General features: G+C 72.8%; 52 protein-coding genes and 1 tRNA gene (1 of these 53 running past the window's edge). 16 read left to right on the top strand and 37 right to left on the bottom strand.

The window, feature by feature from the left end; translation table 11 throughout:
• Positions 1-157 carry the 3' end of a CobW family GTP-binding protein gene (locus DJ010_RS21430; protein WP_109697491.1) on the top strand. The gene continues 905 nt to the left of window position 1, outside the view, so the window shows 157 of its 1062 coding nt (coding positions 906-1062); its start codon lies beyond the left edge, outside the window; its stop codon occupies positions 155-157.
• 19 nt (positions 158-176) lie between these two features.
• Positions 177-1721, top strand: a complete 1545-nt coding sequence (locus DJ010_RS21425) for an FAD-dependent oxidoreductase (protein ID WP_245927799.1) — start codon at positions 177-179, stop codon at positions 1719-1721.
• Here DJ010_RS21425 and DJ010_RS21420 read toward each other — a convergent pair.
• On the bottom strand, positions 1710-2165 hold the full coding sequence (locus DJ010_RS21420; RefSeq protein ID WP_109697490.1) for a MarR family winged helix-turn-helix transcriptional regulator: 456 nt from the start codon (positions 2163-2165) through the stop codon (positions 1710-1712). The two genes, DJ010_RS21425 and DJ010_RS21420, sit on opposite strands and share 12 nt — an antisense overlap.
• A 63-nt stretch (positions 2166-2228) precedes the next feature.
• Between DJ010_RS21420 and DJ010_RS21415 the strand changes: the two genes are divergently transcribed.
• On the top strand, positions 2229-2717 hold the full coding sequence (locus DJ010_RS21415; RefSeq protein WP_146207435.1) for an acyl-CoA thioesterase: 489 nt from the start codon (positions 2229-2231) through the stop codon (positions 2715-2717).
• Here the strand turns inward: DJ010_RS21415 and DJ010_RS21410 are convergent.
• From DJ010_RS21410 to DJ010_RS21370, 9 genes are all read right to left on the bottom strand, one after another.
• Positions 2710-2952: a DUF3263 domain-containing protein gene (locus DJ010_RS21410; RefSeq protein WP_109697488.1), complete on the bottom strand. Its 243-nt coding sequence runs from the start codon at positions 2950-2952 to the stop codon at positions 2710-2712. The two genes, DJ010_RS21415 and DJ010_RS21410, sit on opposite strands and share 8 nt — an antisense overlap.
• An 85-nt stretch (positions 2953-3037) precedes the next feature.
• On the bottom strand, positions 3038-7033 hold the full coding sequence (locus tag DJ010_RS21405; protein WP_146207434.1) for an IPT/TIG domain-containing protein: 3996 nt from the start codon (positions 7031-7033) through the stop codon (positions 3038-3040).
• Positions 7034-7239: 206 nt separating this feature from the next.
• A tRNA-Thr gene (locus tag DJ010_RS21400) sits at positions 7240-7315 on the bottom strand.
• Between the two features lie 102 nt (positions 7316-7417).
• Positions 7418-8320 carry a helix-turn-helix domain-containing protein gene (locus DJ010_RS21395; protein ID WP_146207433.1) on the bottom strand — a complete coding sequence of 301 codons (903 nt, stop codon included), beginning with the start codon at positions 8318-8320 and terminating at the stop codon, positions 7418-7420.
• A 142-nt stretch (positions 8321-8462) separates the two neighbouring features.
• Positions 8463-10037: an alpha/beta hydrolase gene (locus DJ010_RS21390; RefSeq protein ID WP_109697485.1), complete on the bottom strand. Its 1575-nt coding sequence runs from the start codon at positions 10035-10037 to the stop codon at positions 8463-8465.
• An 8-nt stretch (positions 10038-10045) separates the two neighbouring features.
• On the bottom strand, positions 10046-11209 hold the full coding sequence (locus DJ010_RS21385; RefSeq protein WP_109697484.1) for a DNA polymerase III subunit delta': 1164 nt from the start codon (positions 11207-11209) through the stop codon (positions 10046-10048).
• Positions 11206-11889, bottom strand: a complete 684-nt coding sequence (gene tmk / locus DJ010_RS21380; protein ID WP_109697483.1) for a dTMP kinase — start codon at positions 11887-11889, stop codon at positions 11206-11208. The genes DJ010_RS21385 and tmk overlap by 4 nt, the downstream gene beginning before the upstream one ends.
• 64 nt (positions 11890-11953) lie before the next feature.
• On the bottom strand, positions 11954-12616 hold the full coding sequence (locus DJ010_RS21375) for a response regulator (protein ID WP_109697482.1): 663 nt from the start codon (positions 12614-12616) through the stop codon (positions 11954-11956).
• The gene (locus tag DJ010_RS21370) at positions 12613-13404 is read right to left on the bottom strand and encodes a sensor histidine kinase (protein WP_245927797.1); all 792 of its coding nucleotides are present in this window, start codon (positions 13402-13404) and stop codon (positions 12613-12615) included. Before DJ010_RS21370 ends, DJ010_RS21375 begins: the two co-directional genes overlap by 4 nt.
• Before the next feature lie 194 nt (positions 13405-13598).
• On the opposite strand from DJ010_RS21370, the gene DJ010_RS21365 reads away from it, so the two are divergent.
• On the top strand, positions 13599-14927 hold the full coding sequence (locus DJ010_RS21365; protein WP_109697480.1) for an FAD-binding oxidoreductase: 1329 nt from the start codon (positions 13599-13601) through the stop codon (positions 14925-14927).
• 31 nt (positions 14928-14958) lie between these two features.
• On the opposite strand, the gene topA is transcribed toward DJ010_RS21365, so the two are convergent.
• The 6 genes from topA to DJ010_RS21335 all read right to left on the bottom strand — a co-directional run bounded on the left by topA (position 14959) and on the right by DJ010_RS21335 (position 24521).
• Positions 14959-17649 carry a type I DNA topoisomerase gene (gene topA, locus DJ010_RS21360; RefSeq protein ID WP_109697479.1) on the bottom strand — a complete coding sequence of 897 codons (2691 nt, stop codon included), beginning with the start codon at positions 17647-17649 and terminating at the stop codon, positions 14959-14961.
• A gap of 69 nt (positions 17650-17718) precedes the next feature.
• Positions 17719-18771, bottom strand: coding sequence for a DUF2510 domain-containing protein (locus DJ010_RS21355; RefSeq protein WP_158283090.1), 1053 nt, complete (start codon positions 18769-18771; stop codon positions 17719-17721).
• A gap of 4 nt (positions 18772-18775) precedes the next feature.
• Positions 18776-20278 (bottom strand): DUF7059 domain-containing protein, encoded by a 1503-nt coding sequence (locus DJ010_RS21350; RefSeq protein ID WP_439331702.1) that lies wholly within the window; start codon positions 20276-20278, stop codon positions 18776-18778.
• A gap of 32 nt (positions 20279-20310) precedes the next feature.
• Positions 20311-21594, bottom strand: coding sequence for a thrombospondin type 3 repeat-containing protein (locus tag DJ010_RS21345; protein ID WP_146207432.1), 1284 nt, complete (start codon positions 21592-21594; stop codon positions 20311-20313).
• Between the two features lie 128 nt (positions 21595-21722).
• A complete protein-coding gene (locus DJ010_RS21340) occupies positions 21723-24008 on the bottom strand; it encodes a sodium-translocating pyrophosphatase (protein ID WP_109697476.1) in 2286 nt (761 codons plus the stop codon).
• 171 nt (positions 24009-24179) lie between these two features.
• Positions 24180-24521 (bottom strand): STAS domain-containing protein, encoded by a 342-nt coding sequence (locus DJ010_RS21335; protein WP_281271158.1) that lies wholly within the window; start codon positions 24519-24521, stop codon positions 24180-24182.
• A 98-nt stretch (positions 24522-24619) separates the two neighbouring features.
• Between DJ010_RS21335 and DJ010_RS21330 the strand changes: the two genes are divergently transcribed.
• Positions 24620-26962: a DEAD/DEAH box helicase gene (locus tag DJ010_RS21330; RefSeq protein WP_245927795.1), complete on the top strand. Its 2343-nt coding sequence runs from the start codon at positions 24620-24622 to the stop codon at positions 26960-26962.
• 26 nt (positions 26963-26988) lie between these two features.
• Positions 26989-27324 (top strand): hypothetical protein, encoded by a 336-nt coding sequence (locus DJ010_RS21325; protein WP_109697474.1) that lies wholly within the window; start codon positions 26989-26991, stop codon positions 27322-27324.
• Here DJ010_RS21325 and DJ010_RS21320 read toward each other — a convergent pair whose 3' ends face one another.
• The 7 genes from DJ010_RS21320 to ssd all read right to left on the bottom strand — a co-directional run bounded on the left by DJ010_RS21320 (position 27325) and on the right by ssd (position 32015).
• Positions 27325-27660: an Rv3654c family TadE-like protein gene (locus DJ010_RS21320; RefSeq protein ID WP_109697473.1), complete on the bottom strand. Its 336-nt coding sequence runs from the start codon at positions 27658-27660 to the stop codon at positions 27325-27327.
• Positions 27657-28025 carry a TadE family protein gene (locus DJ010_RS21315; RefSeq protein ID WP_109697472.1) on the bottom strand — a complete coding sequence of 123 codons (369 nt, stop codon included), beginning with the start codon at positions 28023-28025 and terminating at the stop codon, positions 27657-27659. Before DJ010_RS21315 ends, DJ010_RS21320 begins: the two co-directional genes overlap by 4 nt.
• Positions 28025-28228, bottom strand: a complete 204-nt coding sequence (locus DJ010_RS21310) for a DUF4244 domain-containing protein (RefSeq protein ID WP_109697471.1) — start codon at positions 28226-28228, stop codon at positions 28025-28027. The genes DJ010_RS21315 and DJ010_RS21310 overlap by 1 nt, the downstream gene beginning before the upstream one ends.
• A gap of 150 nt (positions 28229-28378) precedes the next feature.
• Entirely contained in the window at positions 28379-29095 is a 717-nt protein-coding gene (locus DJ010_RS21305) for a type II secretion system F family protein (RefSeq protein WP_109697470.1), read from the bottom strand.
• A 3-nt stretch (positions 29096-29098) separates the two neighbouring features.
• Positions 29099-29776, bottom strand: coding sequence for a type II secretion system F family protein (locus tag DJ010_RS21300; RefSeq protein ID WP_109697469.1), 678 nt, complete (start codon positions 29774-29776; stop codon positions 29099-29101).
• Positions 29773-30930 (bottom strand): TadA family conjugal transfer-associated ATPase, encoded by a 1158-nt coding sequence (locus DJ010_RS22835; RefSeq protein ID WP_245927793.1) that lies wholly within the window; start codon positions 30928-30930, stop codon positions 29773-29775. The genes DJ010_RS21300 and DJ010_RS22835 overlap by 4 nt, the downstream gene beginning before the upstream one ends.
• Positions 30927-32015 carry a septum site-determining protein Ssd gene (gene ssd, locus DJ010_RS22830; RefSeq protein WP_245927792.1) on the bottom strand — a complete coding sequence of 363 codons (1089 nt, stop codon included), beginning with the start codon at positions 32013-32015 and terminating at the stop codon, positions 30927-30929. Before ssd ends, DJ010_RS22835 begins: the two co-directional genes overlap by 4 nt.
• Before the next feature lie 155 nt (positions 32016-32170).
• On the opposite strand from ssd, the gene DJ010_RS21290 reads away from it, so the two are divergent.
• Genes DJ010_RS21290 through DJ010_RS21275 form a run of 4 tightly spaced genes read left to right on the top strand, consistent with a single transcriptional unit; the run spans position 32171 to position 35059 of the window.
• Positions 32171-32965 carry an HAD family hydrolase gene (locus DJ010_RS21290; protein WP_109697505.1) on the top strand — a complete coding sequence of 265 codons (795 nt, stop codon included), beginning with the start codon at positions 32171-32173 and terminating at the stop codon, positions 32963-32965.
• A gap of 60 nt (positions 32966-33025) precedes the next feature.
• Positions 33026-33964, top strand: coding sequence for an ABC transporter ATP-binding protein (locus DJ010_RS21285; RefSeq protein ID WP_211318913.1), 939 nt, complete (start codon positions 33026-33028; stop codon positions 33962-33964).
• On the top strand, positions 33961-34821 hold the full coding sequence (locus tag DJ010_RS21280) for an ABC transporter permease (RefSeq protein WP_245927790.1): 861 nt from the start codon (positions 33961-33963) through the stop codon (positions 34819-34821). Before DJ010_RS21285 ends, DJ010_RS21280 begins: the two co-directional genes overlap by 4 nt.
• A 4-nt stretch (positions 34822-34825) precedes the next feature.
• Positions 34826-35059 (top strand): helix-turn-helix transcriptional regulator, encoded by a 234-nt coding sequence (locus tag DJ010_RS21275; protein WP_245927788.1) that lies wholly within the window; start codon positions 34826-34828, stop codon positions 35057-35059.
• Positions 35060-35396: 337 nt separating this feature from the next.
• On the opposite strand, the gene DJ010_RS21270 is transcribed toward DJ010_RS21275, so the two are convergent.
• Entirely contained in the window at positions 35397-36125 is a 729-nt protein-coding gene (locus DJ010_RS21270; protein WP_109697467.1) for an oxidoreductase, read from the bottom strand.
• Positions 36126-36161: 36 nt separating this feature from the next.
• Between DJ010_RS21270 and DJ010_RS21265 the strand changes: the two genes are divergently transcribed.
• The 5 genes from DJ010_RS21265 to DJ010_RS21245 are packed head-to-tail and all read left to right on the top strand — an operon-like array spanning position 36162 to position 40876.
• Positions 36162-37073, top strand: coding sequence for a class I SAM-dependent methyltransferase (locus tag DJ010_RS21265; protein WP_109697466.1), 912 nt, complete (start codon positions 36162-36164; stop codon positions 37071-37073).
• 8 nt (positions 37074-37081) lie between these two features.
• Complete coding sequence (locus DJ010_RS21260; protein ID WP_109697465.1) at positions 37082-38218, top strand: sensor histidine kinase; 1137 nt, start codon at positions 37082-37084, stop codon at positions 38216-38218.
• Entirely contained in the window at positions 38215-38976 is a 762-nt protein-coding gene (locus DJ010_RS21255) for a LytR/AlgR family response regulator transcription factor (RefSeq protein ID WP_109697464.1), read from the top strand. The genes DJ010_RS21260 and DJ010_RS21255 overlap by 4 nt, the downstream gene beginning before the upstream one ends.
• 26 nt (positions 38977-39002) lie before the next feature.
• Positions 39003-39359, top strand: a complete 357-nt coding sequence (locus tag DJ010_RS21250) for a hypothetical protein (RefSeq protein ID WP_245927786.1) — start codon at positions 39003-39005, stop codon at positions 39357-39359.
• A complete protein-coding gene (locus DJ010_RS21245) occupies positions 39356-40876 on the top strand; it encodes a sodium/solute symporter (protein ID WP_109697462.1) in 1521 nt (506 codons plus the stop codon). The genes DJ010_RS21250 and DJ010_RS21245 overlap by 4 nt, the downstream gene beginning before the upstream one ends.
• On the opposite strand, the gene DJ010_RS21240 is transcribed toward DJ010_RS21245, so the two are convergent.
• The 11 genes from DJ010_RS21240 to DJ010_RS21190 form a co-directional block, all read right to left on the bottom strand.
• On the bottom strand, positions 40873-42297 hold the full coding sequence (locus DJ010_RS21240) for a pyridoxal phosphate-dependent decarboxylase family protein (protein ID WP_109697461.1): 1425 nt from the start codon (positions 42295-42297) through the stop codon (positions 40873-40875). The two genes, DJ010_RS21245 and DJ010_RS21240, sit on opposite strands and share 4 nt — an antisense overlap.
• The gene (locus tag DJ010_RS21235; RefSeq protein WP_109697460.1) at positions 42294-43628 is read right to left on the bottom strand and encodes an MFS transporter; all 1335 of its coding nucleotides are present in this window, start codon (positions 43626-43628) and stop codon (positions 42294-42296) included. Before DJ010_RS21235 ends, DJ010_RS21240 begins: the two co-directional genes overlap by 4 nt.
• 19 nt (positions 43629-43647) lie before the next feature.
• A complete protein-coding gene (locus DJ010_RS21230) occupies positions 43648-44760 on the bottom strand; it encodes a uroporphyrinogen-III synthase (protein ID WP_245927784.1) in 1113 nt (370 codons plus the stop codon).
• Positions 44761-44774: 14 nt separating this feature from the next.
• The gene (gene nirD / locus DJ010_RS21225) at positions 44775-45125 is read right to left on the bottom strand and encodes a nitrite reductase small subunit NirD (protein ID WP_109697458.1); all 351 of its coding nucleotides are present in this window, start codon (positions 45123-45125) and stop codon (positions 44775-44777) included.
• The gene (nirB, locus tag DJ010_RS21220; protein WP_109697457.1) at positions 45122-47647 is read right to left on the bottom strand and encodes a nitrite reductase large subunit NirB; all 2526 of its coding nucleotides are present in this window, start codon (positions 47645-47647) and stop codon (positions 45122-45124) included. The genes nirD and nirB overlap by 4 nt, the downstream gene beginning before the upstream one ends.
• Before the next feature lie 2 nt (positions 47648-47649).
• The gene (locus DJ010_RS21215) at positions 47650-49116 is read right to left on the bottom strand and encodes an FAD-dependent oxidoreductase (protein ID WP_245927783.1); all 1467 of its coding nucleotides are present in this window, start codon (positions 49114-49116) and stop codon (positions 47650-47652) included.
• A complete protein-coding gene (locus DJ010_RS21210; protein WP_109697456.1) occupies positions 49113-51317 on the bottom strand; it encodes a molybdopterin oxidoreductase family protein in 2205 nt (734 codons plus the stop codon). Before DJ010_RS21210 ends, DJ010_RS21215 begins: the two co-directional genes overlap by 4 nt.
• Positions 51314-52771 carry an MFS transporter gene (locus DJ010_RS21205; protein WP_109697455.1) on the bottom strand — a complete coding sequence of 486 codons (1458 nt, stop codon included), beginning with the start codon at positions 52769-52771 and terminating at the stop codon, positions 51314-51316. Before DJ010_RS21205 ends, DJ010_RS21210 begins: the two co-directional genes overlap by 4 nt.
• Positions 52772-52924: 153 nt before the next feature.
• Positions 52925-53110 (bottom strand): hypothetical protein, encoded by a 186-nt coding sequence (locus DJ010_RS22545; RefSeq protein ID WP_211318912.1) that lies wholly within the window; start codon positions 53108-53110, stop codon positions 52925-52927.
• A gap of 82 nt (positions 53111-53192) precedes the next feature.
• The gene (locus DJ010_RS21195) at positions 53193-53681 is read right to left on the bottom strand and encodes a hypothetical protein (RefSeq protein WP_109697454.1); all 489 of its coding nucleotides are present in this window, start codon (positions 53679-53681) and stop codon (positions 53193-53195) included.
• A gap of 88 nt (positions 53682-53769) precedes the next feature.
• Positions 53770-54132: a YciI family protein gene (locus DJ010_RS21190; RefSeq protein ID WP_109697453.1), complete on the bottom strand. Its 363-nt coding sequence runs from the start codon at positions 54130-54132 to the stop codon at positions 53770-53772.
• A gap of 98 nt (positions 54133-54230) precedes the next feature.
• Between DJ010_RS21190 and DJ010_RS21185 the strand changes: the two genes are divergently transcribed.
• A complete protein-coding gene (locus DJ010_RS21185; protein WP_146207431.1) occupies positions 54231-55256 on the top strand; it encodes a hypothetical protein in 1026 nt (341 codons plus the stop codon).
• A gap of 113 nt (positions 55257-55369) precedes the next feature.
• Here DJ010_RS21185 and DJ010_RS21180 read toward each other — a convergent pair whose 3' ends face one another.
• Together DJ010_RS21180 and DJ010_RS21175 are read right to left on the bottom strand one after the other, a co-directional pair.
• Positions 55370-56731: an HNH endonuclease signature motif containing protein gene (locus DJ010_RS21180; RefSeq protein WP_109697451.1), complete on the bottom strand. Its 1362-nt coding sequence runs from the start codon at positions 56729-56731 to the stop codon at positions 55370-55372.
• Between the two features lie 446 nt (positions 56732-57177).
• Positions 57178-57284, bottom strand: a 107-nt coding sequence (locus DJ010_RS21175; protein WP_146207430.1) for an integrase core domain-containing protein, incomplete at its 5' end; no start/stop codon positions are given.

The raw sequence follows: 57284 nt of genomic DNA, 5'->3' as shown, positions 1-57284 counted from the left end.
GCCCTTCACCCGGATCGTGCTGACCGGCGTCGGCGTTGCGCCGGCCCACGCCCGTGCGTCGTTCGCGGCGATGCTCGCGGGCCCGGGCGAGACCCGCCACGACCGGTGGGACTCCGCGGAGGACGGCTTCGAGCCATGGCTCGGCAGCCGAAACTAGAACGCGTTACAGTCTCGGCGTGACCACGGTCCCCGCACCTCTTCAGCCCGCGTACGACGTCGTCGTGGTCGGCTCCGGCGGCGGCGCCATGACCGCCGCAGCGCTGGCCGCGAAGGCCGGGCTCTCGGTCGTCGTCCTCGAGCGGACCTCGCTGATCGGCGGGACCTCGGCCTACTCCGGCGGCGCCTGCTGGCTGCCCGGCAGTGCCGTGCAGCAGCGGGCCGCCCTCCCCGACTCCACCGAGGGCGCCCGCGCCTACCTGGACGCGGTGCTCGAGGACCCCGACACCACCAAGGTCGAGGCGTTCCTCGCGCACGCGCCGGAGCTGGTCGCCGCGCTCGAGGACGACGAGCTGATGGACTTCGAGTGGATCCCGTTCTCGGAGTACTACGACGCGCCCGGTCGGGTCCCCATGGGCCGGTCGATCCAGCCGTCGGCGATCCGCCGCGACCAGCTGGGCCCGGCGGTGATGGCGCTGCTGCGCCCGCCGGTCGAGCGCGACCGGGTCGGTGCGGCCGGGCGGTCGACACTCTCCGGTGGCCAGGCCCTGATCGGCAGGCTCGCCGCGATGTTCGTCCGCGACGGCGGCACGGTCGCGACCGAGCACCACGTCATCGACGTCCGACGAGAGGGCGGTGACGGTGCAGGTCGGGTCACGGGTGTCGTCGTCGACACCCCGGAGGGCACCGTCGAGGTCGGGGCCCGGCGCGGCGTCATCGTCGCGGCGGGCGGCTACGAGGGCAGCCCGGAACGTCGCGCCGAGCACGGCACGCCGGGCCGCGCCGCCTGGACGATGGCGCCGCGGGGCACCAACACCGGCGACCTGATCGAGGCGTGCGCGAAGGCGGGCGCGGCCACCGACTACTCCGGGGAGGGCTGGTTCTGTCCCGGCCTCGAGCAGCCCGACGGCAGCGGGACGTTCACGCTCGGGTTCCGCAGCGGGCTGATGGTCGACCAGACCGGCCGCCGCTACGGCAACGAGTGCCTGCCCTACGACCGGTTCGGCCGGATCATGGCAGAGGCGCCCGAGCGGATCCCGTCGTGGTTCGTGTTCGACAGCCGCGAGGGTGGCCGACTTCCGGCGATCGCCATGCCCGAGGGCGACCCGGCCGACCACCTCGCGGCCGGCACCTGGGTGACCGCCGGGACCCTCGCCGAGCTCGCGACGGAGATCGACGTCGACCCGGCCGTCCTCACCACGACCGTCGAGCGGTTCAACGGGTTCGCCGCGTCCGGCGTCGACGAGGACTTCGGCCGGGGCGAGGACGAGTACGACACGTTCTTCGCCGGTGGCAGCGGCCCCAACAAGGCGCTGACGCCGGTCGACCAGCCGCCGTACGTCGCCGCGCGGTTCGTGCTGTCCGACCTCGGCACCAAGGGCGGCCTGGTCACCGACGAGGCCGGGCGGGTGCTGGACGCCGCCACCGGTGCTCCGGTCCCGGGGCTCTACGCGAGCAGCAACTCGGTGGCGTCGGTCTTCGGGTCGCGCTATCCCGGGCCCGGCGCCCCCCTCGGCGCGGCGATGGTCTTCGCCTCGCTCGCGGTCCGCGACCTACTCGGCTGACAGCCGCTCGAGGACGCCCGCGCAGATGGCGCCGAGCTCGCGCACCTGCTCGGGGTCGAGGCCGTCGAAGAAGACCTCCTTGACCAGGGCGGCGTGCGCCGGGGCGGCCGCGCGGATCGCCTCCAGCCCGGCCTCGGTGATGTCGACGAACGCGCCGCGGCGGTCGTCGGCGCACTCGCGCCGGGCGACCAGGCCGCGCGCGGCCATCCGGGTGACGTGCTTGGACAGGCGGCTCTTCTCCCACTGCAGGCTCACCCCGAGGTCTCGCATCCGGACGCTGCGGTCCGGCTCGTCGGTCAGCGCCACCAGCACGTCGTAGTCCTGGAGGGAGAGCCCGCTATCGGCCTGCAGCTCGCGGCTCAGCCGCGCGAACAAGCGGGCGTAGACGTCGAGCCACGCCCGCCAGGTCTGCTGCTGGTCGTCGTCGAGCCATGGTCCGGACACACCACCATTCTAGCGAGAATGGTTGACGCATCCACCATCGCGGAGGGGTGGAAGGATGCGCGGGTGGCTCCTGACAACCCTGTGTACGAGTGCGAGATCCAGGCGCGGCTGCGCGACGTGAACCTCGGTGGTCACGTCGACAACGTCGAGGCGATCCGGGTGCTCGACGAGGCGCGGATCCAGCTCCTGCGGTTCGCGCCGATGCCGGACCTCTCGGGCGAGCGCCCGGGCCTGATGGGAAGGGTTCCCGACGGCATCCCCGAGCTGGTGGGCGCGCAGCGGATCGACTACCACGCCGAGATGCGCTGGGTGCCGTTCCAGCCGTTCCTGGTGCGGATGTGGGTGAGCCACGTCGGCGGCTCGTCGTTCAGCATCGCTTCCGAGCTCCGGGTCGTGGCGGACCACCCGCCCGCCCTGGTCGCGGAGACGTCGCTGGTGCTGTGGGACCACAGCGCCGCCGCCCCGTGGCGGATGTCGGACGAGGTGCGCGCGGACCTGGCGGCCTACGCCGGTCCGCCGGTCGAGCTCCGGGAGCGACCGTCGGTCAGATGACCCGGCGCCCGGCGCGCTCGGCCCGACGCCGGTCGCGCATGCGGCGGAGCCGGCGCACGGTCAGCGGGTCGGCCTCGACGGCGTCCTCGCGCTCGATCAGCGCGTTGAGCGCCTGGTAGTAGGCCGCGCTGGACATGCCGAACCGCTCGCGGATCGCTTCGTCCTTGGTGCCGGCGACGGTGAACCACGAGCGCTCCAGCTCGAGCATCGCCAGCTCGGTGTCGGTCAGGGCCATGGGAAAATCGTGGCACGGGGGCCCGACACAACGTGCGCCGGGGTGCGGTTGGGCTCCAGGAGCCCAACCGCACCAGGCCGGTGCGTCAGCGCCACACCTTGGCGTAGTCGACGGTGTACGTCGCGGGCAGCTCCGTGGCCTCGGTCACCGCGTTCGGCCCCCACGGCAGGTCGACCCCCATGGTGAGGATCATGCTGAACGGCTGGTCGAACGGCTTCCCGCCGAGGAGGCCGGTCACGCTCAACGGGCGCTCGAAGCACAGGTCGCCGTCGATGAAGAACCGGATCTCCTCGGGCGACCACTCCATCGTGTAGGTGTGGTAGCTGCTCGGTGTGCTGACCTGGCAGCCGACGCCCGTGTCGTCGATCGTGTCCCCGAGGTAGTGGAGCGTCGGCAGCACGTGGTTGGGCGCGTTCGACCACCACTCCGCGATGTCGATCTCGCCCGAGGCCGGCCAGGCGCCGTAGACGCTGTCGACCGGCATGGCCCAGAAACCGCCGTGGAGGCCGGGGACGGTCGTCTCGGGATACTTCGCCCGCACCTCGAACCGGCCGTACGTCTGGGAGAACTTGCCCCGGGTCCCGATCGTGCCGCCGGTGTACGGGGTGGAGAACGCACCGAGCAGCACGTTGTGGCAGGCAATCTCCTCCGCCTCGCGCCGGGCCGTGAGCCGCAGCTCCCCGTTGTGGACGTCGACGTTCTCGGGCGTGTTCCGGTAGCAGGTCTGGCCGGACCTGAAGCCGGTGAGCGAGGTGTCCTGGGTGGCCCACTTGGTCGGGTCGAGCGAGTCTCCGTCGAAGTCGTCGACGAAGGAGCACGTCCAGGTGCTGCCGTCCTCCTTGAGGAGCAGATCACCACACGCGTCGGGTTGTTCGGTGTAGGTGAACCGGTCCGCAGCCGGCTCCACACCCGTGATCACACCGTCCGCGGTGGTCACCCGGATGTTCCGGGCGCCGGTGTCGGACGCGGCAGGAGACGTCGCGGTGATCCGGGTGGCGGAGTCGACGGTGAAAGCAGCGGCGGGCCCGGCATCGCCGAAGGTGACCTCGGTGGCGTCGGTGAACCCGGTGCCGGTGATCACCACCTCCGTGCCTCCGCTCATCGGGCCCGCCGACGGCGTGACCCGGGTGATCACGGGGGTGTAGGTGAACAGGTCGGCGTCGACCTCGGCGCTGGCACCTCCGGTCGTGGTCACCGAGACGTGGCGAGCCCCGATCGTGGCCGTGGACGGGGACGTCGCGGTGATCCGGGTCGGGGAGTCCACGGTGAAGCTGCTCGCGGGTCCGGCCGCGCCGAAGACCACCTCCGTGGCTCCGGTGAAGTCGGTGCCCGTGATCACCACGCTCGTGCCCCCGGTCGTCGGACCCGAGGCCGGCGAGACCCCGGTGACGGCGGGCCGCGCGACGTAGGTGAAGCTGCCCGCGTCCGTCTCCGCGCTCGCACCACCCGGCGTGACGACCGAGATCGGCTGGAGGCCCGCGGTGTCCGAGGACGGTGAGGTCGCCGTGATGCGGTAGGCGTTGTCGACGGTGAAGCTGCTCGCGGGCCCGGCGTCGCCGAAGACCACCTCGGTGGCTCCGGTGAACCCGGTGCCGGCGATCACCACGGTCGTACCTCCGCTCTGGGGGCCGGACGACGGCGAGATCGCGGTGACCGCGGGCTTCGCGACGTAGGCGAACACGCCGGCGTCGGCATAGGCACTGGTGCCGCCCACGGTCGTCACCGTGATGGCCCGGAGCGCGATCGTCGTCGACGGCGGTGAGACCGCGGTGATCTGGGTCGGGGAGTCCACGGTGAAGCTGGGCGCGTGCCCGGCCACGCCGAAGGTCACCCTGGTGGCACCGGTGAAGTTGTTACCGGTGATCACCACGTTCGTGCCGCCGCTCAGGGGGCCGGACGACGGCGAGATCGTCGTCACGGAGGGCGCCGGGGCGGTGTAGGTGAAACCACCAGCATCGACGTAGGCGCTGGTGCCGCCCGGGGTGGTCACCGTGATCGCGCGAAGCCCGATCGCCGTCGACGGCGGCGAGATGGCGGTGATCTGGGTCGCGGAGTCCACGGTGAAGCTGGGGGCGAGCCCCGCGTTCCCGAACTTGACCCTGGTGGCACCGCTGAAACCGGTGCCCGTGATCACGACGGCGGTGCCCCCGGCGATCGGGCCGGACGACGGCGCGATCGAGGTGAGCACCGGGACCGGGGCGGTGTAGGTGAACGCTGCCGCGGTGACCGCCGCGCTGGTCCCGCTCGCCGTCGTCACCGTGACCGCCCTGAGCCCGGTGGTCGCCGACGTCGGCGAGACCGCGGTGATCTGGGTCGCGGAGTCCACGGTGAAGCTGGCTGCCGGCGCCGTGCCGAAGAGCACCTTGGTGGCGCCGGTGAACCCGGTGCCCTTGATCACCACGTCGGTGCCCCCGGCGATCGGACCGGACGACGGCGCGATCGAGGTGACCGCCGGAGCCGGGGCGGCGTAGGTGAACGCTGCCGCGGTGACCGCCGCGCTGACGCCGCCCGCGGTCGTCACCGTGATCGCCTGCGCACCGGGCGTCGCCGACGGCGGCGAGACCGCGGTTATCTGGGTCGCGGAGTTCACCGTGAAGCGGGTCGCCGGCGCGGTCCCGAAGAGCACCTTGGTCGCCCCGGTGAACCCGGTGCCCTTCACCACCACGGACGTACCCCCCGCGACCGGCCCGGATGCGGGCGCGATCGAGGTGAGCACCGGGACCGGGGCCGGCGCGGCGTAGGTGAACCGACCGGCGGTGACGGCCGGGCTGACCCCGCCCGGGGTCGTCACCGTGATCGCTCGGACCCCGACGGTCGCCGACGGCGGCGAGACCGCCGTGATCCGGGTCGCGGAGTCCACGGTGAAGCTGGCCGCCGGCGCCGTGCCGAAGAGCACCTTGGTCGCCCCGGTGAACCCGGTGCCGGTGATCACGACGCTGGTGCCGCCGCTCGGTGGACCGGAGGTCGGCGTGATGGCGGTGATCGCAGGGACCACGGTGGCGACCCGCCACTGCGCATACGCAGTGATGGGCACGGGGGCGCCGTCGACGCTGGCCCCGCGCAGCACATCGGTGGCCGCCACGCGGACGCCGCTGCCGTCGGCGGCGCTGTTCCAGGCGGTGAAGCTCGCGCCCGACTTGGTCGGACTCGCCGGGAAGGTGCGCGCGCCGCGCGCGAACGTGCTGGCGAACACGGTCACCGGGGCGGGCGCAGCGGACCCGCCCTGGGTGTTGAAGCTGACGGCGTAGTGCAGGCCGGTGACCGTGACGCCCGCGGCCGTGACCTTCTCGCTCGGCAACAGGATCCGCCCGCGGTTGTCGATCTGACCGGCGCCCACGACGGTGGCGTACGTCGCGCCTGATCCGCCGGAGCCGTCGATCACACCGGCGGCCCCGACGGCGATCTCCACGCCGGTGGAGTTCGGGACCCGCAGGATGCCCGAGGGCAGCCGCAGCAGTCCGCCGGTCACCGCCAACGTCCCGAAGGACGACCCACCGTCCCCCGGACCGATCGCCGAGCTGCCGGTCTCCGCGGTGTTGACGCTCGAGGCGATGACGGTGCCGCCGGTGATCTTCGTGGCTCCGCCGTTGCCGGACGGTCCACCGCCGATGCCCGCGGCGCGCTGGCCGCCGGTTGCGACGACGGTGCCGCTGGCGACGGTGAGGGTGGCAAGGGTGTTCTGGATGCCGGCGACGTCGGAGGTGGCCCCGGCGTCGGCGGTGAGGGTGCCCCCGGTGCCGGTGTCGGTGACGGTCAGTGCCCGGCCGCCGGCGATCACCACGTTGCGGACGGTCAGGTCGTGTCCGGCGAGGGAGAGGATCGCGTGACAGCCGACGTCCACCTGGGCGTCCGGGGCGACGATGTCGGCCGCGAGCGTGATCGTGGTCGGCGCCGTCCGGGTGCCGGTGCAGCTGCCGCTCGCGGCGCGCAGCTCGCTGATCGTCGTGACCGAGCCGTCCGCCGCGGCCGCGTCGTCGACCGAGACCGTCGCGGTCACGGCGAGAACGGCGGCGATGACTGCGGGGACGACTGCCGGGACCGGAAGCAGACGGCGGGGGCGCCGCAGGGGAAGGTGGGACATGACAAGACCATCCGTCGGGAGGTTGGGGCATCGGCCGGCGGACGGGTCCGGGAGCGGTTCCTATCCAGGTGCCAAGAATATGTCCACTTCTGATACCGCTTCGCCCTCAGTTCGGCCGCGGATCAGTAGTCAGAAAGGACTAGCGCCGGCTGCTTCCCACACCTCTGGAGACGCAGGAACCCGGCCCCTCAGGGACCGGGTTCCGGTGGAGCCGCCTGTCGGAATCGAACCGACGACCTGCTCATTACGAGTGAGCCGCTCTACCGACTGAGCTAAGGCGGCGTGCTTCGGGATGCTTCCCGACCCAGGGGTCGAGCAGCCGCCGTGGCAACCCGCGGAAGCATACCGGCGGCGTCGGGGTGCGACGAAACCGGCGGGGGTCGGTCAGGCGGAGGCGCGCAGCTGGGCCCAGGGCACCTCGGGGACCGGGGTGCCCGCGTCGGCTGCCTGGGCCCGCTTGGCGAGCTCGTGGGCGTAGCGGGTGATGCGCAGCATCATCGCGGCCGACGGGGTCACCGCGCCGTTGACGTACGTCGAGAGCCGCGGCGCCGACGTGCCGACATAGCGCGCGAACTGGCGCTGGCTGCAGCCGCTGATCGCAACCAGGCGGCGGATCTCCATCGCGACCTCGAGCCGGTCGGCCTCCTCGTGCCGCTTGCGGTAGACCTCCGCGCAGGCGGCGATCGCCTCGGCGGGGGCCGGCAGGCCGGCCTCGACCGCGAGGGCGTGCAGCCGGCTCGCGTCGGGGCTCCACGGGTTCGCGGCCACGTTGGCGAGCACCTGTCGCCAGGCGCCGGCGCCGTGCTGCTCGAGCAGGCCGCGGAAGCGCTCGACCGTCCTCGGGACCGGCGCGCAGTCGGCGTCGTCGATGCCCTGCATCAGCAGCCAGAAGGCCGTCCGGCCGCACACGGTGGCGATCTCCTCCGCCTCGGCGGGCGAGTGGCCGGCCCGGCGCAGCAGGTGGTCGATCTGGCCCGCACGCGAGAGCTTGACGAGCGCGCTGGTCGTGAAGGGCAGGTTCGCGCCCACGCTGAAGTGGCCGTCGAACTCGCTCTGCAGGGCCGCGACCGCGCGGTGGCCGTGCCGGCGGACGAGCTCCGCGGTGCGGGCGTAGTCCTCGGGCCCGCCGCGAGCGACGACGGCGAGGAGGTTCGTCAGCACCTCTGCGCGCCGCGCCGCCTCGGCGGTGTCCGGAAAGGTCGCGATCAGGTTGTCGAGACGACCGAGAGTCGAGCGATGCGGTCCCGCATCGAGCTGGAGCGTGCGTTCGAGCACAATTGACGTCATGGCAATACACCGTCCCCCTGGAATTGCTGCGATGGAGCGTCGCAGCAATTGCACTATCCGATACGGCGGCGGTGATCGGCAAATTTCGTTGAGCTAGATAAGCGAATTGGTCTAGACCGATCCGCTCCTCCCGACCGGTGGGTCAGCACTCCGTGCCGTCGTCGGGGACCGTGCCGTCGACGAAGTAGGCGTGGACCGTGTCGTCGATGCAGGCGTTGCCCTTGTTGTAGCCGGTGTGGCCGTCGCCGTCGCGGGTGAGCAGCACGCCCGACTCGAGCTGCTCGGCCATCGCCACCGCCTCCTCGTACGGCGTCGCCGGGTCGCGCGTCGTGCCGATGACGACGATCGGGCCGGCGCCCGCGCCGTCGACCTCGATCTCCGGCTCGGTGGTCCCGAACGGCGTGCCCTGGCAGGCGGTGAGGCCCCAGGCGAACACGGTGCCGAAGGTCGGCGAGGCCTTCTCGAACTCGTCGAAGTACGACGGCACCTTCTTCGCCGGGATCGACCAGGGGTCGTCCAGGCAGTTGACGACGCTGATCGCCTCGAGGCTGTTGTCGGTGTAGGTGCCGTTCTCGCGCGAGCCGTAGGCGTCGGACAGGAACAGCAGCGTGCTGCCGTCACCCTCGAGCGCCTCCTGCAGGCCGATGTCGAGGTAGGACCAGTTGTCCTTGGAGTACAGCGGTGTCACCAGGCCGAAGAACGCGTTGCCGACCGTGAGGTCGCGCTCCTCCCCCGTCGGCAGCGGGTCGGCGTCGATCTCGTCGAGCAGGTCGCTGATCGTGCGCAGGCCCTCGTCGACGGAGTCGCCGAGGAAGCAGTCGCCGCCGTCGACGCAGTCCTCGAGGTAGGCCCGCAGCGCGGTCTCGAAGCCCTTGGCCTGGCTCAGCGACCCCTCCAAGCTCGACAGGCTCGGGTCGACCGCGCCGTCGAGGACGAACGGACCGACGTTGTCGGGGAAGAGCGAGGCGTACGTCGCACCGAGGCGGGTGCCGTAGGAGAAGCCGAAGTACGGCAGCTTCTGCTCGCCGAGCGCTGCCCGCAGCACGTCCATGTCGCGGGCGACCTCGATCGTGCTGACGTGGTTGCCGAGGTCACCGGACTTCTCCTCGCAGCCCTCCCAGAACTCCTCGCCGAGGTCGACGAACTCCGCGACCTCCGCGCGGTTGTCGGGATCGGGGTCGCCGGCGACGTAGTCGTCGAGCTCGGGGTCGGACAGGCAGTCGACCGGGCTGGAGTCGCCGGTGCCGCGCGGGTCGAACCCGACGATGTCGAAGCGCTCGCGCAGCTCGGAGGCAAAGTAGAAGTCGGCGTTCTCGGGGACCGACGTCCCTGGGGCGCCCGGACCGCCCGGGTTGACCACCATCGCACCGATCCGGTCACCGGTCGCCGGCGCCACCTCGAGGTTGATCTCGATCGTCTCGCCGTCCGGCTCCGCGTAGTCGAGCGGCACCTCGAGGGTGCCGCACTCGTTGTCGCCGCAGCCCTCCCACGCGATCTGCTGGGAGTAGAAGGACTCCAAGCCCGCCGGCACCGGGGCGGTGGGCCCGGACCCGCTGTCGGTCACCGAGGGCTCCGCGGACGAGGCCGGCGTCGTGCGGTCACCGCCGGTCGAGTCGTCCCCGTCGTCGTCCCCCGTCACCAGCACGACGCCGACCGTCACGCCGACGGCGACGACGAGGGCCCAGATCACGACGACCGCCACGATCAGCTTCTTCACGCGTCTCCTCAGGTCCGGTCGGTCACCGCGGGGACCCGCAGGGCGACCATCATCGACTCGAGTGCCAGGGGCACCGGCACGTTGAACTCCAGCATCTGTTCCCGCGCCTCGAAGATCCAACCGATGCGCTGGAGGTTGAGCTCGGGCGTGGACGTCTGCACGATCCGCTCGATGTCGGCCCGCACGTCCTCGTTGACCAGCTCGCCGGCCGCGCCGGTCGCCAGCGCGATCGCGTCGCGGTAGACCGAGACCAGGTCGAGCAGCCCGCGGTCGACGACGTCGAGCTGCCGACGCTTGGCGCGGGTCTTCTGGGCGGCCTCGAGATCGCGCAGCGCGGGGGCGTACTCCCGCGGGCGGCGGCCGCGCTCGACCACGCCGTACGCCGCGTCGAGGTCGACCTTCTCCCGGGCGTCGAGCTCCGCGGTGATCTCGTCGGCCTCCGCCTTCGCGACCTCGGCGAGGTGGGCGGCGGCGGCAAGGCACTGGCCGAGCGTCGTCAGCCGTGCCGGGATCGCGACGATGTCCTGTCGCCGGTCGCGCACCGCGTCGTCGAACGCGAGCGCCTTGGCCCGGCCGATGTGGCCCTGGCTGGCGCGGGCGGCGTACGACGCGCGGTCGGCCGGGCACCCCTTGGCCTCCAGGAACGTCGCCACCTCGGCGGCCGTCGGCGTGCTCAGGGCGACCAGCCGGCACCGCGACCGGATGGTCGGCAGCAGGTCCTCGACCGTGGGGGCGCACAGCATCCAGACGGTGCGCGGGTTGGGCTCCTCGATCGCCTTGAGCAGCGCGTTGCAAGCCTGCTCGGTGAGCCGGTCGGCGTCCTCGACGACGAGGATCTGCCACCGCTTGCCCATCGGCGTCAGGGCCGCGCGCCGGACCAGCTCGCGCACCTCCTTGACGCCGATCGTGAGCTTCTCCGTGCGCACGACGGCGACGTCGGCGTGGCTGCCGGCCAGCACGGTGCGGCAGTCGTGGCAGCCGTCGGGGCAGGTCGGGCCGAGGCCACCCGCCTCGCACTGGAGGGCGGCCGCGAACGCCACTGCGGTGTTGGACCGGCCCGAGCCGGGCGGCCCGGTGAACAGCCAGGCGTGGCTCATCCCCTGCCCGGCGACGGCGGTCTGCAACTGCTCGATCGCGGCGCGCTGGCCGACCAGGCTGGTCCAGACGCTCATGAGGGCGACTGCCCGGACCGGACGGCCTGCGCCAGCAGCGGCGCGACCCGCTCCCGGATCGCGGCGGCGATGGTGTCGACGTCGGCGCGCGCGTCGAGCACGAGGTAGTGCGCCGGGTCCTCGGCGGCCAGGTCGAGGAACGCTTGGCGGACCCGCTGGTGGAACGGCAGCGACTCCCCCTCGATCCGGTCGCGCTCGTCGAAGCGGCCGAGCCCGGCCTCCGGCTCGAGGTCGAGCACGACGGTCAGGTGCGGGCGCAGGTCGCCGGTGGCCCAGCGCGCGACGTGCTCGAGCGCGCTGGTCCCCCGCTGGTCGAGCTTGTCGAGACCCCGGCCGACGCCCTGGTAGGCGAGCGCGGAGTCGACGTAGCGGTCGGTGACGACCACCTCTCCCCGCGCCAGCGCCGGGAGCACGACGGTCTCGACGTGCTCGGCCTTGTCGGCGGCGTAGAGCAGCGCCTCGGTGCGGTCGTCGAGGTCACCGGTCTCGGGGCTGAGCACGATCCGGCGCACCTCCTTGCCGACGGCCGTGTCACCCGGCTCGAAGGTGAGGCGTACGGCGTACCCCTCCGCGGCCAGCGCGTCGCTGAGCAGCCGGGACTGGGTCGACTTGCCGGAGCCCTCGCCGCCCTCGAAGCACACGAAGACGCCGGTGTCGGTGTAGCGGCCCGGCCAGGTCATGGCTCCAAGGTAGGGCAGCGCTCCCACAGATCCGGGGCCGGGCCACGCCGCGGAGCGGCCTCGCTCAACCGCCGCGGGCGGCGACCAGGCCGGACTGGTAGGCGAGCACGACGAGCTGGGCCCGGTCGCGGGCGCCCAGCTTGGTCATCGCCCGGCTCACGTGGGTCTTGGCGGTCATGGGGCTGAGCACCATCCGCTCGGCGATCTCGTCGTTGCTGAGCCCGTGCGCGACCAGGGCGACCACCTCGCGCTCCCGGTTGGTGAGCAGGTCGAGGTCGGCGTCGGGCAGGACGTCGGCCGGCCGGGACACGAACTCGCTGATGAGCCGCCGGGTGATGGCGGGGGACAGCAGGGCGTCGCCGCGCACGGTGACCCGCAGCGCCTGGAGCAGGTCGTCGGGCTCGGTGTCCTTGACGACGAACCCGGACGCTCCGGCGTGGAGGGCGTTGAAGACGTACTCGTCGATGCCGTAGTTGGTCAGCATCACGACGCGGACGTCGCCGAGCCGCTCGTCGCCCACGATCCGGCGGGTCGCCTCGATGCCGTCCATCTCGGGCATCTGCACGTCCATCAGCACGATGTCGGGGGCCATCTTCACGGCGAGGTCGACCGCCTCCAGCCCGGTCGCCCCCTCTCCCACGACGTCGATGTCGTCCTCGGCGTCGAGCAGCGCGCGGATGCCGGTGCGGATCAGCGGCTGGTCGTCGACCAGGACGACGCGGATCACGACGCCTGGTCCAGCGGCAGCTCCGCGTGGACGCGGAAGCCGCGGTCCGGGAGCGGCTCGGCCGTCACCCGGCCCCCGAGCGCGGTGACGCGCTCGCGCATCCCGACCAGCCCGTAGCCCGGCACCGGGCCGGGGACCGACCCCGCGCCGTCGTCCTCGACGCGGACGGTGAGCGAGCGCTCGCCGTAGGTGATCTCGACGGTGGCAGTGGCGTCGCCGGCGTGCCGGGCGGTGTTGGTGAGCGCCTCCTGCACGACGCGGTACGCGGCCTGCTCGACCGGCGTGGGGAGCGGACGGCGCGGGCCGAGGACGCGGAACGTGGTCGCCAGCCCGGACGAGCGGACCGAGTCGACCAGCGCGGGCAGCCGGTCGAGGCCGCTGCCGTTGTCGTCGTCGCGGCGCAGCACGTCCAGCGTCGAGCGCAGCTCGCGCACCGCCTCGGTGCTCGCGGCCTGGATCGCCAGCAAGGCCTCCGACGGCTGCTCGCCGTTCTTCCGCGCCAGGTGGGTGGCGACGCCGGCCTGCACCTTGATCACGGAGATGCTGTGGGTGAGCGAGTCGTGCAGGTCGCGGGCGATCCGCAGCCGCTCCTCGACCGCGCGTCGGCGGGCCGCCTCGTCACGGCTGCGCTCGGCCTGCTCCGCCCGCTGCTCGGCCTCCCGCAGCCGGGCGTTCCATTGCACGACCGCGACGCCGGCGACGGCAGCGGAGAGCAGCCAGCCGGCGGCGAACAGGGCCTGGTGGCCGGGGTGCCCGGGGTGCCCGCAGCGCTGGAGGAACGATGGCATGGGCCGATGGTAGGCACGTTCCGGACCCGCGTGCGTCCGACGACGGGAGTAGCCCGTCGGTACTCCCCTCGTCGTAGGGCCGCGGCCCCACCGACCCCGGAGCGGCACCGAGAAGAGACGCCGTCGGGGGGACGCGCGCCGCATGCCGCGCCCCGCAGGATCGTCCGCACCGACGACGGAACGAGGAGATCCCCATGGACCTGCGTGCGACCGACACCGCGACCGAGCTGCTGCACCCCGGCGACGAGGGGTACGACGCCGCTGCGGGGGTGATGTGCGGCCACGGCGCCCCGGCTCTCGTCGCCCGTCCCCGCAACCCCGAGGAGGTCGCGGCCGCGTTGGAGCACGCCGTCCGTCACGACCTGGAGGTGTCGGTGCGCTCGGGCGGGCACAGCCTGCTCGGTCACAGCACCAATTCCGGCGGGATCGTCGTCGACCTGGGCCACCTCGACACCGTCGAGGTCCTCGACGAGGCGCGCCGGCTGGTTCGGATCGGCGGCGGGGCGACCTGGGGCGCGGTGGCGGCCGCGCTGGCGCCGCACGGCTGGGTCGTGACGTCGGGAGACACCGCGTCCGTCGGCGTCGGCGGCCTCACCCTCGGCGGCGGCATCGGCTGGCTGGTCCGCAAGCACGGGCTGGCCATCGACCAGCTCGTCGGCGCCCGGGTCGTCACCGCCGACGGCCGGCTGGTCCCGGCGTCGGCGACCGAGAACGAGGCGCTGTTCTGGGCGTTGCGGGGCGGGGGCGGCAACTTCGGGGTGGTGGTCGACCTCGACTTCGTGGCGCAACCCGCGCGCACCGTGCGGTTCGGGTCGATCGACTACTGCACCGACGACATCGCCGGACTCCTTGCGCGGTGGCGGGACGCGATGCGCGCCGCGCCGGACGAGGTGTCGAGCACGCTCGTGGTGCCGCCGACGGCACCGGGACTGCAGTCGACCGCGACGGTGCTGGTGTGCCACGCACCCGACCCCGACAACGGTGACGACGACCCGGTCTTCCCACTGCTCGACCTCGGCCCGGTCGCCGACTGGTCGATCTCCGAGCGGGCGTACGCCGACATCCTCGAGCCGGCACCGCCGCACCCGCCGGGCATCCGCCCGCACGTGCGCAACACGCTGGTCCGGGCGCTCGACGACCGGGTGATCGCTGCGATCGACCGGTTCCGGGCGGGTCCGGCGCCGACCATGGTCGCCGTGCGCAGCCTCGGCGGCGCCGTCGCCCGGGTGCCGGCGGACGCGACGGCCTTCGCCCACCGCGACGCCGAGGCGATGGTCGTCGGCGCGGTGGTCCTGCCGATGGCCGCGCCGGCGGAGCAGGTCGACCGCGCGCTGGCGCCGTGGGACGCGGTTGCTGCGCACGGGGTGGGCGCCTACGTCGGGTTCCAGGGCGCGGACGGACCGGACGACGTCGCGGCTGTCTACCCCCGGGCCACCCGGCTCCGCCTGGCCACGGTGAAGCGCGCCTACGACCCGGACAACCTGTTCCGCAGCAACCACAACATCGCGCCGCTCGGCAGGTAGAACCGCGTGCAACGCCGCGATCGAGGCGGCGTCAGGACTTCTTGGCGGTCTTCTTCGCCGTCGACTTCTTGGTGGTCTTCTTCGCCGCGGCCTTCTTGGTCGTCTTCTTCGCGCCGCGCTTGGCCGACTTCTTGGCCGGGCCCTTGGCCCGGCGCTCGGCCAGCAGCTCGGCGGCGCGCTCGAGGGTGATCGCCTCGACCGAGTCGTCCTTGCGGAGGGTGGCGTTGTACTCGCCGTCGGTGACGTACTCACCGAAGCGGCCGGCCTTCACCACGACCGGCTGGCCCGAGACCGGGTCGTTGCCGAGCTCCTTGAGCGGGGGCGCGGCCGCGGCCCGCCCGCGCTGCTTGGGCTGGGCGTAGATCGCCAGCGCCTCGTCGAGCGTGATCGAGAAGATCTGGTCCTCGGTCTGCAGCGAGCGGGAGTCGGTGCCTTTCTTGAGGTAGGGACCGTAGCGCCCGTTCTGCGCGGTGATCTCCTCCTTCGACTCGGGATCCTCGCCCACGACGCGCGGCAGCGACAGCAGCTTGACCGCGTCGGCCAGCGTGATCGTGTCGAGCGACATCGACTTGAAGAGCGAACCCGTGCGCGGTTTGGCCGCCTTGGGTGCGTCCTCGGGCAGCTCCTCGGTGACGAACGGGCCGTAGCGGCCGTTCTTGGCGGTCACGCGCAGCCCCGTCTCCGGGTGGCTGCCGAGCTCGATCTCCTCACCCGCCGGGTTGGCGAGCAGCTCCCTGGCCTTGGCCGGCGTGAGCTCGTCGGGCGGCAGGTCGTCGGGCACGTTGGCCCGCTTGCCGGCCGGCGCACCGTCGTCGCCGGGCCCCTCGAGGTAGGGCCCGTACTTCCCGACCCGCAGCGCGATCCCGTCCTCGGGGTCGCCGACGGGGAAGGTCGCCAGTGCTTTCGCGTCGATGTCGCCGAGACCGTCGACGAGCGGCTTCACCCCGATCAGGTTCTCCGAGCCGTAGTAGAACTCGTTGAGCTCGCTGACCCGGTCCTTCTCGCCGCGCGCGATGTCGTCGAGCACGGTCTCCATCAGCGCGGTGAAGTCGTAGTCGATGAGCCGGGTGAAGTGCTCCTCCAGCAGCCGCACGACCGAGAACGCGATCCATGCCGGCACCAGCGCGGTGCCCTTCTTGTAGACGTAGCCGCGGTTGAGGATGGTGCCGATGATCGAGGCGTACGTCGAGGGCCGCCCGATCTGACGGTCCTCGAGCTCCTTGATCAGCGTGGCCTCGGTGAACCGCGCGGGCGGCTTGGTCTCGTGGCCGTTGGCGCTGATCGACGCCGCCGAGACCGCGTCGCCCTCGGCCAGCGCGGGCAGGCGGGTCTCCTGGTCGTCCTTCGCTGCCCCCTCGTCGGTGCCCTCGACGTAGGCCTTGAGGAAGCCGTGGAACGTGATCACGCGACCGGAGGCGGCGAACACGACGTCCTCGCCGGTGGCGGCCGCGCCGCCGAGGCGGATCGAGACCGACTGGCCGACCGCGTCCTTCATCTGCGAGGCGACGGTGCGCATCCAGATCAGCTCGTAGAGGCGGAACTGCTCGCCGGTCAGCCCGGTCTGCGCCGGTGTGCGGAAGGAGTCGCCGGCGGGCCGGATCGCCTCGTGCGCCTCCTGGGCGTTCTTGACCTTGCTCGTGTAGGTGCGCGGCGCGTCGGGGAGGTACTCGCCGCCGTACAGCTCCTGCACCTGCGACCGGGCCGCTGCGATCGCGTTGCCCGACAGCGTGGTCGAGTCGGTGCGCATGTAGGTGATGAAGCCGTTCTCGTAGAGACGCTGCGCCACCGACATGGTGACGCTCGCGCTCATCCCGAGCTTGCGGCTGGCCTCCTGCTGGAGGGTCGTCGTGCGGAACGGCGGGTAGGGCGAGCGCTTGTAGGGCTTCGACTCGACCGAGCGGACGCCGTAGGAGGTGTCGGCGAGCGCGCCGACCAGCGACTCGGCCCGGTTGCGGTCGAGGTGGACGACGTCGGCGTTCGGCTTCAGCAGGCCGTCCGGGCCGAAGTTCGTGCCGGACGCGACCCGGGTGCCGTCGATCGAGTGCAGCTTGGCCGGGAACATCCGCTGCTCGTGCTTCGCGCCGGCGTCGAAGGTGCCCTCGAGGTCCCAGTACGACGCGACCCGGAACGCCATCCGCTCCTTCTCGCGGTCGACGACGAGGCGGGTCGCCACCGACTGCACGCGGCCGGCGGACAGGCCGGACATCACCTTGCGCCAGAGGACCGGGGAGACCTCGTAGCCGTAGAGGCGGTCGAGGATCCGTCGGGTCTCCTGGGCCTCGACCAGGTCCATGTCGAGCTCGCGCGGGTTGGCGGCGGCCTCCTGGATCGCCGCCTTGGTGATCTCGTGGAAGACCATCCGCTTGACCGGGATGTCCTTCGGCTTCAGCTCGTCGAGCAGGTGCCAGGCGATGGCCTCGCCCTCGCGGTCCTCGTCGGTGGCGAGGTAGAGCTCGTCGGCGTCCTTGAGCAGCTGCTTGAGCTTGGAGATGTGGCTCTTCTTGTCCCGCGGCACCACGTAGTAGGGGACGAAGTCGTTCTCGACGTCGATCGCCAGCCGGCCCCAGGGCTTGTCCTTGATCTTGGCCGGGGTGTCGGCGGCGTTGTTCGGGAGGTCGCGGATGTGACCGATCGAGGACTCGACGACGTAGCCGTCGCCGAGGTACCCGCCGATCGTGCGGGCCTTGGCCGGTGACTCGACGATCACCAACTTGTGTGCCACTCGGACCTACTTCATCTGTGTCATGGGGTGGAGAGGGGTCGTTCGGCCGATCACGGTAGCGCGTGGTGTCTAGCCGACACCGATCTGTCCGACGAAGTCCTCCTGCTGGCGGATCAGCTTGTCGTTGCCGATCGGCACGACGGAGATGTAGAGACCGAAGGTCTCGGGGTCCCCGGTGTCGACGACGATCACCTGCGCGACGTCGCCGTCGACCGGGATGTCCGGGTCGTCGACCCGCAGCTCGGAGGTGAGCTGGAAGCCTTCGCTGCCATCGACGGTGATCTCGCCCGAGTCCAGGTCCGCGCGGCCGCTGAAGCCTTGGTAGAGCTCCTGCGACTGGGACATGCAGGCCATCACGACCTCCGCCGCCTGCGCAGGGTCGTCGAACCCGTTGGCCCGGTGCAGCCCGCCGACGCCGTAGACCGAGACCCAGTTGTAGGAGTCGCCGGTCGCGATCTCCTTCTGGGTGGCGATGAAGTCGTCGGCGAACGCGAACGCGGGTGAGTACAGCGGCTCCGGCACGTAGTCGCGGCTGACCGGGATGGTGAGCCCGCCACCGCTCACCTGGGTGGCGTCCGACGGCGGCAGGCTCGACGGCTCCGGCTGCCCGCCCGTGCACTGCTGCGGGGTCGGGGCGGTGGGGCCGGTCGTGCTGTCGGTGGTGTCGGACGGTCCAGTGCTGGGCACGGTCGGCGTGGCATCGGTGGTGTCGACGGCGCTCGTGCCGTCGTCGTTCGCGTCGGTGTCGTCGTCGTCCGACAGCGCGCGGTAGCCGACGAACCCGGCCACACTGAGCCCGGCCAGCAGCAGCACGGCGCCCACCACGAGCGCGATGACCAGGCCGGTGCGGGGACCGCCGGGCTGCGGCGCGGGCGGGAACCCGCCGTACGGCAGCGGCTGCGGCTGGTGCGGGACCTGTCCGTAGCCGGGTGCCCCCGGCGTCGGCAGCGGGTTCGGCGGCGGGGTCGGCGGCGGGCTCGGCGGGGGCGGCGTCGACCGCGGCGGCACCGGTGGGGGTGCGTACGGGTTCCCGGTCGTCTCCTGGCTCCAGGAGGTGCCGTCCCAGTACCGGTAGGTCTGGGGCTGCCCTGCGGGGTCGGGGTACCAGCCGGCTTGCGTCACGGCGTCAGTCTGCCTGAACGGGAAGGAGGAACGCCTCGCCCACCAGGCTGACGACCTCCGGCAGGTAGCGCTGGCTGGTCTCGGCCGGGTCGAGCCCGAGCAGCTGCGCGACGGCATCGAGGATGGCGCCGACGGGCAGCTCGCCGTCGCAGGCACCCACCACCGCGGCGACGACGGTGTCGACCTGGCGGGCCCGCCGGAATCCCCGCTGCTGGCGCAGCAGGATCGTCGCGGGGTCCTCCGCACCGACGGGGCCGACGGTCTCCTGCCGGACGTCGGGCCGCACCACGAGGGTCGAGGACGGGTCGACGACGGCGGCCCGGGCCTGCGCCCACTCCGCGATCGCCGGCGCGATCGGCTGCTCGACGTCGTAGGGCCAGTCGACCAGCTCCCGGTGCCTGGCCGAACTGGTCGAACCGGCCGAGCCGGTGGCACCGGTGCGGTGCAGGTTGATCCACCCGAACCCGATGCCGGTCACGCCCTGATCCTTCAACCAGGAGAGCCAGGCGTCGTACCGCGCGACGTAGTCGGCGATGGTGCCGGCGCCGACCGCCGGATGGTGCCCGGAGTCCTTGAGCCAGAGCTCGACGTACGCCGACGGGTCGATCACCTCGCGCTGCACCACCAGCGCGTCGCAGTCGTCGGGCAGCCAGCCGGCCAGGCGCTCGTCCCACGGCCGGTCCCCCACGATCGCCCAATTGGCGAGGACCTGGCACCAGCCGCCGTCGGCGAGGTGCTGCGGCGCGGTGCGGACGACGTGCTCGACGACCTGGTCGCCCGGCATCCCCGAGTCGCGGTAGACGAGGCGGTCCGACCGGCTGCCGGTCGCGGGCGAGATCACGAACGGCGGGTTCGTGGCGATCAGGTCGAAGCGCTCGCCGGCGACGGGCTCGAAGAAGGAGCCGTCGCGCACGTCGACGCGATCGCCCACCTCGTTGAGCTCGGCGTTGAAACGGGCCAGGTCGAGCGCGCGCGGGTTGATGTCGGTGGCGACCACCCGGTCGGCGTGTCCGGCGAGGTGCAGTGCCTGCACGCCGCAGCCGGTGCCGAGGTCGAGCGCGGAACCCACGTCCTCGCGCAGCGTGAGCTGGGCCAGCGACGTCGACGCCGGGCTGATCCCGAGCACGTGGTCGCCGGTCACCTGCTGCGGCCGGCCGTCCAGCGCCGGGGTCAGGTCGCTGACCACCCACAGGTCCCCGGTCCCCGAGCCGGCCGAAGGGTCGTCGGTGCCGTAGGGACGGCAGTCGAGCAGCGCCGCGACCTCACCCGCCGACTCCGCCACCATCCCCTCGGCCGCCAGTCGCCCGACCAGCCCCGGCAGCGCCCGCTCCGCGTCGACCGCCGGCACCGGCTGCTGCAGCAGGAACAGCCGGACCAGCGTCGCGAGCGGGCTGCCGTCCGTCGTACGACCGAGTGCCGGGGTGGTCTCGTTGCGCGACAGCGCCGCGTGCGCCTCGGCGCCGAGCAGCCCGGCGACCGCGTCGTAGGTGAAGTCCGCGGCGAGCAGCGCGTCGCGGAGCGGACCTGCGAGCGACGGGGTCAGCGGATGTCGATCTTCGGCGAGTTGTCGGCGAAGCAGTTGACGCCGGCGCTGAGCATGTTCTTGGGGTCGACGTGCACGTAGTACTTGCCCTTCTTGGGCTTCGTCGCCACCTTGATCGTGAACTTCCCGGCGGCGTCGCTCTTCACGACCTTGAGCTCCGGGTCCGCACCCTTGGTGACCCGGCGCAGGCTCACCGTGCGCCGGGGGCCGCACTCGTCGTACAGAGTGCCGCGGGTGGCGCCGGTGAAGAGCTTCTTCTTGCCGTTGTAGCGCAGCGTGGACACCGTGCTGGAGTGGTCCGGGCAGCCGTTCTCCTTGACGCCGGGGCGCTCCTTGCACTCGTCGTCCAGATAGCCGACGCCGTCCTCGTCGGAGTCGTAGCCGCGTGGAGTGGGGTCGCAGGCGTTGCCCATCCCCTCGGTGCCGTCGGGGATGCCGAGGACCTCCGAGGGCTGGAGGGTGCCGTCGAGCGACTTGTCGTCGTCCTCCTGCAGCGGGTTGACGTCGACCGGGCAGTTGTCGACGTTGTCGGGGACGCCGTCACCGTCGCTGTCGACGGGAAGCGGGTCGGTCGCCAGCGACGCCCACGACGGCGCGGAGAACCCGAACTTCTTCACACCGAGCACGTCGGCCTTCGCCGCTCCGAGGAGGCTGCCGCCGTCGAGGCCGGCGGTCGCCGCCTCGGTCGTGGTGCCGAGCACCATCGGTGCCCCGAGCGAGATCTGGGCCGAGGCGAGCGCGGTGCGCGGCACCGCGAAGGCGACGTAGGCGCCGCCGTCGGCGCCGGGGTAGGTCGTCGCGGTCGCCGCGGAGGTCGGGATCACGGTGCCGACGGTTCCCGCGTCCTTCACGCCCGCGTTGTTGGCGGCGGTGAAGAAGGTGATCGTGTTGGCTGCCGGGTCGTAGCGCAGGGCGCGCTCCCAGCCGGCCGTGCTGCCGTTGGTGTCGAACTGGACGACGTAACCGCCCGTCGCGCCGGCGGCCGGGGCCGCGGCGACATGGAACCGGAACGAGGCGTGGGTGAGGTCGGCGGCGACGAAGACGGTCCCGTCGCCGAGGGGGCCGCCCGCCTTGGTGAGGTCGAGGTGGGGCGTGCCGAGGTCACCGGCCTCGTCGCCTCGGACCACCGCCGACTTCTTCACCGGCGTCCAGCTCGTGCTGTCCGGTCCTGGCAGTGCGGCCTGGGAGCTCGGCGCCGCGACGGCACCCAGTCCGGTCACCAGCCCGGCGGCCACCATTCCCAGGCACAGCCCGCGGACCGACCCCATGCGTTCCCTCATCACTCACCATTTCCCGATCGCTCACGCCGCTCTGTGGCGTCCCTCAGGCTGGGATCGTATCCCGCACGTGAGACCGCCCGGCCCCCTTCCGGGGACCGGGCGGTCTCGAGCAGGACGGAGGGCGCCGGTCAGGCGCTCTCGGTGGCCGTCGTCGGCGAGCCGACGTCGTCGCCCATCGAGGACTGCCGCTGCTTGGAGATGTAGACCGCGATGGCGATGCCCGCCGCGGCCGCGACCGCGATCAGGATCCGCACCACGTCGTTCTCGTCCTCGCCGTACGACAGGCTGACGATGGCGCCGACGATCAGCAGCGAGACCAGGTTCATCACCTTGATCAGCGGGTTGATCGACGGGCCGGCGGTGTCCTTGAACGGGTCGCCGACGGTGTCGCCGGTGACGGTGGCCGCGTGGGCCTCGGAGCCCTTGCCGCCGTGGTGTCCGTCCTCGACCAGCTTCTTCGCGTTGTCCCAGGCGCCACCGGCGTTCGCGAGGAACACCGCCATCAAGGTGCCGGAGGCGATCGCGCCGACGAGGAACCCGGCGAGCGGGCCGACACCGAGACCGAAGCCCACGGCGATCGGCGCGAGGATGGCGAGGATGCCCGGCGTCGCGAGCTCGCGCAGCGAGTCGCGGGTCACGATGTCGACGACCCGGCCGTACTCCGGACGTCCGGTGCCCTCCATGATCCCGGGGATCTCCCTGAACTGGCGACGCACCTCGTAGACGACGGCGCCGGCCGCCCGGCCCACGGCGTTGATCGCCAGGCCGGAGAAGAGGAACACGACGGCCGCGCCGAGCAGCGCGCCGACGATGAGCTTGGCGTCGTAGACGAGGAAGTCGCCGAGGAGGTCGAAGGAGTCCTCGTTGCTGATCTCCTCGAACGCGCTCTGCGTGTACGACGCGAACAGCGCGCTCGCGGCGAGCACGGCGGTCGCGATCGCGATGCCCTTGGTGATCGCCTTGGTCGTGTTGCCCACGGCGTCGAGCTCGGTGAGGATCTGGGCGCCGCCCTCGCTGACGTCGCCCGACATCTCGGCGATGCCCTGGGCGTTGTCGGACACCGGTCCGAACGTGTCCATGGCCACGATCACGCCGACCGTGGTCAGCAGGCCGCACCCGGCGAGGGCGACGGCGAACAGCGCGAGCTCGACGGCACCGCCGGCCAGCAGCGCGGCGCCGAACACGCCGGCACCGATCACCAGCGCGGTGTAGACCGCCGACTCCAGCCCGACCGAGATGCCGGAGAGGATCACCGTCGCGTGACCGGTCAGCGAGGTCTCCGCGACGTCCTTGACCGGGCGGTACTCGGTGCCGGTGAAGTAGCCGGTGAGCGCGAGGATCGCGGCGGCGAGCACGATGCCGATCACGACGGCGCCCGAGGCGAACAGCGCCGGCGACAGGTCGGCCTCGACGCCGGTGCCGAAGTCGCTCCACTCGCCCGGCAGGTAGACGAACGCGGCGATCGCGCTCGCCACCGCGCCCACGGCGGCGGACACGTAGAAGGACCGGTTGATGGTCGTCAGGCCGTTCTCACCGGCACGGGGCTTGGTGAGGAAGACGCCGCCGGCGGCGGAGAGCGCGCCGATCGCGGGCACGATCAGCGGGAAGACCAGACCGGCGTCGCCGAAGGCCTGGGAGCCGAGGATCAGCGCGGCCACGAGCGTCACGGCGTACGACTCGAAGAGGTCGGCCGCCATGCCGGCGCAGTCACCGACGTTGTCGCCCACGTTGTCGGCGATGGTCGCCGCGTTGCGCGGGTCGTCCTCGGGGATGTTCTGCTCGACCTTGCCGACCAGGTCGGCGCCGACATCGGCGGCCTTGGTGAAGATGCCACCGCCGACACGCATGAACATCGCGAGCAGGGCGGCGCCGAAGCCGAAGCCCTCGAGCACGTGCGGCGCCTCGTCCTGGAACGCGAGCACCACGACGCTGGCCCCGAGCAGCCCCAGACCCACGGTGGCCATGCCGACGAAGGCGCCGGTGCGGAGCCCGATGTTCATCGCCGCGTCGCGGCCCTCGGTCTCGGCGGCCGCGGCGACGCGCAGGTTGGCGCGCACCGCCAGCGACATGCCCAGGTAGCCGATCGCCCCGGAGAAGCCGGCTCCGACGAGGAAGAAGACCGAACGGAAGATCCGCGTGGTCGTCTCGTCGGCCGGCAGGGCCATGAGGGCGAAGAAGGCGATGGCGGCGAAGATCGCGAGGGTCCGGAACTGGCGGGTCAGGTAGGCGCTGGCGCCCTCCTGCACGGCCTGCGCGATGCGGCGCATGTTCTCGGTGCCCTCGCCGGCGGCCAGCACCTGTTGGCGGAACATGACGGCCAGTCCGAGGCAGCCGAGGGCGATGGCAGCCACGATCGCGACGAGCGCGGCGTCACCGCCTTCGACCTCCACCACAGCGGGAAGGATCCCGGGCATGCGTTTCCTCCAAAGGGGGATCAGGGGTGGGTCGAGCGACCCACGTCAGGGAACGCGGCGGAGTCTACGCACGGTGTGTTCCGGGACACACCACGGGTGTGACGGGGATCACCCGCCTTCGGTGGTCGAGTAGTCCGAGCGCTCTGCGCGAGGACGTGTCGAGACCTCGCGCTACGCCAGAGCGGCGTCTGCGGACTCGTGGATCGTGAAGACCTTGGCGAGACCGGTGATCCGGAAGATCTTGAGGAGCCGGTCCTGGTTGCAGACGAGCTGGAGCGAGCCCTCGTGGGCGCGCACCTTCTTCAGTCCGCCGACCAGGACGCCGAGGCCGGTCGAGTCGAGGAACTCGACCTCCTCCATGTCGATGATGAGGTCATAGCTGCCCGCTGCCACCAGCTCGGTGATGGTGTCACGCAGCTTCGGTGCGGTGTAGACGTCGATCTCGCCACCCACGGCAACGACGGTGCGCCCACCGACTTCGCGCGTCGAAAGGGTCAGGTCCACGTTTTCCATCCCAGAGAAAGTCGCAGTACGTAGTGCCTCATCAAACCACGACCGCCCCAACCGCGCACGATCACGGGATCTGTCGGCCTGTGGACGACAATGGACCCGTGTCCGCTCTGCCCACCGTCCCGACCCCGGCCCGGGGGTCCGGCGTCGACCCGGCAGCGCTGGTCGAGCGGCTCGCCGAGGGGTCCTCGCGCTCGGACCGGCTGACCCACCTGGAGCGGATCCCGGCGCGCGCCGCCGTCACCGAGGCGTGGCCGCGGTGGGCCGACCCGACGGTGGTGACGGCGTACGCCGCCCGCGGGATCACCCAGCCTTGGCGCCACCAGGTGCGGGCAGCCGGGCACGCCCACGACGGGGAGCACGTCGTGCTCGCCACCGGCACCGCGTCCGGGAAGTCACTGGGCTACCTGCTGCCGGCGCTGACCGCGATCCGCGCCGGTCGCGGACCGCGTGGGCAGCGCGGGTCGAGCACCCTCTACCTCGCGCCGACCAAGGCGCTCGCGCAGGACCAGCGCGCCTCGATCGCGGGTCTCGGGCTCGACGTCCGGATCGCGACCCACGACGGCGACAGCACCCAGGAGCAGCGCGACTGGACCCGCGACCACGCCGAGTACGTCCTCACCAACCCGGACATGCTGCACCGCTCGCTGCTGCCGACCCACGAGCGGTGGGCACGGTTCTTCGCGACCGTCGACTTCGTCGTCGTCGACGAGTGCCACCACTACCGCGGGGTGTTCGGGGCCCACGTCGCGCAGGTGCTCCGCCGGCTCCGCCGCGTGTGCGCCGCGCACGGGTCCTCGCCGACGTTCGTGCTGGCCTCGGCGACGGTGGCCGAGCCGGAGGTCGCCGCCCGGCGGCTCACCGGGCTCGACGTCGTCGCGGTGACCGAGGACGACTCGCCCCGCGGCGAGGTCGCGGTCGGGCTGTGGGAGCCGCCGCTGACGTCGTACTCCGGCGAGCAGGGGGCCCCGGTCCGGCGACCGGCACCCGCGGAGACCGCCGACCTGCTCGCCGACCTGGTCTGCTCCGACGTCCGGACCCTGGCGTTCGTGCGGTCCCGGCGCGGTGTGGAGCAGGTGGCGCAGCGGGCGTCCGAGCTGCTCGCCGAGGTCGACCCCCTGCTCGCCACCCGCGTCGACTCCTACCGCGGCGGCTACCTCCCCGAGGAGCGGCGGGCGCTGGAGGACGACCTCCGCAGCGGCCGGCTGCTCGGGATGGCGGCCACCAACGCGCTCGAGCTCGGCATCGACGTGAGCGGGCTCGACGCCGTGCTCGTCACCGGGTTCCCCGGCACCCGGGCCGCGTTCTGGCAGCAGGTCGGCCGGGCCGGCCGCACCGGCGGCGGGGCGCTCGGCATGCTCATCGCGCGCGACGACCCGCTGGACACCTACCTGGTGCACCACCCGGAGGCGCTGCTGGGCCGACCGGTGGAGGGCACCGTGTTCGACCCCGACAACCCCTACGTCCTCGGCCCGCACCTGTGCGCGGCGGCGCAGGAGCAGCCGCTCACGACCGCCGACCTGCCGCTCTTCGGGCCGACCGCCCGCGCGCTGCTCGACGACCTGGTCGAGGCGGGGCTGCTGCGACGGCGGCCGCAGGGCTGGTTCTGGACCGACCGGCGCCGGGCCGCCGACCTCGCCGACATCCGGTCGACCGGCGGCGCGCAGGTGCAGCTGGTCGAGGCGGACACCGGCCGGGTGGTCGGCACCGTCGACGGCGGCCGCGCCCACACCACCGCCCACACCGGCGCCGTCTACGTCCACCGCGGCGAGACCTGGGAGGTCGAGCGCCTCGACCTCGACGAGCACGTCGCCGAGATCCGCCGCACCGACGTCGACCACACGACGACCGCTCGCGACGTCGCCGACATCGCGATCGTCGAGGAGCGCGAGCACGAGATGTGGGGCCGGTGCCGGGTCTCGTTCGGCTCGGTCGACGTGAGCAACCAGGTGACCTCCTACCTCCGGCGGCGGAGCCGCACCGGCGAGGTCGTCGGCGAGTTCCCGCTCGACCTGCCCGTCCGCACCCTGCGCACCAGCGCGGTGTGGTGGACGGTGCCCGACGACGTGCTCGAGGCCGCCGGCCTGCTGCGCGAGGACCTGCCCGGCGCGGCGCACGCGGCCGAGCACTGCTCGATCGGCCTGCTGCCGCTGTTCGCGACCTGCGACCGGTGGGACATCGGCGGCGTCTCGACGGCCCGGCACCCCGACACCGGCGTGCTGACGGTGTTCGTGCACGACGGCCACCCGGGCGGTGCCGGCTTCGCGGAGCGGGGCTACGCCACCGCGCGCGAGTGGCTCACGGCGACCCGCGCGACCATCGCGGCCTGCGAGTGCGTTTCCGGCTGCCCGTCGTGCATCCAGTCGCCGAAGTGCGGCAACGGCAACGACCCGCTCGACAAGGCGGGCGCGGTGCTGCTGCTCGACGCGCTGCTCGCCCGCTGAGCCGGGTGAGGACTAGGGTCCCGGCCATGGTCATCTTCGGGCTCGTCCTGCTCGCCGTCGGCATCCTCGCCATCCTCGCCGGCATCTTCAACGCCGGCACGGAGGCGACCTCGAGCGACGGCAAAACCGACGTCCACGCCACGTTCCTCGGCATGGAGGTCTCGGCCAACACCCTGTTCATCATCGCCGTGGTCGCGACGTCACTGGTGTTCCTCGGACTCTGGTTCGCGAAGTTCGGCGCGAAGCAGAGCTGGAAGCAGCGCAAGGAGCAGAAGCGCCTCAACGAGCTCTCCGAGAAGCTCGAGCGGGCCGAGGCCGACCGCCGCCGCGACGACGAGGACGAGACCCCCGAGCAGCGCTAGTCAGCCCGGTCCCGCCCGGGCGCGGGCAGCCAGGTCGTGGGGCTGTCCGAGCCAGCGCGGGCCGGTGACCTCCACCTCGACCGTGACGTCGTCGCCCGCCACCGAGCACCGCACCAGCCGGGCGCCGTTGTCGGCGGCGACCGCCGCCGCCGCTGCGCACGGGTCGCGAGCGTCCTGCACGGCACCGGCTCCGGCCAGCGCGGCCAGGTCGGCCGCGGCCTGGGCGGACCGGTGGGCCGTCACCATCGCGGCGACGACGGCGAGCGCGCAGCCGACGAGCAGCAGCAACCCGAGGCAGGCGACGACGAGCACGGTCGCGCCGCCGCGCTCCCTCACGGGGGCACCTCCTCGGCGACCGCCACCGCCTCGGCGCTGACGTCGGCGCCGGGCAGGAACGAGAACAGCCCGCCCGGTCCCGGCACGTGCCCCTCCGCCCGCACCACCACGCGGTCGCCTCCGGCTGTCACGACCACGCGCACCCCGTCGGGGGCGACCCGTTCGCCGACCGCGATCGCCGCGCCCCGGTCGTCGCCGCGGGCGACCGCCCGCGCCGTCTCGCGGGCGGCGTCGACGGTGCGGACCTGCGCGGCTCCCACCGACAGCAGCCAGACCAGGCCGAGGGTGACCGCGACCAGCACGGGCAGCCCGAGGGTCAGCTCGGCGGTGACCGCGCCCCGCTCGGTGCGGGCGCGTGCCGGCATCAGCCGATGCCGAGCAGGCCGAAGACGTGGTCGAACAGGTTGCGCAGCATCCGGTCGCCGAAGCCGCCGGTCAGCAGCTTGTAGAGCAGCCCGGCGAGCCCGGCGCCGGCGGCGGTGCCGACGGCGTACTCCGCCGTGGTGATGCCGCGGTCCTCGGCTCGGGTCCTGGTGCGGGTCGTGGGTCGGGTCGTGGGTCGGGTCATGGTGCCTCCCTGGTCCGGGGCGGGACCGCCCGGTGCGGCCCGCCTGCGCCAGCGAGCCTGCGGGTCCGGGCCGACGGAGCCGGTACGGCGAGGGCCGGCCTGTGGAGAGGCCGGGCGTGTCGCCGCCACCGGTGGACGGTTCGTGGCCCGTCACCACGCGATCGAGCGGGCCAGGCCAGCGACGAGCGGCACGATCCCGATCAACAGGAAGGCCGGCAGCAGGCACACCCCGAGCGGGACGGCCGCACGGACGCCGACGGTGCGGGCCCGGTCCTCGACCTCGGCGCGGGACCGGTGAGCGAGCTCCTCCGACAGCCGGTCGACCGCGCCGACCACCGGCGCACCCGACCGGTGGGCCCGGGCCATCGTCCGGCCGAGCGGCCCGATCGCCGGGTCGTCGGCGAGTGCCGTCCACACGCGCACCGGGTCCGCGCCGAGCGCGAGCCGCGCCGCGACCGGCGCGAGCACCTCGGCGGCCGCGCCCGGCAGCGCCCGGCCGACCAGCTCGATCGCGGGCCCCGGGGCCGCCCCGCCGCGGAGCGCGGCTCCGAGGAGGGTGACCACGTGCGGCAGGTCGCGTCGTACCTCCTCGCGCCGGAGGCGCACCGCCCGTGGCTCGATGCGGCCGGCCACGACCCAGGTGAAGCCGGCGGCCACCAGCCCGGCCAGCGGCGCGGCGGGACCGCCCAGCACCACCGCCGCGCCGGCTCCGGCGAGCAGGGCGCACGGCAGCCGCCACCGGCGCAGCCCGCGCTCCGGCACGGCCGCAGCCCGCGGCGGACCGGCGGCGGCCGGGGGCAGCACGGTGCGTCCCGGGACGACCAGCGCCGCCGCCAGGCCGGCGAGGACGGTCGCGACCAGCACCACCGCTCATCTCCCCCGCTCGACGTCACGCGCGAGCCGTTCGATCCAGGTCAGACCCGCGACCGCGCACGCCAGGCCGGCCGCGAGGCAGCCGAGGCCGACGGGGTGGCCGAGCAGGAACGCCCACGGGTCGGCGCCGGCGCCGCTGCCCATCAGCAGCGCCGCCACCGGCAGGAAGGCGACCAGCCGCGCAGTGGCACGCGCGGACGCCAGCTCGCCGGCGACCACCCGCCGGGTCTGCTCGGCGTCCCGCAGCTCCTGCGCGACCCGGGCCAGCACGTCGGCCAGACCGTGCCCGGTGCGGTGCGCGACCTGCCAGGCCGCGGCGACGACCCGGAGGTCACCGGCGCCGGGCTCGGCCGCGAGCTCACGGAACGCCTGCGGCACGTCGCCGCCGGTCGCCGCCGCCCGGGAGACCGGCCGCAGTGCCGGCCACTCCGCCGCGGCCCGGTCGAGGGCGGTCGGCGCGGTCTGGCCGGCAGCCAGCTCGGCCTGGAGGCCGTCACACATCTCGACGACCCGGGAACGCACCCGTCCCGCCGAACGGCCGCCGCCGCCGGCGAGCCCGGTCCACCGCGGGGCTCGCCACCGCCGGGAGGCGGGCAGGACCGAGGGGCGCGGGCGCGACAGCAGGAGGACGGCGACGCCGGCGAACCCGCCCGCGAGCGCGGTCCAGCTCGTCACCGCCGCCTCCGGGCCTCGATGAGGTCGAGGAGCCGCCCGGCCGCCGGGCCGGCGGTGAGCGTCCCCGCCCGGTCGACCCGGGTCGCGGCCACGGTGCGCACCAGGCCGGCGTCGTCGCGCTCCAGCAGGGCCACCTCGCTGAGCCGACGCTGTCCGTCGCGGTCACGGCTCATGTGGAGCACCACGTCGAGCGCCGACCCGAGCTGGCTGTGCGCCGCCGCGCGACCGAGCCCCGCGGCGAGCGCCAGCGCCTCGACCCGGGCCGGCAGGTCCGCCGCGGAGTTGGCGTGCAGGGTGCCGCACCCCCCCTCGTGCCCGGTGTTGAGCGCCGCCATCAGGTCGACCACCGCGCCGTCGCGCACCTCGCCGACCACCAGCCGGTCCGGCCGCATCCGCAGCGCCTGCCGCACCAGGTCGCGCAGGCCCACCGCGCCCGCGCCCTCGAGGTTGGCCGGTCGCGCCTCGAGCCCGACGACGTGCGGATGGTCGGGCCTCAGCTCGGTGGCATCCTCGACGACCACGAGCCGCTCGGCCGGGTCGACCTCCCCCAGCAGCGCCGAGAGCAGCGTGGTCTTGCCGCTCCCGGTGCCGCCGGTGACGAGGAACGCCAGCCGGGCGACCACGACGAGCCGCAGCAGCTCCAGCGACTCCCGCGTCAGCGTCCCGGCGTCGCGCAGCTGCGCGAGCGTGAAGCCTCCGCGTCGCGGCACCCGCAGCGAGATCGCCGTGCCCGGCCGGGCCAGCGGTGCCAGCACCGCGTGGCAGCGAGTGCCGTCGGGGAGCCGGACGTCGGCGTACGGCGCCGCGTCGTCCAGGCGGCGGCCGCCGACGGCGACCAGCCGCTGCGCGAGCCGTCGTACGGCGTCCTCGGTCCCGAGCCGCACCTCGGTCCGCTCGAGCCCGGTCCCGCGGTCGACGTAGACCTCGCCGGCGCCGTTGACGAGCACGTCGGTCACCCCCGGCTGCTGGAGCAGCGGGTCCAGGGGGCCGGCGCCGATCGCGTCGCGGCGCAGCTCCTCGTAGACCGCGAGCACCGTGGCGTCCCCGACCGGCCGGCCGGCGGCCCGGAGCGCCTCGGCCACGCGGTGCGGGGTCAGCTCGCCGGCCGAGCGCGCCAGCCGGCTCCGGACGTCCTCGACCAGGGACTCGGTCACAAGAGCTCCTCGACCGGCAGGCCGAGCACCGTCGCCACCGCGCGGGCGAGCGGGCCACGCCGCGACCGCAGCGGCCCCAGGCCGAGGTCGAGCGCCTCGGCCAGCCGGGGCTGGTCGCGCATCTGCGCCACCACCCGGAGCCGCACCGCCGACTCCACGTCGGCCGCGTCGATCCCCTCCCCGCGAAGCACCAGGCCGACGTCGGGGTGGCCGGCGAACCGGGCGCGCATCCGCACCGCCGCGCTCACGCCGAGCACGCTCCCGACGGTGACGATGAGCAGCCGGTCGCAGCGGGCGGCGACCTCGTCGACCAGCTTGTCGGGCGTGCGGGGCAGGTCGACGACCACGGTCTCGTGACCGCGCCGCGCAGCGGAGATCGCCTCCCGCACGGCGAACGCCTGCAGGGTCTGCGCGCCGGACCCGACGTACCACGACAGCACGCCGAGCGAGCCCGCGTGCGGCAGCGCGTCGCGCAGGGCCCGGGCGCTGAGCCGGCCGGTGGTCTGGCAGAGGGCGTCCCAGCGGAAGCCCTCGGTGCGCTCCAGACCGAGCATCCGGTCGAGGCCGGGGCCCTGCGGGTCGCAGTCGATGACCGCGGCGTCGCCGTGCTTGGCCGCGCCCTGCCCGAGGGCGCACGCGAACGTGGTCGCCCCCGCGCCGCCGGACCCACCGATGACCCCGATGACCCGGCCGCGCGCGGCCCGTTGCTCGGTGAGGTCGGCGAGCAGCTCGACCAGCCATCCCGACGACCCGCCGAGCTCCACGACCTGCTCGGCTCCGATCCGGAGCGCGGTGCGGAACAGGTCGTCCGGCGCCCGCTGGTGGGCGACGACGTAGACGTGCGGCCGCTTCTCCGGCGCGATCCGCGCGACCTCCTCGGCCAGGTCCGCCCCCAGCAGCACGACCGGCGCGCGGGTCCAGCTCGCGAGCGCGGCGAGCGGTTCGTGCGCGGTGGTCGGCGCGACGTCGGCAGCGGCTGCCAGCGCCAGCAGCTCGTCGAGCAGGGAGGCGTCCGCGGTGAGGATGAGGGCCGCAGGAGCGGTGCGGGAGGGGGCGATCAGGGCGCCGGTGGTGTTGGTCGTCATGGCTGAGCATGTGGCCGGGACGTCGTACGGCGACGCCTCGTAGCCGCCAGCCTGTGGAGGACCCGTGCCCGGCGGGCGGCTGTGGATGCTTGCTGGACCGCGCCGAGGCGCTCGCGGAGCGCAACCACCGGCCACGCCGCCCCTACGATTGGGCCATGGGCCGAGAGGCGGCGTTCTTCGACCTCGACAAGACGATCATCGCCAAGTCGAGCGCGCTCGCCTTCAGCAAGCCGTTCGCCGCCGGCGGCCTGATCTCGCGGCGGGCGGTGCTGCGCTCGGCGTACGCCCAGTTCGTCTTCCTCGTCGGCGGCGCCGACCACGACCAGATGGAGAAGATGCGGCAGTTCATGTCGCAGCTGGTCGCCGGGTGGGACGTCGCCACCGTCAGGGAGATCGTCGCCGAGACGCTGCACAACATCGTCGACCCGCTCGTCTACGACGAGGCGGTGCAGCTGATCGAGGAGCACCACGCGGCCGGCCGCGACGTCGTGATCGTGTCGTCGTCGGGCACCGACGTCGTCGCGCCGATCGGAGCGATGCTCGGCGCCGACCGGGTGGTGGCGACCAGGCTCGAGATCGTCGACGGCCACTACACCGGCGAGATCGAGTACTACGCCTACGCCGAGGAGAAGGCCACCGCGATCCTCGCGCTCGCCGAGGAGCAGGGCTACGACCTCGCCGCCTGCTACGGCTACAGCGACTCGGCCACCGACATCCCGATGCTCGAGGCCGTCGGCTTCCCGCACGCCGTCAACCCCGACCGCGAGCTGCGCAGGGCCGCGGCGGCCAGGGCCTGGCCGGTGCTGGTCTTCAGCCGGCCGGTCGCGCTCCGCAGCCGGGTGCCGCTGCCCCCCGCGAAGCCCACCCTCGCCGCCCTCGCCGTCGGTGGCGTAGTGGCTGTCGGCGCCGCCGTCTGGGTCGGCGTACGACGACGCGGCGTGAGCGCCTGAGCGCATGACCTCTCGATCGAGGGGTGACCTAGCCCTTCGACCAGATGTAGCATGTCTGCTATGTCCGATCCTGGTCCTACGACAGGCGCTCCCGTCCTCGACGTCCGTGACCTGCGGATGACCTACGGCACCAAGGAGGTGCTGGCCGGGGTCTCGTTCACCGCGCAGCCCGGCGAGGTGCTCGCGCTGCTCGGTCCCAACGGCGCCGGCAAGACCACCACCATCGAGATCCTCGAGGGGTTCCGCGGCCGCTCCGGGGGCGAGGTGTCGGTGCTGGGTTCCGACCCCGTCCACGGCGACGAGCAGTGGCGCGCCCGGGTGGGCGTGGTCCTCCAGTCCTGGCGTGACCACGGCCGCTGGCGCGTGCGGGAGCTGCTCGACTACCTGAGCCGCTTCTACACGCCGTACTCGACGGCGGAGGTCACCCGCCCCTGGGACGTCGACGAGCTCCTCGACGCCGTCGGCCTGACCGACCAGGCCGACGCCAAGGTCCTCAAGCTGTCCGGCGGGCAGCGCCGTCGGCTGGACGTCGCGATCGGCATCGTGGGCCGGCCGGAGCTGGTCTTCCTCGACGAGCCGACCGCCGGCTTCGACCCGCACGCGCGCCGGGAGTTCCACGACCTGGTGCACCGGCTCTCCGACTTCGAGAACACCACGGTGCTGCTGACGACGCACGACCTGGACGAGGCCGAGAAGCTGGCCGACCGGATCCTCGTGCTCGACCGCGGCACGATCATCGCCGACGGCAGCCCCGACGAGCTCGCCCGGACGCTGGCCCACAACGCCGAGGTCCGCTGGACCGCCGGCGGCGAGCGGCACGTGCACGCGGTGGCCGAGCGCGACCCGACCGACTTCGTCCGCCGGCTGCTCGCCAGCCACCCCGACGCCACCGAGCTCGAGGTCCGGCGCGCGAACCTCGAGGACACCTACCTCGCCCTGGTCCAGCGCGTCGAGAGCGGCCGGGAGCACACCCACGCACCAGCGGAGGTCTCGCCGTGAGCATCCCGTCCGAAGCGCGCCGCGTCGCCGTCCGGGCCGGGCTGGTCCGCGGGTGGCGTGAGACCAGGTACTCCCTGACCGACCCGACAGACCTGGTCTGGTTCTTCGCGTTCCCGGTGATCTACGCGGTCGTCCTGCTCTTCATGAGGGGCAGCACCGTCCCCGGCACCGACTTCGAGCTGGGCGCGATGGTGCTGCCGAGCATCGTCGGCATGACGATCGCGTTCGGCGGGCTCGCCGGTCCGGCCAACCAGATCGCGATGGACCGCGAGGACGGCACGCTGCTCCGCGCGAAGGCGACGCCCGACGGCATGATCGGCTACCTGGTCGGAAAGACCGTCATGTTCTCCCTGGGCACCTTGGTCAGCCTGATGGTCCTCGCCATCCCGGCGGTCACCGTCGCCGACGAGCTGCGCATCGACGGACGTACGGCGCTGCTGCTGCCCGTGCTGTTCGTGGCCGGCATGGTCGCCACCGTCCCGATGAGCGTCGCCCTCGGGTCGCTGTTCCGCTCCAGTGCCCAGTCGATGCTGATCTTCCTGGCCTCGATGGTCCTCATCTCGGTCTCGGGCATCTTCTACCCGATCACCGCGCTGCCCACCTGGCTGCAGTGGGTCGGACAGGCGTTCCCCTTCTACTGGCTCGGCCTCGGCACCCGGTCGGCGATGCTCCCGTCCGACCTCGTCACCGCGGAGATCGGCGACTCCTGGCGCACCCTGGAGATGTTCGGCGTCCTCGGCATCTGGGCCGTCGTCGGGTTCGCCATCGCACCCGCCGTGCTGCGCCGGATGGCCCGCCGCCAGTCGGGCTCCGTCGTCGCCGCCGCGCGCGAGCGCGTCATGGCCCAGGGGTACTGAGCCGGTGGCGGGCGACACGGACACCGTCTACAACCGGATCGCGATGCTGCGCGCCGAGCGGGGGATCAGTCGCCGCGAGCTCGCCGACGCGCTGGGCGTGCACTACCAGACGGTGGGCTACCTGGAACGCGGCGAGTACCACCCCTCGCTCCACCTCGCGTTCCGGATCGCGGCGTACTTCGACGTCGCCGTCGAGGTCGTCTTCTCGACCAGTCCGTTCAAACGGCTCGGAGAGTGAGACCGACCGCGACCGCTCGAACTCTCCCCAAAGTCAACCCTTGAAGGTGCTTCGAGTCCGGCGTACAAAGGAATCAGAACTCAAGAGCAGCACATGGCCCAGGTACCCACGCGGCGATCTACCCTTCCTAACAGGGCGCCAGTCACCGAGACACTCTCGGGACGGCATATCCGATGCACGCCTGGTAGCCGACGGGCACATGTGTCAGCGGTGGCATCCGAGAGAACTAAGGCTCGGGTGCCACCAGCATATTTGGCCGAGCGTGTCTCCGGCGGCCCGCCGCGGCGTCTCGATACGCCCTCGCCTAGCGGCTCGGGCTACTCGACGACCAAGCGGGCTACTCGGCGCTGCGGACCAACGGACTCGCCTCCGCGGCGGCGGCGTAGGCCTCGGCGGTGTAGAGCAGCCAGGAGTGGATGCCCGAAGACTTGCCGCTGGCGTAGCCGCGGAGGTTCGACTCGTACTCCGCGCGCAGCGCGAGGTGGGCGGCCTCGGGGACGACGAGCGACTTCTCGTCCACGCCCTTCGTGGCGATCAGCAGCCGCTCGGCCGCGCGGGCGACGATGCCGTTGTGCGAGGGGAACGGCGCGTTGACGACCAGCTCGGCGTGCACGACGGCGGCGACGGCGAGGGCGGGCGCCTCGGTCGTCGCGGTCACCAGGTCGGCGACGGTGCGGAGCAGCCCGGCGGACTCGGCGTCCCGCGGGCGGCCGAGCCGGTCGGCGGGCAGCGTGCCGTGGCCGGCGAGGGCGTGCAGACGGGCGAAGGCCTGCAGCGGCGCACGTCGTACGACGGGGATCAGCGCCAGCAGTTCGGTCGAGACCCGCACCGCGTCGGCGGAGATCTCGTCGCCCTGCCCGTCGCGCACCTCGGCCAGCGTCGACGCGGAGCCCTCGAGCACGCCGCTGGCATGGGCGCCGCGGAGCAGCGACTCGGCCGTCATCTCCGGGGACGTACGACGCAGCCCGCGGTCCCGCAGCACCACGTCGATGCCGTCACGCGCCCCTGCGAAGGCCGACGGGACGCCTTCGAGCGACACCAGCCATGCCAAGGGGTCCGCGCTCACCGGAAGAACGTTACCGAGGCACTACGGTGAGTCCCGATGGCACCCGACGACCCCACCCCCGCAGCCGACAGCCCGGACCCCGCGCTCTGCTTCGGCAGCGTCGTCGACGCCTACGAGCGCGGCCGGCCGGGCTACCCGGTCGAGGCCGCTCGTTGGCTGACCGGCGACGAGCCGCTGTCGGTGCTGGAGCTCGGTGCCGGCACGGGCAAGCTGACCCGCGAGCTGGTGGCGCTCGGCCACGACGTGCACGCGACCGACCCCGACCCGGGGATGCTGGACCTCCTGTCCCGCAACTACGTCGTCACCCGCATCTCCCAGACGACGGCCGAGGAGATCCCGGTCCCGGACAGCACGTTCGACATCGTCATCGCCGCGCAGAGCTACCACTGGTTCGACCACGAGCGCGCGCTGCCCGAGATCGCCCGGGTGCTGAAGCGCGGCGGCTCGCTGAGCCTGGTGTGGAACATCCGTGACGAGCGGATCCCGTGGGTCAAGCGGCTCGGTCGCGTCATCGGCTCGCAGGAGCAGGGCGCCGGGCCGGGCGAGGAGCTCGAGAGCTCGCCGTACTTCGGGCCGGTCGAGCACGAGACCTTCAAGCACTGGCAGACCATCGACCGCTCCTCGGTGCAGGACCTGGTGCTGTCGCGCTCCAACGTCGCGACGCTGCCGGTCGAGGACCGCGAGGCCAAGCTGCGCGAGGTGCTGGCGTTCTACGACGACTACGGCCGCGGCATGGACGGCATGCAGCTGCCCTACCTCACCCACTGCTACCGCGCGGTCGTCGGCATCAAGCCGCAGTCGGCAGCGCCTGAGACCGCCGACGAGTACGTCGGAGAGGCCACCCAGCCGGTCGCTCTCCTGGGTGAGGTCGACGCGGTCCAGCTCTCCGACGTCGTCGACCCGCCGACCGACGACGACTCCGGAGTGCTGCTGATCGACTTCCGGTAGGACCGGTCGTGCGGCGACGCGGGCATCTCGGGACCGAGGCCGACCGGGCCACGTTCCGTGCGCTGCACCAGGCGTCGCTCGCCTCCCCGGCGCTGCGGGAGGGGCTCACCGCCGACAGCGCCGAGCGCGCGATCAAGCACCTGCGCACGCTGCTCGGCACCCCGGCGCTGGCGCTGACCGACACCGCCTCCACGCTCGCGTGGGACGGGTCGGGCGGCCACCACGAGCCGCAGGCCGGCGCGCTGGCGGCGATGCTGCTCGCGCCGACCGGGCCCGAGCCGACGCGCGGGTGGACGCGGACCGTCGAGCCCGAGCAGCTGCCGTGCTCGACCGCCGGCTGCGCCGTACGTACCGGCGTGATCAGCCCGCTGGTCGTCGACGGCCGGGTCATCGGCACCGTGCAGGCCTACGCCGCCACCATCACCGCCGGCCTGGTCCGCGCCACCGAGGAGGTGGCGCAGTGGGTGTCCGGCCAGCTCGAGCTGGCGGAGCTCGACGCGAGCCGCAACCGCGCGATGGAGGCGGAGGTGCAGGCGCTGCGGGCGCAGATCAGCCCGCACTTCATCTACAACTCCCTCGGCGCGATCGCGAGCTTCGTGCGCACCGACCCCGACCGCGCGCGCGAGCTGCTGCTGGAGTTCGCCGACTTCACCCGCTACTCCTTCAGGCGGCACGGCGAGTTCACCACGCTGGCCGAGGAGCTGCGCTCGATCGAGCGCTACCTGCTGCTCGAGCAGGCGCGGTTCGGCGACCGGCTCCAGGTGACGCTCAACGTCGCCCCCGAGGTGCTGCCGGTCGTCGTACCGTTCCTCTGCATCCAGCCGCTGGTGGAGAACGCCGTCCGCCACGGCCTCGAGGCCTCCGACCCTGCGAAGGGCGCCGGGCACCTGCGGATCGTCGCGCACGACCGCGGCCACGAGTGCGTGGTGGAGGTGGAGGACAACGGCGTCGGCGAGGACCCCGAGAAGGTACGACGCGCGCTGGCCGGTGACGCCGCCCTCGACTCGGTCGGCCTCGGCAACGTCGACGCGCGGCTGCGCGCGACGTTCGGCGACGACTACGGTCTGGTCGTGGAGACCGCCCCGGGAGCCGGCACCAAGGTGATCGTGCGCGTGCCCAAGTTCGCGCCGGGGGTGACGGTGTGAGTCCCGACAGGCTCGATCACCGGGGGAACCCCGACCACCGGATCCGCGTCCTCGTCGTCGACGACGAGCAGCCGGCCCTCGACGAGCTGTCCTTCCTGCTCGAGGCCGACGACCGGGTGAGCTCGGTGGTCACCGCGGCCACCGCGACCGAGGGCCTGCGGATCCTGCGCGAGACCGACGTCGACGCGGTGTTCCTCGACATCCAGATGCCGGGGCTCAGCGGCCTCGAGCTGGCCGAGGTGCTCGGCCGCTTCAAGGAGCCGCCGCCGGTCGTCTTCGTCACCGCCCACGAGCAGCACGCGGTCGAGGCCTTCGAGCTGCACGCCGTCGACTACGTGCTCAAGCCGGTGCGCGAGGAGCGTCTGGCCGAGGCGGTCCGCCGGGTCCTGGCCGGCGGCGGTCGGCGCTCGGCACCCGAGGACGCCCAGATCGCCGTCGAGCGCGGCGGCGTGACCCGGTTCGTGGATCGCGGCTCGATCTCCTACGTCGAGGCGCAGGGCGACTACGCGCGGCTGCACACCCGCGGCGGCGACTCCTACCTGGTGCGGATCCCCCTGTCGACGCTCGAGGAGGAGTGGCGCTCGGCCGGCTTCCACCGGATCCACCGCTCGCTGCTCGTCGCGCTCGCCCACATCGACGAGCTGCGCACCGAGAGCGGCCGGTGCTCGGTGCTCGTCGGCGAGGCGGAGCTGCCGGTGGCCCGGCGGCACACCCGCGAGCTCCGCGACGTGCTGGTGCGGCGGGCACGGGACTCGTGAGCGACCAGCGGCCGCAGCGGGTGCGCGTGACCGGCCCCCCGCGCTACTCCAGCGGTCCGCGCAACCGGCTCGGCGACGTGCACGAGCAGACGCCGCTGGGTGACGTCTTCCTCCGGTCGCTGCTCAAGGAGCAGCTCGCCCTCGCGTTCCGGGTGCTGGTGCTGATCGCGCTCACCCTCGGGCTGCTGCCGCTGGTCTTCCACCTCTGGCCCGACCTCGGCGACGTCAGGGTGGCCGGGATCCCGGTCGCCTGGGTGGTGCTGGGCGGGCTGGTCTACCCGTTCCTCCTGCTCGTCGGCTGGCGCTACGTGCGCAGCGTCGAGCGCAACGAGCGTGACTTCGCCGACCTGGTCGAGGGACCCGACCCGGGACAGTCGTCGTGAACGCCGACGCCGTGCCCGGCCTGGTGGCCGTCCTCGCCGTCACCGTCACCACGATCGCGATCGGCACCTGGGGGCTGCGCTTCTCCCGCACCACCAGCGACTTCTTCGTCGCCTCCCGCACGGTCAACCCACGGCTCAACGCCTCGGCGATCGGCGGCGAGTACCTCTCGGCCGCGTCCTTCCTCGGCGTCGCCGGGCTGCTGCTCGTCGGCGGCGCGGAGATGCTCTGGTACCCGGTCGGCTGGACCGCCGGCTACCTCGTGCTGCTCGTGCTCGTCGCCGCCCCGCTGCGCCGCTCCGGCGCCTACACGCTCCCCGACTTCGCCGAGGCCCGGCTCGGCTCGACGGTCGTGCGCTCCGCGTGCTCGCTCCTCGTCGTCGGGGTCGGCTGGCTCTACCTGCTCCCGCAGTTCCAGGGCGCCGGGCTGACGCTGGAGTCCGCGATCGGCGCCCCGCGCTGGGTCGGGCCGCTCATCGTCGGAGTGGTCGTGCTCGTCAACGTGATGTCCGGCGGGATGCGGTCGATCACGTTCGTGCAGGCCTTCCAGTACTGGCTCAAGCTCACGGCCCTGCTCGTCCCCGCGATGGTCCTGCTCGTCGTCTGGCTCGACGACGGGCGCCCCGGTTCGCCGAGCGGGTCGGACGGCGCGTGGTCGGTGCCGGTCGCGGGCGAGGGGGCGATCGGGCTCTACACGACCTACTCGCTGATCATCGCGCTGTTCCTCGGCACCATGGGGCTGCCGCACGTGGTCGTGCGGTTCTACACCAACCCCGACGGCAGGGCGGCACGTCGTACGACGCTCGTGGTGCTGGGTCTCCTCGGCCTGTTCTACGTCTGGCCGCCGGTGTTCGCCGCCCTCGGCCGGGTCTACGGCCGCGAGCTGGTCGCCGAGGGGCACGCCGACGTGCTGGTCCTCGAGCTGCCGCGGCTGATGATGAGCGGCCTCGGCGGCGAGCTGCTGACCGGCCTCGTCACCGCCGGCGCGTTCGCGGCGTTCCTGTCGACCGCGTCCGGCCTGGCGATCGCGGTCTCCGGCGTGATCACCCAGGACGTCACCAGCCGCTTCGTCGGCGAGCGCGGACCGACCGCCTCGGTGGCCGCCGCCTTCCGCCTCGCCGCGGTGATCGCCGTCTCGGTGCCGGTGCTCGTCGCCCTCCTCTCCACCAACATCGGCGTCGCCCGGTCCGTGGCGCTGGCCTTCGCGGTCGCCGCCTCCACGTTCTGCCCGTTGCTGATGCTCGGCATCTGGTGGCGCCGCCTGACCGACGCCGGCGCCCTCGCCGGTCTCGCCGCCGGCGGCCTCGGCGCCGGTGGCGCCGCCGTGCTCAACCTGGTCGGCGTGGAGGGATCGGGCTGGGGCGCCGCGCTGCTCGCCCAACCGGCCGCGTGGAGCATGCCGCTCGCCTTCGCGACGATGGTCCTGGTCTCGCTGGCCACGCCCTCCCGCGCCCCCTCCCACGCCCGGCGGTTCCTCGTGCGCCTGCACACACCGGAGGTGTTGGAGCAGGCGGGCTAGGAGCCCGGCCGCGCCAGCCGGTCGAGGAACGCGACCAGCACCGCCTCGCGCAGCCGCGGTGAGGCGAGGTCCAGCCGGGCGTTGATCGCCGCTCGCCGCTCGGGCAGGGCGAACCCGCCGGCCGCGGGATCGCCGGCCATCCCGGCCGCGGCCAGCAGCCCGTCGAAGTCGGCGTCGGTCAGGGTCTCCGGGTCGAGGGCTGCGACCAGGGCCGCGACGCCGGGGTCGACGGCGACCGGACCGCTCGCGACGGCTGCGGTCACGGAGGAGTCGAGCGCGGCGCGCAGCTCCTCGGCGTGGTCGAGGGTGGCCGCGCTCACCGACAGGTGCACCGAGGCCGGGCGCCCTCGGTGCGACAGCTGCGGCTGGACGTGCCAGCCGCGGGCCTGCATCTCGTCCACGACGGTGAACGGGTCGCAGGTCCCGTCGGTCGTGAACGCGACCAGGGTCGAGTCCGGCGCTGCTACGAGCCGGAGAGCCGGTGCGGCCTCGACGGCGGCCACGACGGCGTCGGTCGCCGCGAGCGCCTTCCGGGTCAGCTCGAGGTAGCCGTCGTGGCCGAGCTCCTGCACGACTGCCCAGGCGCCCGCGACCGGTCCGCCGGACCGGGTGGACTGCAGCGTGGAGTTGAGCATCGTGTAACCGGGCCAGTCCGCCCAGGCGAACAGCTGCGCCCTTCGCAGTGCGGCGTCCCGGTGGAGCAGCAGCGAGGCGCCCTTCGGGGCGTAGCCGTACTTGTGCAGGTCCACCGACACCGACGTCACCCCGTCGACGGCGAACGTCCACGACGGCACCGACCGGCCGAGCCGCGCAGCGTAGGGCAGCACCCAGCCGCCGATGCAGGCGTCGACGTGGCAGCGGATGCCGCGCTCCGCGGCCAGGGCGGCGAGCTCGGGCACCGGGTCGACCACGCCGTGGGCGTACGACGGGGCGCTGGCCACGACCAGCACGGTGCTCTCGTCGATCGCCGCCGCCGTGCCGGCGACGTCGGCGCGGAAGTCGTCGCCGACCGGCACCACCCTCGCCTCGACCCCGAAGTAGTGGGCCGCCTTGTGGAACGCGGCGTGCGCGGTGTCGGGCACGACCATCGACGGCCGGCCGACGTGCGGCGTCCCGTCGCGCGCAGCCTGCACGGCCAGCAGCACCGACTCGGTCCCGCCCGAGGTGACCGACCCGACCACGCCGTCCGGGGCGTCGAGCAGACCCGCGGCGAACGCCACCAGGTCGTTCTCCATCTGCAGCAGGCTGGGGAACGCGGTGGGGTCCAGCCCGTTGGTCGCCGCGAACGCGGCCACCGCCTCGCGGGCGACCCGGTCGACCTCGGGCAGCCCGGAGTCGAAGACGTAGGCGAGGGTGCGTCCGGTGTGCACCGGCAGGTCGTCGGCGCGCAGGGCGGCGAGCCGGGCGAGGACGTCGGTCATGACGCGATCATCGCCTGCTCCACCTCGTCGGCGTCGAGCCGGTAGCGCGCCAGCCACCAGAGGCTGACCACGACGAGCAGTGCGGGGAGCAGCGAGAAGCCGAGGGTGATCGCCGTGACGGCCGAGTCCGGCTGCGCGACGTCGCCGCTGGTCCCGGACCGGTAGTCACCGAGGGCGAGCACCAGCGCGAACAGCCCCGGGCCGAGCGCCAGGCCCAGTGTCTCGCCGGCGGTCCAGACCCCGGTGTAGACACCGACCCGGTTGCTCCCGGTCCGTCGCGCGTCGACCGCCGCGGCGTCGGGCAGCATCGCAAGGGGGAAGACCTGGCAGCCGGCGTAGCCGACCCCGACGAGAGCGGTCGCGGCGAACACCACCGCGGACGGCGCGACCTGCGCCGTCGCCGCGAGCGTCGCGCCGGCGGCCAGCACCACTGAGGACAGCAGGTAGCCGCGGCGCTTGCCGATCCTGCCGCCCAGGGCGGCCCACGCCGGAGTCAGCACCAGCGCCGGGCCGACGAAGCAGACGAAGAGGAGGGTGGCGGCGCCGTCCCGCTCGAGGACGTCGTCCGCGAGGTAGTCGACGCCGGCCAGCATGCACCCGGTGGCGAGCGCTTGGACGACGAACGTCGTCAGCAGCAGCCGGAAGTCCCGCGCACCAGCGACCACCGCGAGCTGGTCCCGGAGCGACCCGGTGCCCGGGTTGACGGCGCCGACCGGGGCCCGGCGGGTGCCGGCGTAGGCAGCCAGCGCCCCGACGGCGATGACCAGCGCCATCACCACGCCCATCACCCGGTAACCGTCGCGCCCGCCGACCGCGTCCCGGATCGCCGGCGCGCTGGCACCGGCCACCATGATGGTGAGCGCCAGGATCGCGACCCGCCAGGTCATCAGCCGGGTGCGCTCGTCGTAGGACTCGGTCAGCTCGGCCGGCATGGCGACGTAGGGGACCTGGAAGAACGCGTACGCCGTCGCCGCGGCCAGGAAGCAGACCAGCACCCAGGCGGTGTCGGCCGCGGCGGAGCCGAGGTCGGGTCCGGCGAAGATGAGCGCGAACGCCACGGCCAGCGGGAGCCCGGCGCGCAGCAGCCACGGGCGACGCGGGCCGCGCGGGTCGTCGGTGCGGTCGCTGATCCGGCCGGCCATCGGGTTGAGCAGCACGTCCCACGCCTTGGGCGCGAACACGACGAAGCCGGCGACGACCGCGGCGACGCCGAGGGTGTCGGTGAGGTAGGGCAGCAGCATCAGCCCCGGCACGGTGCCGAACGCACCGGTGGCGACCGAGCCCGCGCCGTACCCCAGCCGCACGCCGCGCGGCAGCCCCTCCCTGGCCATGCGCGGAACGGTAACGGTGTCAGTTCGCGACGGCGAGCCGATAGCCGCGTTTGACGACGGTCTGGACGCAGCGGGTGCCGAGGGCGGCGCGGAGCCGGGCGACGGCCATCTCGACGGCGTGCTCCGAGCCGGCGGTCCCGGAGGGCAGCGCGGCGAGCAGGTCGCGGCGGGAGACGACGGTGCCGGGGTTGACGAGCAGCGCCTGGAGGACGGCGTAGGGCGCGGGCGAGAGCTTGACCTCGACGCCGTCGAGGAGCACGTCGTCGCCGTGGAGGAGGAGGGTGTGGCCGGCGACCTCGAGCGAGGTGCCGCCGGCGCGCGAGGGCAGCTCGGTCTCGAGCTGCTTGACCATGGCGGCGAGCCGGGACCGGTCGGGGTAGATCGAGGGGACGCCCCACATCTCGAACGCCGCGGCGGTGACCGGCCCGACGCAGGAGGCGACGACGTCGGCCTGGAAGGCGCTGATGATGTCATCGCGATGGCCGGCGGTCGCGGCGGCGCTCATCATCGAGGCGACGGCCGGGGCGGCGGTGAAGGTCACGGCGTCGACCTCGCCGGCGACGACGGCCTCGACCAGGCCGAACATCGGCTCGAGGTCCGCGGCGGCGTCCACGCGGTAGACGGTCACGGTAGTGACCTCGGCCCCCAGCCGGCGCAGCGCGTGGGCGGCCATCGACAGCGACTGGCCGTGCTCCTGGACGACGATCCGCAGTCCGGTGAGGTCGCGGGCGCGCAGGTGGGCCAACACGTCCTCGAACTCCTCCGACTCCGGCGCCCACAGCTCCCGCAGCCCGAACCGGCGCAGCACACCGACGCTCTTCGGGCCCCGGGCCAGGATCTCGGCCGAGGCCAGGTGCGTGACCAGCTGGTCGTGGAGTCCCCAGCGCTCGGCGGCGGTCAGCCAGGACTTCATGCCGATGCCGGTGGTCGCCAGGAAGATGTCGACCGGCTGCGACAGGACGTCCTTGGTCGCGGCGAGCAGCGCGACCTCGTCGATCCGGTTGGGGTCGACGGAGAGAGCCGGCGCGTGGATCACCTTCGCGCCGCGCCGCTGGAGGAGCGTGATCTGGTCCTCGGCACGGCGCGCGGCGGTCACCCCGATCGTGAACCCGGCCAGCGGCTGCTCCGGCACCGACTCCTCCTCCATCACGGGGTGCGGGTCGCCACTTCCACGACCCCGTCGACCACGCGCACGTCGTACGTCGCTACTGCGACCGCCCTGTCATCGAGGCACTCCCCTGTCCGCAGGTCGAAGGCCTGCTTGAACATCGGGCTGGCCACGAACGGGACGTCCTCGCCGTCCACCGACCGGGTGCCGACGATCCCCCGTGCCAGGACCGATGCTTTCGAGAAGGGATCGTAGTTGGAGAGCGCGTAGACGTGGTCCTCGTGGGTCCGGATGATGGCGACCGCCTCGCCCGCGACCAACGCGGTCACGCCGCCCTCGCGCTCGATCTGGTCGAGCCGGCAGACCGCCTCCCGCACCGCGGCCGTCACGGGGCACCCACCGGGATCGTGGTGCCGAGCGACACCGGTCCGTCGGTGGTCGCGGCCTGGACCTGGCCGCGTTCCTCGCGGAAGGTGATGTTGGGATCGGGCGTGCCGGGCGCGTTGACGAACGACACGAAGCGGGCGAGCTTCTCGGGATCCTCGATCGTCGCCTTCCACTCGTCGAAGTAGGAGTCGACGTGCCGTGCCATCGCCGCCTCGAGCTGGTCGCCGAGGCCGAGCACGTCGTCGACGACGACCTCGCGGATGCGGTCGAGGCCGCCGTCCACCGCGTCCATCCAGGACGACGTGCGCTGGAGCCGGTCGGCGGTGCGGATGTAGTACATGAGGAACCGGTCGAGGTAGCGGACCAGCTCCTCCTTGGACAGGTCGCCCGCCAGCAGCTGCGCATGCGCCGGCATCGCGCCGCCGTTGCCGCAGACATAGAGGTTCCAGCCCTTCTCGGTGGCGATGATCCCGAAGTCCTTCGACCGCGCCTCGGCGCACTCGCGGGCGCAGCCGGAGACGCCGCCCTTGAGCTTGTGCGGCGAGCGCAGCCCGCGGTAGCGGAGCTCGAGCTCGATGGCGAGTCCGACCGAGTCCTGCACGCCGTACCGGCACCAGGTCGATCCCACGCACGACTTCACCGTCCGCAGCGACTTGCCGTAGGCGTGCCCGGACTCCATGCCGGCCTCCACGAGCCGCTTCCAGATCGCCGGCAGGTCCTCCATCCGGGCGCCGAACAGGTCGATCCGCTGGCCGCCGGTGATCTTGGTGTAGAGGCCGAAGTCCTTGGCCACCTGACCGATGACGATGAGCTTGTCGGGGGTGATCTCGCCGCCGGGGACCCGGGGCACGACGGAGTACGTCCCGTTCTTCTGCAGGTTGCCGAGGTAGGCGTCGTTGGTGTCCTGGAGCTGGCGGTTGCCGGGCGCGAGGACGTGCTGGTTGAGCAGGCTGGCGAGGATCGAGGCGACTGCCGGCTTGCAGATGTCGCAGCCGCGGCCGGTGCCGTGGCCCTCGACGATGTCGTCGAACCGGGTGTAGCCGTGGACGGCGACGACGTCGAACAGCTCCTGCCGGGTCATCCGGAAGTGCTCGCACAGCGACCGGTCGATCTCCTTGCCGGTGGCGGCGAAGTAGTCCTCGACGATCTTCTTCACCAGCGTCTTGCAGGAGCCGCAGGTCGCGCCGGCGCGGGTGATCGTGCCGTCGGCGGCGGCGGCCGTGATCTCGGCCTTGGTGACGTCGTTGCAGGAGCAGACCTGCGCGTCGTCGGGGAGCTCGAGGTTCGCACCGCCGCGGGAGGCCGGGAGGATCAGCTCCTCGGGGTTCTCGGGCAGCTCCATGCCGGAGGCCACCATTGGCCGGAGCACGCCGTACGCCGCCGCGTCACCGACGAGCACGCCGCCGAGCAGCCGCTTGCCGTCCTCGCTGATGACCAGCTTCTTGTAGACCCCGGACAGGGCGTCGGCGTAGGTCAGCTCGAGCGCACCCTTGGTGGTGCCGTGCGCGTCGCCGAACGAGGCGACGTCCACCCCGAGCAGCTTGAGCTTGGTCGACATGTCGGCGCCGGTGAACTCGCCCGCCCCGCCGAGCAGCCGGTCGACGACGATCTCCGCCATGTCGTAGCCGGGGGCGACCAAGCCGTACATCACGCCCTGCACCGCCGCGCACTCGCCGATCGCCCAGATGTGCTCGTCGGACGTGCGCAGCGAGCCGTCGACGAGCACGCCGCCGCGGTCGGCGACGTCGAGGCCGGCGGCCCGGGCCAGCGCGTCCCGCGGCCGGATGCCGGCGGAGAACACGACGAGGTCGACGTCGAGCGGGTTGCGGTCCTTCAGCGCCAGCCGCTCGACGCGGTTCCTCCTGTCGCCGAGGATCGCCTCGGTCATCGCGCCGGTGTGGACGGTCAGGCCGAGCTTGCCGATGTGCTGGTTGAGCGTCCGGCCCCCGAGGTCGTCGATCTGCACCGCCATCAGTCGCGGGGCGAGCTCGACGACGTGGGTCTCGACGCCCAGCTGGTGCAGGGCGTTGGCGGCCTCGAGCCCGAGCAGGCCGCCGCCGATCACGGCACCGACCTTGCGGCGGCCGCCCTTGCTCGCGGAGCGGATCGCCTCGAGGTCCTCGATGGTGCGGTAGCCGAAGACGTTGGCGAGGTCGGCGCCCGGCACCGGCGGCACGAACGGCGCGGCACCCGTCGCGAGCACCAGCTCGTCGTAGTGCAGGTCCTCGCCGCTGGCCAGGGTGACGATCCGCTGGCGTGGTGAGACCGCCACGACCTCGGCGTGGGTGCGCAGACGCACCCGCGGGTCGTCGTACGTCCCCGACGGCAGAAGGCTCAGCGCCTCCGCGCCGACCTCGAAGAAGGAGGTGAGGGCGACGCGGTCGTACGCCGGCCGCGGCTCGGCGCCGAGCACGGTGATGTCGTAGGCCTCGGTGAGGCCGCGGGAGATCGCGGACTCCACGAACCGGTGGCCCACCATGCCGTGGCCGACCACGACGAGCTGCTTGCGGAGCTGGGGTGCCATGTCTACTTCACTCCTTCTGGGGTGAGGCGGGACTGTTCAGCCACGAGCTGGCGAACGGTCGAGGCGCAACCACCGCATCCGGTGGTGGCGCGGGTCTTCTCGCGAGCGTCGGCGAACGACGCGCACGCACGGACCGCGCCGGCCGTGACACCGGCGCAATTGCAGATCTCCGCCTCGTCGGGGAGGCGGACGGTCTCCCGGGCGCGCTCGGTCATCAGCAGCTCGCCGGGCTCGGTCGGGCCGAGCAGCGTCTGCCGGTCGTAGTGCTGCGTGATCAGACCGATCCGGTTGAGGTCGCCGACCAGGGCGCCGGCGACGATCCGACCGTCGCGGACGACCAGCCTGCGGTGCGAGCCGCGCACCGGGTTGGACATCTCGACGACCTCGCCGCCGTCGCGGACCTCGGCCTCGGGGTCGCCGAGGACGGCGACGTCGAGGTCGGTGGCGCGGAGCCGCGCGACGACGCGGCTGCCGTCGTACTTCACCGGCTCGTCGGTCAGCACGCCGGCGAGGACGCTCGCCTGCTCCCACGCCGGCGGGACGAAGCCGGTGACCCTCCCGTCGTGCTCGGCGCAGTCGCCGATCGCGTGCACGGCCGGGTCGGAGACGCTGGTGAGCCGGTCGTCGACGACGATGCCGCGCCGCACTTCGAGTCCTGCCCGCCGAGCCAGCGCGGTCGACGGCCGTCCCCCGGCGGTGAGGACCACCAGGTCGGTCTCGAGGGTCACGCCGGTGTCCAGCCGGAGGGCGTTGTCGGTGAGCCGGACTGCCCGTGCCCCGGTGTAGACGGCGACTCCGAGGCGCTCCAGGTCGCGCGCGAGGACCCGGCCCGCCGCGCTGCCGAGCTGCCGGTGCAGCAGGTGGTCGGCGCCCTCGACCACCTCGGTGGCGATGCCGCGCACCCCGAGGGCACGCGCGACCTGCAGCCCGAGCAGACCACCGCCGACGACGACCGCGCGGCGCCCTTCGGTGGTCGAGTAGGCCGAGCCCCTGGGCGAGGCCGTATCGAGACCCCCGATGGCCGCCAGCAGGCCCTGGCAGTCAGAGAGCGACCGGAACGCGTGCACGGCCTCGTGGAGGGTGCCGTCCATGCGCACCAGCCCGCGGATCGGCGGGAGCGTGGGGATGCTGCCGGTGGCGAGCACCAGCGCGTCGTACTCGACCGTGGTGCCGTCGACGAGCATCACGTCCCGCAGCCGGGGCTCGATCTCGAGCACGCGGGCGCCGAGACGCAGGTCGATGCCGTGGTCGGCGTACCACTGCTCGTCGCGCAGCGTCAGCGACTCGGGCCGGTGGGTGCCCTCGAGCACGGCGGAGAGCAGGATCCGGTTGTACGGCGGACGCCGCTCGTCGCCCAGGACGGTGATCGCCCACTCCTGGGTGGTCGAGCCTGCCGAGACCCGCGCCACCAGCTCCTCGACGAGACGGGTCGCCGCCATCCCGTTGCCGACCACGACCAGCCGCCTCACGCGGTCAGTCCCGCGGCGCGATCGGTGGTCGAGTAGTCCGAGCCGCTGGGCGAGGACGTAGCGAGACCCAGTGAGGCGGCGCAGACCTTGAACTCCGGCATCCGGCTCGACGGGTCGAGCGCGTCGTTGGTGAGCCGGTTGGCGCCGACCCAGTGGAACGGGACGAAGACGGTGTCGGGGCGGATCGTGGTGACGACCTTGGCCGGTGCCGTCAGCTCGCCGCGGCGGGTGCGGACGACCACCGGCTCGCCGTCGCGGACCCCGATGCGGTCGGCGAGCATCGGGTGGAGCTCGACGAACGGGCCGTCGTCGGGGAGCGAGCGGATGCGGCGGGTCTGGGCGCCGGACTGGTACTGCGCGAGCACCCGTCCGGTCGTCAGGTGCACCGGGAACGCTTCGTCGGTCGACTCGGCGGGACCGGTGTGCTCGGCGACGACGAACCGCGCCCGGCCGTCGGGGGTGGCGAAGGACTCGGTGAACATCCGCGGGCTGCCCCAGAACACGCCCTGCTCCTCGCGGATCCGGTCGTAGCTGATGGCGGAGTAGTCGGCCTTCCCGCCCGCGGACGCCCGGCCGAGCTCGGCGAAGACCTCCTCGGGATCGGTCGAGAAGGTCGGCCCGTCGGTCCCTGAGCCGGTCGAAGGGGTCGAGACCAGGCGCTCGGCCAGTCCCGCGATCACCTCGAGGTCGCTGCGGACGCCCTTCGGCGGTTCGGCCGCCTTCTGGCGCAGGACGACCCGTCCCTCGAGGTTGGTCAGGGTGCCGGTCTCCTCGGCCCACTGGGTCACGGGCAGCACGACGTCGGCGAGCGCGGCCGTCTCGCTCATCACCAGGTCGCAGACGACGAGCAGGTCGAGCGACTCCAGCCGCCGGGTGATGCGGTGGGCGTTGGGGGCGGACACGACGATGTTGCTGCCGAAGACCAGCAGCGCGCGGGGACCGCCGCCGTCGCCGAGCGACTCGAGCAGCTCGTAGGCCGACCGCCCCCTGCCGGGCAGGGTCTCCGGCGCGACGCCCCACACCCTCGCGACGTGCTCACGAGCGGCGGGGTCGTCGATCATCCGGTACCCGGGCAGCTGGTCGGCCTTCTGCCCGTGCTCGCGGCCGCCCTGGCCGTTGCCCTGGCCGGTGAGGCAGCCGTAGCCGGCGTACGGCGTGCCGGGCAGGCCGAGCGCCAGCGCGACGTTGATCCAGCCGAGCACGGTCGCGGTGCCCTGGCTGTGCTGCTCGGCGCCACGGGCGGTGAGGATGACGACCTTGCGGCTGCTGGTCAGCAGGTCGACAAGAGCACGCAGCTCGGAGGTGGCGACACCGGTCACGCGCTCGACCCGCTCGGGCCACCAGGAGGCGACGGAGCGTCGTACGTCGTCCCAGCCGTGGGTGCGGGTCGCGACGTACTCCTCGTCGACGGCACCTGCCGCGTCGACCAGGTGCAGCGCGCCCAGCGCCAGCGCGAGGTCGGTGCCGGGCACCGGCTGGAGGAACAGGTCGGCGCGCTGGGCGGTCGTCGTCAGCCGCGGGTCGATCACGACCAGCTTCCCGCCGCGCCCGCGGAGCCGGTCGAAGTGGCGCGCGGCCGGCGGCATCGTCTCGGCCAGGTTGGAGCCGACCAGCACCACCACGTCTGCCTGCTCGACGTCGGCCAGCGGGAACGGCAGCCCGCGGTCGATCCCGAACGCCTGGTTGCCGGCGCTCGCCGCCGACGCCATGCACCACCGGCCGTTGTAGTCGATCTGGCTGGTGCCGAGCGCGACCCGCGCGAGCTTGCCGAGCTGGTAGGCCTTCTCGTTGGTGAGGCCGCCGCCGCCGAAGACCGCGATGCTGTCCGGCCCGGACGCCGTCCGGAGCTCCTTGATCCGCCCCGCCACCAGGTCGAGCGCCTCGTCCCAACCGGCCGCGCGGATCTCACCGGTCGCCCGGTCCCTGACCATCGGCGTCGTCAGCCGCTCCCGGTGGCCGCGCAGCTCGGTGGCCGTCCAGCCCTTGCGGCACAGCCCGCCCTCGTTGACCGGGAACTCCGCCCACGGCTGCACCTCGAGGCCCGCCGCCCGCCGGGTGGTGGTCGAGCCGGCCCCGGTGGTCGAGCCGACCCCGGTGGTCGAGCCGGCCCCGGTGGTCGAGCCGGCCCCGGTGGTCGAGCTTGTCGAGACCAACGTCATCCCGCACTGCAGGCTGCAGTAGGGGCAGTGGGTGCGGGTCATATGCCGACGCCGGCGTAGCTGACGGCGGCCTTGGCCGGGTGCGGCTTGCGGAGGTAGACGGCCCAGGTGACGACCGCGCAGGCGAGGTAGAAGACGGTGAAGATGAAGAACGCCGTCTTCGTCGCGTCCATGGGAGCGGTCACCCACGGGGAGCTGAACGTGAGGGGGATGAGGAAGCCGCCCATCGCGCCGACAGCACCGATGATCCCGATCGCGGCCGAGGCGCGCTTGGTGGCGTTGAGCTCCGCCGCCGCCCGCTCGGGGCTGCCCGGCGCGCCGGTCCGCCCGGCCTCGGTCCGGAAGATCGCCGGGATCATCTTGTAGGTCGAGCCGTTCCCGATTCCGCTCGAGGCGAAGACGAGCAGGAAGAACCCCAGGAACAGCGGGAACCAGGCCTTGTTGTCCTCGGCGATCGCCACGTCGGCCGTCGGGTTCGGGGTCACCTGGAGGAGCGTCCACAGCACGGCCGCGGTGGAGACGATCATCCCGGTGAAGGCACCCAGGGTGACCTTCGCGCCGCCGTACCTGTCGGCGAGCCAGCCGCCCAGCGGCCGGGTGACCGAGCCGACGAGCGCCCCGAGGAAGGCGTAGTAGGCGAAGAAGATGCCGGTGCCGAGCGGCGCCGGCTCGGGGACCCAGAAGTTCAGCTTGATGAGCAGCGGCATCGCGGCGGAGTAGCCGATGAAGGAGCCGAAGGTGCCGATGTAGAGGAACGCCATGATCAGCGTCTGCTTGTTCCTGAGCACGCTCAGCTGGGCACGGACGTCGGACTTGGCGGTGCCGAGGTTGTCCATGAAGAAGTACGCCGCGACGGTGGCCACGATCGCCAGGCCGGCGTAGAGGAGGGCCGCCCGCTCGAGGTGGATGCCGCCGTCGGACGCCTTCACCAGGCCGAAGACCGCGGCGCCGCCGACGACGATCGGCAGGCAGAACTGGATGATCGCCACCCCGATGTTCCCGCCCGCGGCGTTGAGGCCGAGCGCCGCGCCCTTGAGCCGGGTCGGGTAGAAGAAGTTGATGTTCGCCATCGAGCTGGAGAAGTTGCCGCCACCGAAGCCGGCCGTCGCGGCGATGAGGCAGAAGGCCCAGTACGGCGTGCCGGGGTTGGTCACCGCGTAGGCGAACAGAAGCGTCGGCACCAGCAGCAGCGCGGCGCTGATCATCGTCCAGTTGCGGCCGCCGAAGCGACCCACGGCGAGGGTGTAGGGCACGCGCAGCAGCGAGCCGACCAGGTTGGGTATCGCCACCAGGAAGAAGAGCTCCTGTGCGGTGAACGTGAACCCGGAGGCCAGCAGGAACGCCGAGCTGACGCTCCAGATCAGCCACACCGAGAAGCCCAGGTGCTCGGAGAAGATCGACCAGACCAGGTTGCGGCGCGCCACCTTCGCGCCGGTCTCGGCCCAGAACGCCTCGTCCTCGGGGTCCCAGTCGTCGATCCACCTTCGTCGCGTCATGCGATCGATCGTGGAGCGCCGGCGTTTCCTGCCGAGGTGCCCGACGGTCTCCCTTCCGTCAACTTGTCCTCACGGCCTCACGCTCCTCACCGCCTCACGCCCTAGCGTTGGCTCCATGCCGCTGCGCCGCCTCGGTCGTCCCAGCCTCGAGCCCTACCGCTCCTCCTTCGACCTGCCCGCGGCCGGAGGCGCGCCCGCCGCGTCGTCCTCATCCACTGGGACGACTTCTTCCGCCCGCTCGACCGCCCGCTGCGCTTCCTGCCCTACCTCGGCGACGACCTCGACGCCACCCTGCGGGTGCTGGGGCCGCTCGCCGCTGCCGACGGCGTCAGCCTGCACTTCCCGAAGGTGTGGCAGCGCGAGGACCCGTGGGCGCCGGCGGCTGAGTAGTCCCGGTCCCTGCCACCGACGCCACGGGGCTTCAGGCAGCGGTGCGCCGCACCTGACGAGCGTCGGCGATGCCGGCGACCGCGGCGTCGAAAGCACCGCGCAGGAACGCGTCCGACTCGACGACGTCACCCGCGGTGGCGAGACCGAGGACGACACCGGACAGCGCCTCGTTCTTCCAGTGCGGCTTCGGCTCGTCGTCGGGCACCGGGCCGCCGTGCTTGACCAGCTCGGCGATCAGCGCGGCGAGGACGGGGTTGGGCGCGCCCAAGTTGTCGAGCACGTCCTCGTTGCTCCACTCCGCCAGCGGCACGACCCGCTGTCCGGTCTTCTCCGCGACGAACGCGAGGTGCACCAGCGATTTGCCGAAGCGGATGCCGAGGTCGACCGGGGGCAGCGGCTGCGGGTTGAGGCCGACCTTCTCGAGCTCGTTCACGAAGCGCGGGCCGTGCGGCCAGATTGCGTCGGTGGCCTCGGGGAAGCGGTCGAGGATGATGCTCAGCAGGATGCGGTTGATGTCCACGAGGGACTCCTTCCGGATGGGGGAACTGACGAGGAGCGGACCCGCGAGGAGGCGCCCCTGATTCATCCATCCGGATGGATTCAGTGATTCAGTCCCCGTCGACGTCGGGCGGCGTACCGATCCGTCGTACCTCCTGCGGCCAGCCGCACCCGACCGCGACCTTGCCCGCCCACATCTTGGCGGTCTCGTCGTCGGGCACGTCGACGATGCAGAAGCCGCCGAGGTGCTCCTTGGTCTCGACGTACGGGCCATCGGTCACCATGACCTCGCCGCTGGTGGCGTCGGCGCTGTAGACCGGTGCGCCCTCCTCGAGGCCGCCCGCGAAGACCCAGACACCGGCCGCCTTCATCTCGTCCACGACCGCCATCGACGGCTTCACTCTCCCCAGGAACCACTCCTCACTGTGGTCACCGACCCACTGCTGGTTGAAGTAGATGAGGTACTTCGCCATGACTGCTCCTCCGTGTCCGGGCAGGCTCGAGTGCCCACCTTCACCTACTCCACGAACGGATGCACCCCGATCCGACAGGGTCGTGCGAACATCGAGGAATGAGGAGATCTCGGAGGTGGCTCGTCGTCGGCGCAGCGTTCGTGGCTCTCGCGGGCGGCTCGGCCGTCGCCTGGGGTGTGATGGCGACCGACTCCGACGACTCGGACCCGGCGTCCTCGGCGACGACGGTGCTGGCCGCCGACGATGCTGAGCCTGCTGCAGCCGGCACCAGCCGCCGGATCTGGCGCGAGCTGACCGGGGATGTCCGCGTGGTCGGCATTCCCTGGACCTCCGACAAGCGGCCCCGTGTCGTGATCGGCGCGGAGAGCTCCCCGACGTCGGTGGAGGTGGTCGATCGTCGTACCGGCAACCGTACACCGCTGCCGACGCTCTGGCAGGGCCACGACCGCTCCCCCCGGCTGATCCGGGTCACGAAGCGGGTCGCGTGGGTCTCGTGGGTCCATCACGTGGATGGCGTCCAGCGGCCGGCGGCCCTGCGCTACGACATCGTCACCGGCGAGCACCGGCTGGTCCTGGCTCCCAGCGTCCCTCACCACCCACGGGCGACCGCCACCTCCGCGCTGCAGTACGGCGGCGACGGCCGCTTCTACTTCCGGACCTCCCGGATCGGGCACGACGGTGCGGACAAGCACACCCGGTTGTGGTCCTTCGCTCCCGACGCGCCACGGAAGGTGCGCGAGGAGGGGACTGCCCAGCAGTGGGCGGTCTCCGGCCCGCTGCTCGCCTCGCTCGACCACGGCGACGGCGCTCCCACCACCGTGCGCGTGCGCGACCTCACGACGCGGACCGACCGCACCACCACCCTCGACCGTTGCGACGACCCCTACCTCGAGGTGTCCAGCTCCTTCGCCGTCGTCGCCTGCGAGGACGACTCCGAGCTCCACGTCCTGGATCGCTCGGGTGCCGAGCTTGCGCGGCTCGAGATCCCCGACGGCGTCAACGCCTCCGGCTACGGGCCGCCCAGCCTTCACGTCGGGAAGCGCTGGGTCAGCACCGGGCGCCTCGCCTATGAGCCTGAGGCCGGGCAGCTGCTGCGGCTGCGGGAGCATCCCGCAGGCTCCTGAGGAGCGGCTGACTGCGTCTCGATACGCGCCTCGCGCAGAGCGCTCGGCGCTACTCGACGACCGCAGCGGGCGTGCCGATAGCCCCGCCGGTGGCGGGGTTCGGGGCTCGGCAGCTAGTGGTCGGGCGGTGAGGTGCCGGTCAACCGGTGGGTGCCGGTGGGGTCGACGAGGTAGGTGCCGGACTCGAGGGTCCAGTGGTAGGTGCCGGGGTGGAGCACTCGGTAGGCGGCTCGGCCGGCGGTCTTCATCCGGTGGTGGCCTCGACACAGCGGGGCGAGGTTGCACGGACAGGTAGTGCCGCCGTCGACGTGGGGTTCGACGTGGTCGAGGTCGCAGCGGGCTGCGGGTTTGGTGCAGTGGGGGAAGACGCAGTGGTGGTCGCGTTCGGTGACCTGACGGCGGATTCGGTCGGGGGTCTCGTAGGAGTCGACCGGCTGGTGGCCGGCGAGGTCGACGACGGGTCTGACGAGGACGGTGGTGCCGGAGATGTTGAGCCAGTCCTTGATCTGCTCCGGTGAGATCGGGGTCCGGGTATTGCCGAACCTGCCGACGGTCATGTCGCCGGCGGACAGGTGGAGCACCAGCTCGGTCTTCCGTCCGGGGACGGTGCGGGTGATCTCCCCGGTCTCGGGGTCGACGACGTGCAGGTCGAGGGTGAGGTCCTCGCGGGCGATCTCACCGAGGGCCTTGGACCGGCGCACGTCGAGGTTGTCTTCATCGCCGAGCTGACCCAGCAGCTTCGCACGGCGGCTGATGGCGTTCTCCAGATCGAGGGCATCGGCAGCGTCCAGGGTGGCGGAGACGTTGGCGGTGCCGTTGAACCCGGCCGCATCCAGACCGGTGTCCACGTGGCGGTGTTCCTGTGCTGCCTTCCGACGCTCCTTAGCAGCTTCGGGGTCGAACCGGACGAGGGCTTCTTCGACGAGCCGGTCGATCTGGGGCCAGGTGCAGCCTTGGGCGCTGATGGCGAGCTGCCGGTCGACGTAGGCGGCGGCGTCCTCGCAGAGTGACCTGGTGAGGTCGGCGATCCGCAGCGCTTTCCACACCGGCACCTGTCCGTCCAGGGTCCGCTGCCACAGCTGGGGGAGGCGGTGGGAGAGCTCGACGACCTGGCCGACGTAGTTGCGACCGGAGTCCAGGGATCGGCCCAGGACGGCGTTGAGCTCCATCACCGCGAAGTCCGAGATCAGCGGGGCGCCGGGGCCGGCCAGCGGGAGGCCGGTGTCCAGACCACGCTCGGTGAGCGTGGCGGCGTCGGCCTCGTCGTCCACGACGTGCTCGAGCGCCCATTCGGCGATGTGGCGGACCTTGGCGATCTCGCGGTCGCGGATGACCTGCTCGTCCTGCCGGATCTCGGCGAGCAACACCTGGGACCGGGTCAGCGGCGCGGGCTCTGCTTCGGGTGCCACCGGCTCGACGGCCACCGCGCCCAGCGGGGCGGGGAGGTCGAAGAGCGGGGCGGTCCCGAGATCCATGAGGCCTATTCAACATGGGACCACCGACAGTTCGAAGCGGCCGGAAGCCGCTTGTGGACAGGGGATTCCTCGCGATCGGATTGTGGACGACAGGTGGCTCGAACGTCGTCCGTGACGTTCGCAGCCCGGAGGCCCCACGCAGCTTGCGGCGTCTCGATACGCCCTCGCGCTAGCGCGCTCGGGCTACTCGACGACCAATGCGGGCTACTCGACGACCAACACGAGGGCTACTCGACGACCGCAAGCCGCCTGCCGACCGTGACCATCCGTCTTCCCGTTCGCGGCCGCGACCACAACGAGCACCTCAGGCCTCCCGCCACCGGCGCAGGGCTTGGGGGAACAGTCACGCAACCAATGACGGCGCCCTGCCATGTAATTCGTCTGTAGCGCTACCACCCACGGTCCCGAGGCCGCGGGCAGCTTGCGGCGTCTCGATACGCCCTCGCCTAGCTGTGATGTCCAGCCAGGTTGTCCAACCGGGTGATGGGTGGGAGGCCACCTAGGGCTGAGTGGGGCCGGTGGTGGTTGTACTGGTGCAGCCATCCTGCCAGCG

Source organism: Nocardioides silvaticus (assembly GCF_003160695.1).
Lineage (GTDB): Bacteria > Actinomycetota > Actinomycetes > Propionibacteriales > Nocardioidaceae > Nocardioides > Nocardioides silvaticus.
Note: the sequence above shows the minus strand (reverse complement) of the source record. Positions and strands in the feature narration are given on the sequence as shown.

What these genes read in the sequence shown, in the direction of transcription:
- DJ010_RS21240 (WP_109697461.1), bottom strand. Translation starts at nt 42,297, where the DNA reads ATGACCGACGTCCTCGCCCGGCTCGCCGCCCTGCGCGCCGACGACCTG.
- DJ010_RS21265 (WP_109697466.1), top strand. Translation starts at nt 36,162, where the DNA reads ATGGCACCCGACGACCCCACCCCCGCAGCCGACAGCCCGGACCCCGCG.
- DJ010_RS21405 (WP_146207434.1), bottom strand. Translation starts at nt 7,033, where the DNA reads ATGTCCCACCTTCCCCTGCGGCGCCCCCGCCGTCTGCTTCCGGTCCCG.
- DJ010_RS21185 (WP_146207431.1), top strand. Translation starts at nt 54,231, where the DNA reads ATGAGGAGATCTCGGAGGTGGCTCGTCGTCGGCGCAGCGTTCGTGGCT.
- DJ010_RS21290 (WP_109697505.1), top strand. Translation starts at nt 32,171, where the DNA reads ATGGGCCGAGAGGCGGCGTTCTTCGACCTCGACAAGACGATCATCGCC.
- DJ010_RS21395 (WP_146207433.1), bottom strand. Translation starts at nt 8,320, where the DNA reads ATGACGTCAATTGTGCTCGAACGCACGCTCCAGCTCGATGCGGGACCG.
- nirB (WP_109697457.1), bottom strand. Translation starts at nt 47,647, where the DNA reads ATGGCACCCCAGCTCCGCAAGCAGCTCGTCGTGGTCGGCCACGGCATG.
- DJ010_RS21365 (WP_109697480.1), top strand. Translation starts at nt 13,599, where the DNA reads ATGGACCTGCGTGCGACCGACACCGCGACCGAGCTGCTGCACCCCGGC.
- DJ010_RS21335 (WP_281271158.1), bottom strand. Translation starts at nt 24,521, where the DNA reads ATGGAAAACGTGGACCTGACCCTTTCGACGCGCGAAGTCGGTGGGCGC.
- tmk (WP_109697483.1), bottom strand. Translation starts at nt 11,889, where the DNA reads ATGACCTGGCCGGGCCGCTACACCGACACCGGCGTCTTCGTGTGCTTC.
- ssd (WP_245927792.1), bottom strand. Translation starts at nt 32,015, where the DNA reads ATGACGACCAACACCACCGGCGCCCTGATCGCCCCCTCCCGCACCGCT.
- DJ010_RS21315 (WP_109697472.1), bottom strand. Translation starts at nt 28,025, where the DNA reads ATGCCGGCACGCGCCCGCACCGAGCGGGGCGCGGTCACCGCCGAGCTG.
- DJ010_RS21345 (WP_146207432.1), bottom strand. Translation starts at nt 21,594, where the DNA reads ATGAGGGAACGCATGGGGTCGGTCCGCGGGCTGTGCCTGGGAATGGTG.
- DJ010_RS21370 (WP_245927797.1), bottom strand. Translation starts at nt 13,404, where the DNA reads ATGCCATCGTTCCTCCAGCGCTGCGGGCACCCCGGGCACCCCGGCCAC.
- DJ010_RS21180 (WP_109697451.1), bottom strand. Translation starts at nt 56,731, where the DNA reads ATGGATCTCGGGACCGCCCCGCTCTTCGACCTCCCCGCCCCGCTGGGC.
- DJ010_RS21235 (WP_109697460.1), bottom strand. Translation starts at nt 43,628, where the DNA reads ATGGCCAGGGAGGGGCTGCCGCGCGGCGTGCGGCTGGGGTACGGCGCG.
- DJ010_RS21205 (WP_109697455.1), bottom strand. Translation starts at nt 52,771, where the DNA reads ATGACGCGACGAAGGTGGATCGACGACTGGGACCCCGAGGACGAGGCG.
- DJ010_RS21325 (WP_109697474.1), top strand. Translation starts at nt 26,989, where the DNA reads ATGGTCATCTTCGGGCTCGTCCTGCTCGCCGTCGGCATCCTCGCCATC.
- DJ010_RS21210 (WP_109697456.1), bottom strand. Translation starts at nt 51,317, where the DNA reads ATGACCCGCACCCACTGCCCCTACTGCAGCCTGCAGTGCGGGATGACG.
- DJ010_RS21285 (WP_211318913.1), top strand. Translation starts at nt 33,026, where the DNA reads ATGTCCGATCCTGGTCCTACGACAGGCGCTCCCGTCCTCGACGTCCGT.
- DJ010_RS21385 (WP_109697484.1), bottom strand. Translation starts at nt 11,209, where the DNA reads ATGAGCGTCTGGACCAGCCTGGTCGGCCAGCGCGCCGCGATCGAGCAG.
- DJ010_RS21310 (WP_109697471.1), bottom strand. Translation starts at nt 28,228, where the DNA reads ATGACCCGACCCACGACCCGACCCACGACCCGCACCAGGACCCGAGCC.
- DJ010_RS21410 (WP_109697488.1), bottom strand. Translation starts at nt 2,952, where the DNA reads ATGGCCCTGACCGACACCGAGCTGGCGATGCTCGAGCTGGAGCGCTCG.
- DJ010_RS21190 (WP_109697453.1), bottom strand. Translation starts at nt 54,132, where the DNA reads ATGGCGAAGTACCTCATCTACTTCAACCAGCAGTGGGTCGGTGACCAC.
- DJ010_RS21340 (WP_109697476.1), bottom strand. Translation starts at nt 24,008, where the DNA reads ATGCCCGGGATCCTTCCCGCTGTGGTGGAGGTCGAAGGCGGTGACGCC.